At 32.7% G+C, this 57,671-nt stretch carries 61 protein-coding genes (2 of these 61 cut by a window edge); 55 read left to right on the top strand and 6 right to left on the bottom strand.

Annotation, left to right across the window (positions count from 1 at the left end):
- The 5 genes from C8C83_RS12270 to C8C83_RS12290 form a co-directional block, all read right to left on the bottom strand.
- Window positions 1-1,438, bottom strand: the 5' portion of a protein-coding gene (locus C8C83_RS12270; RefSeq protein WP_121328835.1) for a SusD/RagB family nutrient-binding outer membrane lipoprotein. The gene continues 71 nt to the left of window position 1, outside the view; only the first 1,438 of its 1,509 coding nucleotides appear in the window; the start codon lies at window positions 1,436-1,438; the stop codon falls past the left edge of the window.
- Window positions 1,439-1,450: 12 nt separating this feature from the next.
- Window positions 1,451-4,606, bottom strand: a complete 3,156-nt coding sequence (locus tag C8C83_RS12275) for a SusC/RagA family TonB-linked outer membrane protein (protein ID WP_233566060.1) — start codon at window positions 4,604-4,606, stop codon at window positions 1,451-1,453.
- A 303-nt stretch (window positions 4,607-4,909) separates the two neighbouring features.
- On the bottom strand, window positions 4,910-6,445 hold the full coding sequence (locus C8C83_RS12280; protein WP_121328836.1) for a SusD/RagB family nutrient-binding outer membrane lipoprotein: 1,536 nt from the start codon (window positions 6,443-6,445) through the stop codon (window positions 4,910-4,912).
- A gap of 5 nt (window positions 6,446-6,450) precedes the next feature.
- On the bottom strand, window positions 6,451-9,678 hold the full coding sequence (locus C8C83_RS12285) for a SusC/RagA family TonB-linked outer membrane protein (RefSeq protein WP_121328837.1): 3,228 nt from the start codon (window positions 9,676-9,678) through the stop codon (window positions 6,451-6,453).
- Window positions 9,679-9,763: 85 nt separating this feature from the next.
- The gene (locus C8C83_RS12290; protein WP_121328838.1) at window positions 9,764-11,479 is read right to left on the bottom strand and encodes a hypothetical protein; all 1,716 of its coding nucleotides are present in this window, start codon (window positions 11,477-11,479) and stop codon (window positions 9,764-9,766) included.
- A 168-nt stretch (window positions 11,480-11,647) separates the two neighbouring features.
- Here C8C83_RS12290 and rpsL point away from each other — a divergent pair, with 168 nt between their 5' ends.
- From rpsL to C8C83_RS12475, 37 genes are all read left to right on the top strand, one after another.
- The gene (gene rpsL / locus C8C83_RS12295; RefSeq protein ID WP_007136570.1) at window positions 11,648-12,031 is read left to right on the top strand and encodes a 30S ribosomal protein S12; all 384 of its coding nucleotides are present in this window, start codon (window positions 11,648-11,650) and stop codon (window positions 12,029-12,031) included.
- Window positions 12,032-12,150: 119 nt separating this feature from the next.
- The gene (gene rpsG, locus C8C83_RS12300) at window positions 12,151-12,627 is read left to right on the top strand and encodes a 30S ribosomal protein S7 (protein WP_017495022.1); all 477 of its coding nucleotides are present in this window, start codon (window positions 12,151-12,153) and stop codon (window positions 12,625-12,627) included.
- 10 nt (window positions 12,628-12,637) lie between these two features.
- Window positions 12,638-14,794 (top strand): elongation factor G, encoded by a 2,157-nt coding sequence (gene fusA / locus C8C83_RS12305; RefSeq protein ID WP_056245966.1) that lies wholly within the window; start codon window positions 12,638-12,640, stop codon window positions 14,792-14,794.
- An 11-nt stretch (window positions 14,795-14,805) separates the two neighbouring features.
- Window positions 14,806-15,111: a 30S ribosomal protein S10 gene (gene rpsJ / locus C8C83_RS12310; RefSeq protein WP_007803605.1), complete on the top strand. Its 306-nt coding sequence runs from the start codon at window positions 14,806-14,808 to the stop codon at window positions 15,109-15,111.
- Window positions 15,112-15,514: 403 nt separating this feature from the next.
- Window positions 15,515-16,132, top strand: coding sequence for a 50S ribosomal protein L3 (gene rplC, locus C8C83_RS12315; RefSeq protein ID WP_007803612.1), 618 nt, complete (start codon window positions 15,515-15,517; stop codon window positions 16,130-16,132).
- The gene (rplD, locus tag C8C83_RS12320; RefSeq protein ID WP_089351922.1) at window positions 16,132-16,761 is read left to right on the top strand and encodes a 50S ribosomal protein L4; all 630 of its coding nucleotides are present in this window, start codon (window positions 16,132-16,134) and stop codon (window positions 16,759-16,761) included. The genes rplC and rplD overlap by 1 nt, the downstream gene beginning before the upstream one ends.
- A 7-nt stretch (window positions 16,762-16,768) precedes the next feature.
- Window positions 16,769-17,059 carry a 50S ribosomal protein L23 gene (rplW, locus tag C8C83_RS12325; RefSeq protein WP_007803621.1) on the top strand — a complete coding sequence of 97 codons (291 nt, stop codon included), beginning with the start codon at window positions 16,769-16,771 and terminating at the stop codon, window positions 17,057-17,059.
- A 9-nt stretch (window positions 17,060-17,068) separates the two neighbouring features.
- Window positions 17,069-17,893: a 50S ribosomal protein L2 gene (gene rplB / locus C8C83_RS12330; RefSeq protein ID WP_007803623.1), complete on the top strand. Its 825-nt coding sequence runs from the start codon at window positions 17,069-17,071 to the stop codon at window positions 17,891-17,893.
- 6 nt (window positions 17,894-17,899) lie between these two features.
- Window positions 17,900-18,178, top strand: a complete 279-nt coding sequence (rpsS, locus tag C8C83_RS12335; protein ID WP_012022488.1) for a 30S ribosomal protein S19 — start codon at window positions 17,900-17,902, stop codon at window positions 18,176-18,178.
- Between the two features lie 6 nt (window positions 18,179-18,184).
- A complete protein-coding gene (gene rplV, locus C8C83_RS12340) occupies window positions 18,185-18,598 on the top strand; it encodes a 50S ribosomal protein L22 (RefSeq protein ID WP_007803631.1) in 414 nt (137 codons plus the stop codon).
- Window positions 18,599-18,603: 5 nt separating this feature from the next.
- Window positions 18,604-19,365, top strand: coding sequence for a 30S ribosomal protein S3 (gene rpsC, locus C8C83_RS12345; RefSeq protein WP_007803635.1), 762 nt, complete (start codon window positions 18,604-18,606; stop codon window positions 19,363-19,365).
- 19 nt (window positions 19,366-19,384) lie between these two features.
- Entirely contained in the window at window positions 19,385-19,810 is a 426-nt protein-coding gene (gene rplP, locus C8C83_RS12350; RefSeq protein WP_007803637.1) for a 50S ribosomal protein L16, read from the top strand.
- Between the two features lie 13 nt (window positions 19,811-19,823).
- The gene (gene rpmC / locus C8C83_RS12355; RefSeq protein ID WP_007803639.1) at window positions 19,824-20,015 is read left to right on the top strand and encodes a 50S ribosomal protein L29; all 192 of its coding nucleotides are present in this window, start codon (window positions 19,824-19,826) and stop codon (window positions 20,013-20,015) included.
- A gap of 17 nt (window positions 20,016-20,032) precedes the next feature.
- Window positions 20,033-20,293, top strand: a complete 261-nt coding sequence (rpsQ, locus tag C8C83_RS12360; protein WP_007803646.1) for a 30S ribosomal protein S17 — start codon at window positions 20,033-20,035, stop codon at window positions 20,291-20,293.
- A 2-nt stretch (window positions 20,294-20,295) separates the two neighbouring features.
- A complete protein-coding gene (gene rplN, locus C8C83_RS12365; RefSeq protein WP_007803649.1) occupies window positions 20,296-20,664 on the top strand; it encodes a 50S ribosomal protein L14 in 369 nt (122 codons plus the stop codon).
- 11 nt (window positions 20,665-20,675) lie between these two features.
- Window positions 20,676-20,990, top strand: coding sequence for a 50S ribosomal protein L24 (gene rplX, locus C8C83_RS12370; protein ID WP_007803650.1), 315 nt, complete (start codon window positions 20,676-20,678; stop codon window positions 20,988-20,990).
- Window positions 20,991-20,992: 2 nt separating this feature from the next.
- A complete protein-coding gene (rplE, locus tag C8C83_RS12375) occupies window positions 20,993-21,544 on the top strand; it encodes a 50S ribosomal protein L5 (protein ID WP_007803652.1) in 552 nt (183 codons plus the stop codon).
- A 3-nt stretch (window positions 21,545-21,547) separates the two neighbouring features.
- Window positions 21,548-21,817: a 30S ribosomal protein S14 gene (gene rpsN, locus C8C83_RS12380; RefSeq protein WP_007803655.1), complete on the top strand. Its 270-nt coding sequence runs from the start codon at window positions 21,548-21,550 to the stop codon at window positions 21,815-21,817.
- A gap of 104 nt (window positions 21,818-21,921) precedes the next feature.
- Window positions 21,922-22,320, top strand: coding sequence for a 30S ribosomal protein S8 (gene rpsH / locus C8C83_RS12385; protein WP_017495014.1), 399 nt, complete (start codon window positions 21,922-21,924; stop codon window positions 22,318-22,320).
- Window positions 22,321-22,338: 18 nt separating this feature from the next.
- Window positions 22,339-22,881, top strand: a complete 543-nt coding sequence (gene rplF / locus C8C83_RS12390; RefSeq protein ID WP_121328839.1) for a 50S ribosomal protein L6 — start codon at window positions 22,339-22,341, stop codon at window positions 22,879-22,881.
- Between the two features lie 11 nt (window positions 22,882-22,892).
- Window positions 22,893-23,243, top strand: coding sequence for a 50S ribosomal protein L18 (gene rplR / locus C8C83_RS12395; RefSeq protein ID WP_042565878.1), 351 nt, complete (start codon window positions 22,893-22,895; stop codon window positions 23,241-23,243).
- 3 nt (window positions 23,244-23,246) lie between these two features.
- Entirely contained in the window at window positions 23,247-23,771 is a 525-nt protein-coding gene (gene rpsE, locus C8C83_RS12400; RefSeq protein WP_085950926.1) for a 30S ribosomal protein S5, read from the top strand.
- Between the two features lie 12 nt (window positions 23,772-23,783).
- Window positions 23,784-23,966: a 50S ribosomal protein L30 gene (gene rpmD / locus C8C83_RS12405; RefSeq protein WP_017495010.1), complete on the top strand. Its 183-nt coding sequence runs from the start codon at window positions 23,784-23,786 to the stop codon at window positions 23,964-23,966.
- A gap of 11 nt (window positions 23,967-23,977) precedes the next feature.
- A complete protein-coding gene (gene rplO / locus C8C83_RS12410; protein ID WP_017495009.1) occupies window positions 23,978-24,430 on the top strand; it encodes a 50S ribosomal protein L15 in 453 nt (150 codons plus the stop codon).
- Between the two features lie 13 nt (window positions 24,431-24,443).
- A complete protein-coding gene (gene secY, locus C8C83_RS12415) occupies window positions 24,444-25,790 on the top strand; it encodes a preprotein translocase subunit SecY (protein ID WP_089351921.1) in 1,347 nt (448 codons plus the stop codon).
- Window positions 25,791-25,797: 7 nt separating this feature from the next.
- Window positions 25,798-26,013 carry a translation initiation factor IF-1 gene (gene infA, locus C8C83_RS12420; RefSeq protein ID WP_007136545.1) on the top strand — a complete coding sequence of 72 codons (216 nt, stop codon included), beginning with the start codon at window positions 25,798-25,800 and terminating at the stop codon, window positions 26,011-26,013.
- Window positions 26,014-26,025: 12 nt separating this feature from the next.
- Window positions 26,026-26,142 (top strand): type B 50S ribosomal protein L36, encoded by a 117-nt coding sequence (gene ykgO / locus C8C83_RS12425; RefSeq protein WP_072945378.1) that lies wholly within the window; start codon window positions 26,026-26,028, stop codon window positions 26,140-26,142.
- Between the two features lie 2 nt (window positions 26,143-26,144).
- Window positions 26,145-26,519: a 30S ribosomal protein S13 gene (gene rpsM, locus C8C83_RS12430; RefSeq protein WP_007803675.1), complete on the top strand. Its 375-nt coding sequence runs from the start codon at window positions 26,145-26,147 to the stop codon at window positions 26,517-26,519.
- Window positions 26,520-26,527: 8 nt separating this feature from the next.
- Entirely contained in the window at window positions 26,528-26,911 is a 384-nt protein-coding gene (gene rpsK / locus C8C83_RS12435; protein ID WP_007803677.1) for a 30S ribosomal protein S11, read from the top strand.
- A gap of 95 nt (window positions 26,912-27,006) precedes the next feature.
- Window positions 27,007-27,612, top strand: coding sequence for a 30S ribosomal protein S4 (gene rpsD, locus C8C83_RS12440; protein WP_026982953.1), 606 nt, complete (start codon window positions 27,007-27,009; stop codon window positions 27,610-27,612).
- Window positions 27,613-27,633: 21 nt separating this feature from the next.
- Window positions 27,634-28,626, top strand: a complete 993-nt coding sequence (locus tag C8C83_RS12445; protein WP_026109818.1) for a DNA-directed RNA polymerase subunit alpha — start codon at window positions 27,634-27,636, stop codon at window positions 28,624-28,626.
- A 36-nt stretch (window positions 28,627-28,662) separates the two neighbouring features.
- Complete coding sequence (gene rplQ, locus C8C83_RS12450; protein ID WP_029272056.1) at window positions 28,663-29,154, top strand: 50S ribosomal protein L17; 492 nt, start codon at window positions 28,663-28,665, stop codon at window positions 29,152-29,154.
- Window positions 29,155-29,408: 254 nt separating this feature from the next.
- A complete protein-coding gene (gene carA / locus C8C83_RS12455; RefSeq protein ID WP_121328841.1) occupies window positions 29,409-30,527 on the top strand; it encodes a glutamine-hydrolyzing carbamoyl-phosphate synthase small subunit in 1,119 nt (372 codons plus the stop codon).
- Window positions 30,528-30,627: 100 nt separating this feature from the next.
- On the top strand, window positions 30,628-31,920 hold the full coding sequence (gene eno, locus C8C83_RS12460) for a phosphopyruvate hydratase (protein ID WP_121328842.1): 1,293 nt from the start codon (window positions 30,628-30,630) through the stop codon (window positions 31,918-31,920).
- A gap of 155 nt (window positions 31,921-32,075) precedes the next feature.
- Complete coding sequence (locus C8C83_RS12465) at window positions 32,076-33,353, top strand: citrate synthase (protein WP_121328843.1); 1,278 nt, start codon at window positions 32,076-32,078, stop codon at window positions 33,351-33,353.
- A gap of 66 nt (window positions 33,354-33,419) precedes the next feature.
- Entirely contained in the window at window positions 33,420-34,334 is a 915-nt protein-coding gene (locus C8C83_RS12470; protein ID WP_121328844.1) for an arginine deiminase family protein, read from the top strand.
- A gap of 69 nt (window positions 34,335-34,403) precedes the next feature.
- Complete coding sequence (locus C8C83_RS12475) at window positions 34,404-35,339, top strand: arginine deiminase-related protein (RefSeq protein WP_121328845.1); 936 nt, start codon at window positions 34,404-34,406, stop codon at window positions 35,337-35,339.
- A gap of 76 nt (window positions 35,340-35,415) precedes the next feature.
- Here C8C83_RS12475 and C8C83_RS12480 read toward each other — a convergent pair whose 3' ends face one another.
- Window positions 35,416-36,045, bottom strand: a complete 630-nt coding sequence (locus C8C83_RS12480) for a MarC family NAAT transporter (protein WP_121328846.1) — start codon at window positions 36,043-36,045, stop codon at window positions 35,416-35,418.
- A 151-nt stretch (window positions 36,046-36,196) separates the two neighbouring features.
- Here C8C83_RS12480 and C8C83_RS12485 point away from each other — a divergent pair, with 151 nt between their 5' ends.
- The 18 genes from C8C83_RS12485 to C8C83_RS12575 all read left to right on the top strand — a co-directional run.
- Complete coding sequence (locus tag C8C83_RS12485; protein ID WP_099709530.1) at window positions 36,197-36,562, top strand: CoA-binding protein; 366 nt, start codon at window positions 36,197-36,199, stop codon at window positions 36,560-36,562.
- 122 nt (window positions 36,563-36,684) lie between these two features.
- Window positions 36,685-37,305, top strand: coding sequence for a recombination mediator RecR (gene recR / locus C8C83_RS12490; RefSeq protein WP_121328847.1), 621 nt, complete (start codon window positions 36,685-36,687; stop codon window positions 37,303-37,305).
- Between the two features lie 71 nt (window positions 37,306-37,376).
- Window positions 37,377-38,168, top strand: coding sequence for a polysaccharide biosynthesis/export family protein (locus C8C83_RS12495; protein ID WP_132011760.1), 792 nt, complete (start codon window positions 37,377-37,379; stop codon window positions 38,166-38,168).
- 15 nt (window positions 38,169-38,183) lie between these two features.
- A complete protein-coding gene (locus tag C8C83_RS12500) occupies window positions 38,184-40,628 on the top strand; it encodes a polysaccharide biosynthesis tyrosine autokinase (protein WP_121328848.1) in 2,445 nt (814 codons plus the stop codon).
- A gap of 13 nt (window positions 40,629-40,641) precedes the next feature.
- Window positions 40,642-41,625 (top strand): SDR family oxidoreductase, encoded by a 984-nt coding sequence (locus C8C83_RS12505; protein WP_121328849.1) that lies wholly within the window; start codon window positions 40,642-40,644, stop codon window positions 41,623-41,625.
- A gap of 25 nt (window positions 41,626-41,650) precedes the next feature.
- Window positions 41,651-43,042 (top strand): UDP-glucose 6-dehydrogenase, encoded by a 1,392-nt coding sequence (locus C8C83_RS12510; protein WP_121328850.1) that lies wholly within the window; start codon window positions 41,651-41,653, stop codon window positions 43,040-43,042.
- A gap of 84 nt (window positions 43,043-43,126) precedes the next feature.
- A complete protein-coding gene (locus C8C83_RS12515; protein WP_121328851.1) occupies window positions 43,127-43,591 on the top strand; it encodes a UpxY family transcription antiterminator in 465 nt (154 codons plus the stop codon).
- 301 nt (window positions 43,592-43,892) lie between these two features.
- Entirely contained in the window at window positions 43,893-45,176 is a 1,284-nt protein-coding gene (locus tag C8C83_RS12520; protein ID WP_121328852.1) for a nucleotide sugar dehydrogenase, read from the top strand.
- 31 nt (window positions 45,177-45,207) lie between these two features.
- Entirely contained in the window at window positions 45,208-46,215 is a 1,008-nt protein-coding gene (locus C8C83_RS12525; protein WP_121328853.1) for a mannose-1-phosphate guanylyltransferase, read from the top strand.
- Between the two features lie 7 nt (window positions 46,216-46,222).
- On the top strand, window positions 46,223-47,269 hold the full coding sequence (gene rfbB / locus C8C83_RS12530; RefSeq protein WP_121330035.1) for a dTDP-glucose 4,6-dehydratase: 1,047 nt from the start codon (window positions 46,223-46,225) through the stop codon (window positions 47,267-47,269).
- A gap of 49 nt (window positions 47,270-47,318) precedes the next feature.
- A complete protein-coding gene (locus C8C83_RS12535) occupies window positions 47,319-49,727 on the top strand; it encodes an SLBB domain-containing protein (RefSeq protein ID WP_121328854.1) in 2,409 nt (802 codons plus the stop codon).
- A 9-nt stretch (window positions 49,728-49,736) separates the two neighbouring features.
- On the top strand, window positions 49,737-50,801 hold the full coding sequence (locus C8C83_RS12540; RefSeq protein WP_132011761.1) for a Wzz/FepE/Etk N-terminal domain-containing protein: 1,065 nt from the start codon (window positions 49,737-49,739) through the stop codon (window positions 50,799-50,801).
- Between the two features lie 28 nt (window positions 50,802-50,829).
- Window positions 50,830-51,597, top strand: a complete 768-nt coding sequence (locus C8C83_RS12545) for an aminotransferase (RefSeq protein WP_121328855.1) — start codon at window positions 50,830-50,832, stop codon at window positions 51,595-51,597.
- Window positions 51,594-52,628, top strand: a complete 1,035-nt coding sequence (locus C8C83_RS12550; protein WP_121328856.1) for an N-acetylneuraminate synthase family protein — start codon at window positions 51,594-51,596, stop codon at window positions 52,626-52,628. The genes C8C83_RS12545 and C8C83_RS12550 overlap by 4 nt, the downstream gene beginning before the upstream one ends.
- A 4-nt stretch (window positions 52,629-52,632) precedes the next feature.
- Window positions 52,633-53,154, top strand: coding sequence for an HAD-IIIA family hydrolase (locus C8C83_RS12555; RefSeq protein WP_121328857.1), 522 nt, complete (start codon window positions 52,633-52,635; stop codon window positions 53,152-53,154).
- 628 nt (window positions 53,155-53,782) lie between these two features.
- Window positions 53,783-54,805, top strand: coding sequence for a hypothetical protein (locus tag C8C83_RS12565; protein WP_121328859.1), 1,023 nt, complete (start codon window positions 53,783-53,785; stop codon window positions 54,803-54,805).
- A 255-nt stretch (window positions 54,806-55,060) separates the two neighbouring features.
- Complete coding sequence (locus C8C83_RS12570; protein ID WP_121328860.1) at window positions 55,061-56,494, top strand: oligosaccharide flippase family protein; 1,434 nt, start codon at window positions 55,061-55,063, stop codon at window positions 56,492-56,494.
- 74 nt (window positions 56,495-56,568) lie between these two features.
- Window positions 56,569-57,671, top strand: the 5' portion of a protein-coding gene (locus C8C83_RS12575) for a hypothetical protein (protein WP_121328861.1). 208 nt of this gene lie beyond the right edge of the window; only the first 1,103 of its 1,311 coding nucleotides appear in the window; the start codon lies at window positions 56,569-56,571; its stop codon lies off the right edge, out of view.

Here is a 57,671-nt window from a genome sequence, read left to right on the forward strand (position 1 = left end):
TTTCGCTTTGAGGATAAAATAAAACGCTTGGAATGGTAGTACCAGTTAAGATAGAAGTACGAGAAGGTATTCTGTTTCCAATGGCGTAATCCTGAGTTCCGAAAGGTACAACTTCTGGGAATTTAGTTCTTGTAGTTTCAATGTAAGCCTCAACATTGTTTACATTAGCTAAAGCAGCCCATTTTTGTATAATTACTTGTCTCACTGCTTGTTCAGTTGGAAGCCCTGCTTTAAACTCATAAACTTTACCCGGTCCAGTATAAGTTGCTGGATCAGTTGTTGGATCTGTATCTTTAGGAACTATACTGTAAGTTAAAAATGAATTTGCAACCCCAAGGTCATATTTTGCTTTTGCACCAGCTTGACCAGAATATCTGATCAAAGCTTCAGCTTGTAAGAAGTTGCTTTCTGCTACAGTTATTAAGTACACAGGAGTTGTTTCAGTAATATTTGGTCTTGCATAAGCAAGAGCTGTATTAGTGAAGTTTTCACCATCACCTTGATTTAAACCTAAATAAGCAGGAACCGCAGGAGCTGCAGGAGCACTTTTTCTGTAGACAGCGGCTAGACGTGGGTCATTATTTGCAATGTAAAATTGTAATAAAGTATTACTCGCAATGTGGTTAATGTCTCCTAAACCAGGGGAAGAAGATAAGTTAACTTCGAAAAATGGATTACGTTGAGAAGTTTGAACCGTAAATATCCCAAACTTTGCGTCTTTAGTAATGAAGTTGTTTTCTGCTAAAAGAGCTTGAACTGCTGCTGGATTTGCAAGAGGTGTATAAGCCATACGTAAGTACATTTTTAGCTTTAATGTATTTGCAAATTTAATCCATTCGCTTTCAATACCGCCATAGATTACATCTTGTTTTCCAAAATCAGAAGCTACTGGGTTTGCTTTGTAAGCATTTACAGCTGCATCAATTTTTACTAATAAATCTTTGTAGATTTCCTCTTGAGAAGTTACTTTAGGGTTGAAGTTTCCTATTCCGGCCAAAGCTTCTTTGTAAGGAACATCTCCAAAAAGATCTGTGATAACCTGAAATGTATAGGCTTGTAATAATGTGGCAATCAGTGTTTGTCCGGTGTTTTTGTTTTTAGCTGCTTCGCTTAAAACAAATTGTAAGTCATTTAAACCGCCAGAATAAAGCTCATCCCAAGGTCTGTTGGCAAATGCAGTATTTAAATTGTATTGGTCAATAACATCATATTGACCCGCACTTGGTGATTGTGTGTGATATTGTGCGTAAAAACCTCCTAAATTTGCTAATTCTCCACCAGTCATTGCTATGATAGAAGCTTCTGATGAAGCTAGTGCTAATCCAGCATTAATTTGTCCTGGTGTGTTAGGATCTGTGTTTACATCCAAATCTCCCTCGCAAGAAGTAAAAACTCCTATAGAAAAGATTAAGGTTAGTATTGTTGATATATTTTTCATATTATTTTTTTATTAAAAGTTTGCTTTTACGCTAAAACCTAAGCTTCTTGTTGAAGGATTTGCACTAAACTCTCCAAATTGTCCTGATAAATCTGTACCAAAAGTAGATGTCTCCGGGTCAATATATTGATTGCTTTTAGGTGTCCATAAGAATAAGTTTCTTCCAATCACTGATAAAGACAAAGATTGAATAGGCGCATTTCCTAAAAGTTTTTTAGGAAATTCATATCCTAATACTACCTCTCTTAATTTTATAAAAGATTTGTCAATTACAGTTTCTCTTGCTAATGCATCAGAAGAGTAGTAGTCATCTTGGTGTGATGAATCTACAGCTACTGTATTTGGATTATAAGTAACAGATCCATCTGCTGCTGTAACTTTTACTACTGAACCAGGAACGATAAATGGTTGTCTATTGTTGTATGTTGTTGTAATAGAGTTACCTGTAAAGCGTGTAATATCTGCGGTTCTAGAAAACATTAAACCTCCTTGACGAATGTCAAAAGAAAAATCTAATGTAAAGTTTTTATAACTAATAGTATTTCCAATACCCATTGTATAATCGTATTGAGTATCACCATATACTTGTTTTTGTGTAGATGCGACTGGAATACCGTTTGCATCAACTACTATATTTCCTTGAGGGTCTCTTTCTGGAACAGATCCTTGAATTAAACTTAGCGGTTGACCTTTTTGTGCAATTAATCCAATTGAAGTTGTACCACCTAAGTTAAGTTGTTTTAATCTTGGATCTAATTCCACTAAGTTAGAATTGTTTTTAGCATAATTAACAGTTGTAGACCATCCGAAACCTGTACTTTTAGCTTTGATCCAATTGAAAGTTACTAATCCTTCAAAACCTTTATTTGAAATAGTTCCTACATTCGCTATTTGAGTTGTATATCCAGTTGTAGATGCTAAAGCTAAAGGAATAATTTGGTCCACAACTTTAGAATCATAATAAGAAAGGTCAATGTTAATAAAGTTTTTGAAGAAAGATGCTTCAATACCAAATTCATATTCTTTTCTTCTTTCCGGTTTCAAATCTGGATTAGCAGCTCTGTTACCAACTTCGTAGCCATTTACTCCGTTAAAAGGATAAGTTAAATTTCCGAATCCAAGACCAACAGTTCCCTTAGAATATACTGATTGAACTTGGTATGGATTTGTGTCAACACCTGTTTCTCCATAGTTAGCTCTTAATTTTCCAAAGTTTACTACGCTTTTAATTTCTGGGAAAGTATCAGTAAATGCCCAGCTTAAATTTACTCCACCGTATAAAACTGAACGATTTCCTTGAGGTAAAGTTGAATACCAGTCATTACGTAAATTTGTAGTTAAGAATAATTGATTTTTAAAACTTAGAGACGTACTGTTGTAAACACCATACAATTTTCTTTCATTTCTGCTAGAAGTTGCTACTGCAGTTTCTGAAGAGTTGTCAAACGAGTGAAAACCTGCAATATCCTGACTTCCTACAGATCCAGAAATTGTACTTCCTGTTCTTTGGTTCATGTTGAAACCAAATGTACTTTGTAATTGGAAATCTGAATTAAGAGTGAAATCTAAATTATATAAAACCTCGTGGTTTATTTGTTTTGAAATAGTTTTTGATTCAGAATATGAACCTGGCGATTCAGTTGATGATCCGTCATTTGGACTTCCAGGAGCAGCATCTACTCTTTCTTCCCAAATTGCTATGCTTTCGCTAGATTGATCTACTCCAAAACGGTATACTAAATTTGACCATTTGTTAAGATCGTATTTTAATTCAATAGATCCATAAACTCTGTCTTTAGCATATTTTGATCCATTTTCGTTTAATGTAAAATATGGATTTGTTACACCATAAGGAGTGTAATAATTTGATACATTGTTGAATTTATCTTTGTAGTTTTTAAATTCAGTGATAGGAAGATCTGTTGGAATTTGCATTAAGTTATTCATAACAGTTAATCCTTGTCCTGTAGCAACTGCACTACCACCAGTATTTACATAATTTAAACTACCAGTAATAGTCATTTTGTTTACTTTAGATGTTCCTGAAATTCCTAAAGTATTTCTTTCAAATTTATCTGCATCAGACGGCATGATACCATCTTGTTGAGAATTTGAATAAGATAATCTAACAGATGTATCTCCGTTTCCTCCTGAAATAGAAAGAGTATTTAAAGCATTTGTTCCAGTATCAAAAAAGTGCTCTAACTGATCTGGTTGAAAAGAGTAAGGTTTAATTTTTTGAGAATTGTCAACGATATTACCCCATGGTCTTACAACGCCATCAAATTTAGGTCCCCAAGAACCATTTTCGATAAGTACGTGTTGTCCATTCCAACCTTGACCAAATTGGTCTTGATATTTTGGTGTTCTTAAGATCTCTGTAAATGAAGTCGCATTTGCGAAACTAACACTCATTTTTCCGGCTTTACCTTTTTTAGTAGTTATAATGATAACTCCACTTGCTCCTCTAGATCCGTAAAGTGCTGTTGCAGCACCACCTTTTAAGATAGACATTGTTTCGATATCTTCTGGGTTGATATCTCCTGATCCACGACCAAAATCATATCCTCCACTTAAACTGTCAGAATAAGTAGATCCGTTATTAATAGGAATACCGTCTACTACATAAAGTGGTTGATTGTTACCGTATAAACTACTGAATCCTCTAATGATTACCCCTGATGAAGCACCTGGGTCTGTAGAAGCGCTCGAAACAGTTACACCGGCAACTTTACCTTTTAACGCATCTGCGATATTTCCTTGAGATGATTTGTTTAATTCTTCTGAATTAAGTGTTGTTGACGCATAACCTAGAGATTTTTTCTCACGTTTGATACCGATAGCTGTAGTTACTACTACACCTTCCAATTCCACTGAATCATCTTTTAATTTTACATTTACTGATGTTGTGGCAGCAGAAACTTCTTGAGATTTCATCCCAATGTAACTAAATACCAAAACTTGACTTGTTGATGCTTTGATAGAGTATTTACCATCAAAATCAGTTTGTGTTGCAGTTCTTGTTCCTTTTACTAATACACTTACACCTGGTAAAGGCATACCTGAATTATCGGAAACAATACCTGAAACAGCTCTTTCTTGCGCAAAAGTTAATTGCGCCACTAGTACCAAAAGAAGTACTAAGAATCCATTGAACTTTAGTTTCATTTTTAATTATTTTGAATTAGTTCGACAAAAATCTTAATAATTTGTTAATCTACCTAATATAAAAAGCTTTTTTTTTAGTTAAATTATGATTTTACTATAAGATATTGTTTTTTTATAGTTAAAAAAGATGCATAAATTGTAAATTCGTAATTTTTCAGTTGAAATATGATAATAATGGAAAGTATTGGTATTCGATGAAATGTTAAATTTCGGAAAATTATAGTTGTTTTTCTTTTTTTTATAACTTTTGCAAAAAAAAACCACCCTTTTCGAGGGTGGTTTTATGTTAAATTATGTTATTTTTTACAGGTCTTTTAATGGAGGTTGTTTTACATCCCAGAAAATTTTGGTTGTTAAAAGATCTCCGCCAATTGCTGCAGATGCAGCTTGCCAGTTTGTACCGTTAACTGTTTGTTCAGCATTTGGATAAAACCATCTAACTGGTACTTGTCCTCTTGCGATAGATAAAGAAGTAGCGCTAGTTATTAAGATAGGGAAATCTAATCTTCTAAAAGCAGTCCATGATTGGAAGCCTCTGTTGTATAATGCAATCCACTCTTGGTAACCAATTTTTTCTTGCCATGTACCAGTTCCGGTTCCAGGGAATCCCGTAATTGGAGTGGTAGCAGCTGTTGTGTAAGCTACTGTTGGCTGAGCTAAATATGCAGTAGTTTCTTCTGGAGTAACTCCCCAATAATTACATGACAAAGTGATTGCTTTATTGTAATAGTATTCTGGAGTGTTTCCTACTGATAATCCTCTTGCAGCAGCTTCAGCTAAGTAGAAGTTAACTTCGAATGCTTCTAATAAAACACCTGGTGCAGCTGGCTTTTTAATTGCATCACCAACATGTGAATAAGATGTTTCGTAAGGATTTGCATTACGTGATCCTGGATTTCCTCCTTTGTAAGTTCCGTCAGCCATTGGTGTGAAGTAAATAGGTCTTCTTGGGTCAGATAATGCGTTCATTCTGTTAACTATAGTAGTTGTAGGAACGTTGTCATTTCTTTGACTTGCAACCAAATTGTCAAAAATTGGGTTGTAGTTAGGAGCAAATGATGCATATGTAAATAAAGCATTTTTAGGATTGTCTAATATTACCCCTGCAGTATAAGCTTCTTCAATAGTTGTTTTAGCTAAAGCTGGATCTATGTCAGAAAGGTTTGTTCCTATCTTAAGTTTTAGCGAATTTGCAAATAACTTCCAATCGGCAACATTTCCTTTGTAAACAAGGTCTCCTTTATCAAAACTTTTTCCACTTGTGTCTAATTTTGCAATTGCAGCATTTAAACGAGCAATTAATAATGGATAAATTGCAGAATCATTGTCATACTTAGGTAAGATGATTTTTGGATTCTGTAATGACTCTGAATAAGGTATATCTCCAAAGGTATCAACCAATATTTGGTAAGTATAAACTCTTAAGATTTCAAGTATTGCAACTTTGTTTTGTTGTTGCTTTTGCCAGTCGCTATCTGTTACGTTACCAGGTTTTACTGCTTTAAGTAATACTTCTTCTGATGTTTGTAAGTTACCTAAAACATTTTGATACAAGTTTGTCCAGTGTGTATCCGGAATTGTTCTGGTTGTTAAGTTGTATCTTGATTCTGCTGCATATAATGTAGCAGCCCAATATTGAACATAATAACGTAACGGATTATTATTAACACTTGGAGTTGTTAATTGATCTGTTAATTCTTTTTGTGCGTCTGTCAATAATGATTCTGCAGAAACGTCATAAGACTTTTTCTCATCATCATTAAAATTGTCATTGTCACTAACACAACTCGAAAGAGTTAGTACAGTTAGTGTTACTATTGATAATAATATCTTTTTCATTTTGTCTAGAAGTTAAGTTTTACGTTAAATGAGTATACTTTTGTTGCTGGCATAACTCCTGATTGAAATCCTTGAATGTTTCCTGCTGATGAACCTGCTTCAGGGTCAGAGTAAGGAAGGTTTTTTTGGATAATCCATACATTGTTTCCGATTACGCTAAAAGATAATCCTTTAAGTTTTAATTTGTCTAAAATTTGTGATGGTACAGTATATGTAAAACCTACTTCTCTTAATTTTACAAATGAACCATCGTATACATAAGCTTTAGTTGGATTTACATCAGAGCTAAAAGCTGTACCGCCAGAAGTTGAAGCATCAATTCTAGTTGTGTTTGGTGTTCCGTCAGCATGAACTCCAGCTAAAATTACACCACCGCTATCTGCTCCGGTTGTTAAAGGATTTCTAACAGAGTTTCCTAAGTCATTTATTCCTAGGTCATATATACCTGTTTCTTGCCCGTATGCTTGATCTAGTGAGAAGATATCTCCTCCTTTTTTAACATCGATTAAGAAGTTAAGAGAAAGATTTTTGTAAGAGAATTTGTTTGATATACCACCTAGCCATTTTGCTTGAGTGTTACCGATAACTTTGTTTGATGCTAATACGTAAAATCCATCTGCATCGATAACTTTATTTCCATTAGCGTCATAAGTATAGTCTTTTCCTCTTAATGTTCCGTATGATTGTCCAACAGTTGCATTTAAAGAAGCACCTCCTTGAAAAGTCGCTAACAATAAATTGTCTCTTCCTTGGTTTAAAGAAACTACTGTGTTTTTGTTAGTAGACCAGTTAACTCCAAGGTCCCAAGTGAAATCTTGTGTTTTGATTACTTTTCCAGATAAAGCTAACTCGATACCTTTGTTTTCGATTTCTCCAGCATTAACTGTTGCGAAATTTCGGCCTGTTGAAGTAGATTGTGGTACGTTGAAGATTTGATCTTCTGTGTTTGTTTTGTATAAAGATAAATCAAAATTTAATCTGTTTTTAAACATTGACATCTCTAAACCTGCTTCCCAAGCTTTTTGAGTTTCTGGTTTTAAATTAGCGAAATCTAAATATGTTGGGCTATTTCCAAAAAGAGGGTTTCCGTCGATACCGTAGTTGTTAACTTTTGCTCCAAGTCTTCCTGCTGCTGGGTCATTACCAACTTGTGCGTAATTGATTCTTACTTTTCCTAAAGATAACCAGTCTGCTTGTACTAATTCAGAGAAGATTAAACTTGAACCTATTGAGTAATAGTTGTAGTTGCTGTTTTCTGTTGGTAAAGCTGTACTTTTATCGTTTCTGAAAGATCCTTCTAAGAATAAGAATTTTTTGTAGTCTAATGATAATTGAGCGTACAATCCTGATTTTTCATAAGCAATTTGAGATTCTCTTGCTGGTAAAAATACATTAGAGTTTTCTAAGCTGTATAATCCTGGAGATGCTAAACCACCAGTTGTAGATGATTGGATTGAATATGCATCAGATCTTAAATAAGTGTAACCACCTAAAGCTTTTGCTCCAATGTCTTCATTTAAGTGAAAATTATAAGTAGCAATGAAGTCATAAGTTTGTTGCATGAAATCTCTTTTGTATAAAGAATATCCAGAACCATCGTTAGCTCCACTAATACCAAATGTTTCAGCGTGACTTCCAACTGCTTTTCTTAATTCTTGTTGGTCATTAGAGTAATCGATAGTTGCGCGTCCTAAAAGTACAAAGTCTGGTGTAATTTTATAAGATAAACTTGTACCTGCTAAGAATCTTGTTCTAGAATCTTGCTCGTAGTTTTGATATCTGTCAAAATATGGGTTGTTCCAGAAAGCAGGAGCTAAATTTCCACTAGTTGGATCAGTTTGATTCCATGTAGTATTTTGTCCTGTTCTGTTGTATTCTCTTTCTAATTCTTTAATGTCGTTATTAACTGCCCACCATTGTCTGAATCCTCCAATGAAGTTGTCTCCGTATCCTGTGTTATTTCTACCAGTCGTGTTTTGGTCAGTAAAAGTAAAGAATGCAGTTGAAGTTAATTTGTCTGATAAATCTCTAGAGAAGTTACCGTTAAGAGAGTTTTTGTTTAATAAACTGTTTGGTAAAACACCTGTGTTGTTGATGTTTGTAAATCCTAAATTGTATGCTCCTTTTTCATCACCACCACTTAGATTTACGTTGTTTGTGTAGGTAGTTGATTTTTGAAAAAATGATTTAGGGTCGTTTTTAGCAGCTACCCAAGGAGTTGCTTTTCCATAGTTAGGATTTCCTAATACGAATGCATCCCATTGGTATACCATGATGTTTGGGTCAAATTTATTTCCGTAAGAAGCATCGTCTCCAGTTGAAGCTACAAGCCCGTTTGGATTACCAAATACGTCAGCAGTATAGCTACTGTCTTCTCCGCCATATCCCTCTCCGTATTGAGTTTGGTATCTTGGCATAGTGCTTTTGTCTATTGCTCCAACAGATACTGTTGAGCTAACAGAAACTCCTAATGCAGAATTCTTTTTCCCTTTTTTAGTTGTAATCATAATCGCTCCGTTTGAAGCCTGACTACCGTAAAGAGCTGTTGCAGCAGCACCTTTTAAAACGTTGATTGATTCAATGTTGTTTGGGTCAATATCAGATGCAGAGTTACCAAAGTCAAATCCTTGTCTTCCGTTTTGTGAATCTGTGTCATTTAAATTTGCATTACTAACTGCTACACCATCAACAACAATCAAAGCTTGGTTGTTACCAGTGATACTTTTAACACCTCTAAGGACAATGTTTGTAGATCCTCCAAAGTTAGAGTTTGCTTTAATTTCTAAACCAGCAACTTTTCCAGATAAATTGTTTAGGAAGTTGTTTGTTGGTGAGCTATTAACCTGCTCAGCTGTTACTAATTGAGAAGAATAACCTAAAGATTTTTTCTCTCTTTTTACACCTAAAGCTGTTGTTACAACAACGCCTTCAAGTTCTTGCGCTGCATCACCTAATTTTACATTAACTAGTGATGAGCTCGCTGCTATTTCTTGGGTTTTCATCCCAATGTAGCTAAATACCAATACCTGGCTTGTTGATGCTTTGATGGAGAACTTTCCGTCAAAATCAGTTTGTGTTCCAGATTTAGTTCCTTTTACTAATACGCTCACGCCTGGCAAAGGCATTCCTGCATTGTCGGAAACTGTCCCTGAAACGGTTCTTTCTTGCGCAAAACTTAGCTGCGCCATTAGCACTAACAGTAGTACTAAGAATCCATTGAACTTTAGTTTCATTTTTAAATATTTTGAATTAGTGTTGCAAAACTCTTAATAATTTGTTAACTTTCCTAATGATAGTTTAAAGTTTTTTCGAGAAGGGTTAAAATTTAACATTATAACATATGCTGACCATAGTGTTAAATAATTGTATTTCTTTAATGTTTTCAGTTCCGTTTGTGAGATTTATTCTTAATAAACCGCTTGGTGTTTGTATTGTTGTTCCAATTCCGATTCCTGTTAAATTGTTAATTTTTTTAGGATTTAAAGTTTGTGTTAAGTCTTGATATATTGCATAATCGATAATTGAGTTTATGTATAGATTGCCTGAAACAATATATCTGTATTCTGTAAGAAGCATTGATGCGAAATTTGCTTGAAGACTGTTTTCTGAAAAACCTCTTATTGAATTTATTCCACCGAATCTAAATAATTCATTAGTGATGTAATTTTTGCTCTTTAGATAAAAAATTTGTGGATTTATATAGATATAATTCCTTTTGTCTATTTTAAAATTGTAAGAAAGATTTGAATTTGTGTAAAATTGGGGGCTTGAGTCTACTGTTTCCGGATCTCCGTTTGTGTTTCGTTTCCCATATCCGATTATAAGATTTATAGAAGCTTTCTTGGGGAAAAGTGTGTTTTCGCTGTTGTTTTTTTTATATTCAAAAGTTGAAGTGGTGTATGAGTTTTTATAGTCACTGATAGTTGAATTGTTTGTGTTTTGAATATCACTTGATTCCGTGGATTGGTAGCCAAGATATATTTTAGTGTTGTAATTTATAAAATAGCCGAGGTCTATAGAGGTTTTTGTATTTTGAAAAGTGCTGTCTTGCTTGAAGATGTTTAATTGCGCTTTTAGTCCCAGTGAAGATTGAAATATATATGGGATTTCTATTTTTGTGTTAAAGGTTTTCTGTTGGTTTCCGTCGCTTTTCCAGTATAGCGAAAATTGTTCGCCTGCGTGAAGGGTGTTTAATAGTGCTATGTCAAGGTATCCGTTGAGTGTTAGTTTTTTGTTTTCGTCATTCGAAAAGCCGATGTACCCATCAAAAGTATTTGCTTTTCTCTTTTCGATATAAGTGTAAATTTTAGTCGAATCACTTGTGAATAATATTTGGGGGTATTTGGTTTGAGTAACGAATTCGTAGCTGTTAATATCGTTGTAAAGTTCTTTTACCGTTTCTTGATTAAGGGTTCTGTTGAGATATTTTTTGTTGAGCTGTTTTAGGTGTCCTTTTGGAAAATAGTCTTTTTTGCTATTGTTTTCTTGGTTAAGAATAATTGAATTTACAGCGCGTTTTTTTTCGGATTTAAAATTTAAATCAGCATAAATTATGGAATTCTTTGCTTCGATATTTTCAAGTTTTGCTTTGCTTAGTGCAAAACCTCTTTTTTCTGCATCAATTATTTTTTGATTCAGGAAGTTTTCGATCTCTTCATATGCGATAATTAAAGTGTCTTTGTTTGTTTCTGAAACACCAAAAAAGGATTTATTTCTACCTATATATATATGTATGTATTTTGCTCTTCTGTTTAATTCAATTATTGTAGTATAAGTGCTGTCGTTTGTTTTGTTAGTTTCTAAGATTTGATTATCAATGTATCCTTTTTTTGATAATTTTTCCGAAGTGTTTTTTAGTTCGTCAAATAAGGATTTTATAGTAGTGTGACTTGCTGTATAGTTTAGAGAATCAATTGTTTGGGTTTGGGTTTGAGTTGATCCGTTTATTTTTAAATGGAAGTTTTGTGCATAGCAGGAAATGCTTGTACAAAAAATGAGTAACTGTAAAAAGGGTTTTAAAAGCAATTTTTTCATTTATTAAAAGTATTGCAAATATCTATTGTTTGTTTCTAAATTCATAAGCTTAAATAATGTTATTGAAAATTAATGAATTAACGTTTGTATAGTGAAAAATATTTTATACATTTGCAACCCCGTAAAAAGCGGGAATTTAATATACATAATAAATTTTTAGTATTAATTATGCCAACAATTCAACAATTAGTAAGAACAGGAAGAACTCAGATCACTAAGAAGAGTAAATCGGTTGCTTTAGATTCTTGTCCTCAAAGAAGAGGGGTTTGTACGCGTGTTTACACTACTACACCAAAAAAACCAAACTCTGCAATGCGTAAAGTTGCGCGTGTACGTTTGACAAATGGTAATGAAGTGAATGCTTACATCCCTGGAGAAGGACACAATCTACAAGAGCACTCGATAGTATTAGTGCGAGGTGGAAGGGTAAAAGATTTACCAGGTGTTAGATATCATATCGTTCGTGGAGCGCTTGACACGTCAGGAGTTGCAGGAAGAACGCAAAGAAGATCTAAGTACGGTGCTAAACGCCCAAAAGAAGCAAAAAAGTAATTTAAAACGTTAAGAGTTGGAGGTTAGGAGTTGAGGGTTTGAGATTGAAGGCGAAAGTTGTGAATCTTTAACGTAAAACATTTAACGGATAACCTATAACTTTTTATTAAAAAAAAGACATGAGAAAAAGAGCGGCAAAGAAAAGACCACTTTTACCGGATCCAAGGTTTAATGACCAATTGGTAACGCGTTTTGTGAACAACTTAATGTGGGATGGTAAGAAATCTACAGCTTTTAAAGTATTTTATGATGCAATTGATATCATTGAGTCTAAAAAGCAAAACGATGAAAAAACTTCATTGGAGATCTGGAAAGATGCTTTAACAAACGTTATGCCTCACGTAGAAGTACGTAGCCGTAGAGTTGGTGGAGCTACATTTCAAATTCCAATGCAAATTAGACCAGACAGAAAAATTTCTATGGCAATGAAGTGGTTAATACTTTATTCTAGAAGAAGAAATGAAAAATCTATGGCACAACGTTTAGCGTCAGAATGTTTAGCTGCTGCTAAAGAAGAAGGTGCTGCGGTTAAGAAAAGAATGGATACTCACAAGATGGCAGAAGCTAATAAAGCTTTCTCTCACTTTAGATTTTAATTCGTAAGAAATGGCTAGAGATTTAAAATATACAAGAAATATCGGAATTGCTGCTCACATTGATGCTGGTAAAACAACAACAACTGAGCGTATCCTTTTTTATACTGGAAAGTCACACAAAATTGGTGAGGTACACGATGGTGCTGCAACAATGGACTGGATGGCTCAAGAGCAAGAAAGAGGTATTACAATTACTTCAGCTGCAACAACTTGTGAGTGGAATTTTCCAACTGAGCAAGGTAAGCTTTTGCCTGAGTCATTGCCGTACCACTTCAATATTATTGATACTCCTGGGCACGTTGATTTTACTGTAGAGGTAAACCGTTCTTTGCGTGTACTTGATGGTTTGGTTTTCTTGTTTAGTGCTGTTGATGGTGTTGAGCCTCAATCAGAAACTAACTGGAGACTTGCAGATCAGTACAGAGTTCCACGTATGGGATTCGTAAACAAAATGGACCGTCAAGGATCTAACTTTTTGGCAGTTTGTCAACAAGTTCGTGATATGTTAAAATCAAATGCTGTTGCGATCACTTTGCCAATTGGTGAAGAAAATGATTTCAAAGGTGTTGTGGATTTAGTAAAAAACCAAGCTATTATTTGGCATGATGCAACTCAAGGGGCAACTTTTGATATTGTTGAGATTCCTGCTGATATGGTTGCTGAAGTTAAAGAATACAGATCTATTCTTATTGAAGCGGTTGCTGATTACGATGAAAACTTATTAGAGAAATTCATGGAAGATGAAAACTCTATTACAGAAGAAGAAATCAACAACGCTTTAAGAGCTGCTACTATGGATATGGCTATCATCCCGATGATTGCTGGTTCTTCTTTTAAAAACAAAGGAGTTCAATTCATGTTAGATGCAGTTTGTAAATATTTACCTTCTCCGATGGATAAGGAAGGTATCGAAGGAATTCATCCTGATGATGCTGAATTATTAGAAGAAGATCAAACTAAAATCTTACGTAAGCCAGATGTAAAAGAGCCGTTCGCTGCTTTAGCATTCAAAATTGCTACTGACCCATTCGTAGGTCGTTTAGCTTTCTTCCGTGCTTACTCTGGACGTTTAGATGCTGGTTCTTACGTTTTGAACACACGTTCTGGAAATAAAGAAAGAATTTCTCGTATCTACCAAATGCACGCTAACAAACAAAATCCAATCGAATTTATTGAGGCTGGAGATATTGGAGCTGCTGTTGGATTTAAAGATATTAAAACTGGAGATACATTGTGTGATGAAAAACACCCAATTATTCTTGAGTCTATGAAATTCCCTGCACCGGTAATTGGTATTGCAATTGAACCTAAAACTAAAGCTGACGTTGATAAAATGGGTATGGCTTTGGCTAAATTGGCTGAAGAAGATCCAACATTTACTGTTAGAACAGATGAGGCTTCAGGGCAAACTATTATCTCAGGTATGGGTGAGCTTCACTTAGATATCTTAGTAGATCGTATGAAACGTGAATTTAAGGTTGAAGTAAACCAAGGTGAGCCTCAGGTTGAATATAAAGAAGCGTTTACAAGAACTGCTACACACAGAGAGACTTATAAGAAACAATCAGGAGGTCGTGGTAAATTCGGTGATATCGTATTTACACTTGAGCCAGCTGACGAAGTTGATGGTAAAGTTCCTGTAGGATTGCAGTTTATTAATGCAGTAAAAGGTGGTAACGTTCCTAAGGAATATATTCCATCTGTAGAAAAAGGTTTCCGTGAAGCTATGAAAACTGGTCCTTTAGCTGGTTATCAAGTGGATAGTTTGAAAGTAACTTTGACAGACGGATCTTTCCACCCTGTCGATTCTGATGCTCTTTCTTTTGAATTGGCTGCAAGAATGGGTTATAGAGAAGTGGCAAAAGCTGCTGGAGCAATTATTCTTGAGCCTATCATGAAGATGGAAGTTATTACTCCTGAAGAAAACATGGGAGATATCGTAGGTGATATCAACCGTCGTAGAGGTCAGGTTAATGACATGGGTGATAGAAATGGTGCTAAGACTATTAAGGCTGATGTGCCTTTGTCAGAAATGTTTGGGTATGTAACAACATTAAGAACATTATCTTCTGGTAGAGCTACTTCAACAATGGAGTTTTCTCACTATGCAGAAACACCTTCTAATATTTCAGAAGCTGTAATTAAAAAAGCAAAAGGTAACGCTTAATTCTTAAGAAAATGAGTCAAAAAATCAGAATAAAACTAAAATCTTACGATCACATGTTGGTAGACAAGTCTGCTGAAAAGATCGTAAAAACAGTAAAAACTACTGGAGCAGTTGTAACAGGTCCAATTCCGTTGCCAACTCACAAAAAACTTTTCACTGTATTACGTTCTCCGCACGTTAACAAAAAAGCGAGAGAGCAATTTGAAGTAATGTCATACAAGAGATTGATTGATATTTATTCATCTTCATCTAAAACTATTGATGCTTTAATGAAACTTGAATTGCCAAGTGGGGTTGAAGTAGAGATCAAAGTATAATTTTATTATATTTTTATAAAAAAAAGCGAGGCAGAAATGTTTCGCTTTTTTTGTTGTTTTAAATTTTGTTGTGTTTGTTTTTTTTTTAATTAAAAGAAAACAATAATTTAATATTATTTTGTTAGAAAAGCCTTATGTGGAGCTGTGTAGCGGTGATTTTGGTTTTTGCGGGTAAAAATATTTTGTAATAATAATCTGTAGTAAATTTTAATTCTGATTATTTTTTTTGAAATGTAAAAGAGATCTGGGTAGTTTCTTTTGAGCTTGGATTTTGATAATGAGCGATTTAATTTTTGTAACTGTTTGGTATATTCAATTTTAATATCTACTTTTGCACTCCCTGTTTGGAAATTTCTGTTATTTTCAAATTGAAGGGAATTTTAGTAATTAATAATTAATATTTATGTCTGGGTTAATTGGTAAAAAAATCGGCATGACTAGTATTTTCGACGAAAATGGGAAAAATATTCCTTGTACAGTAATCGAAGCTGGGCCGTGTGTTGTTACCCAAGTCAGAACCAAAGGTGTTGACGGGTACGAAGCGTTGCAACTTGGTTTCGATGACAAAAACGAGAAACATTCCACTAAAGCGGCTTTAGGTCACTTTAAAAAAGCTGGAACTGTTGCTAAGAAAAAAGTCGTTGAATTTCAAGATTTTGCAACTGAACAAAAATTAGGAGATCTTATTGATGTTTCTATTTTTGCTGAAGGAGAATTTGTAGATGTACAAGGTGTGTCTAAAGGTAAAGGTTTTCAAGGGGTTGTTAAACGTCACGGATTTGGTGGTGTTGGACAAGCAACTCACGGTCAACACAACCGTTTAAGAGCGCCAGGTTCTGTAGGAGCTTCTTCATATCCATCCAGAGTATTCAAAGGAATGCGTATGGCTGGAAGAATGGGAGGAGACAATGTAAAAGTTCAAAACCTTAGAGTTTTAAAAGTAGTTGCTGAAAAGAACCTACTTGTTATTAAAGGATGTGTTCCTGGACATAAAAACTCTTATGTAATCATTCAGAAGTAATGGAAGTAAAAGTATTAGATTTCAACGGAAAAGATACTGGAAGAAAAGTTCAACTTTCTGATTCAGTATTCGCAATTGAACCAAATAATCACGCTGTATACCTTGATGTAAAGCAATATCTTGCTAATCAAAGACAAGGGACTCACAAAGCTAAAGAAAGAGCTGAAGTGACAGGAAGTACACGTAAGATTAAAAAACAAAAAGGAACTGGTACGGCTCGTGCGGGAAGTATCAAGAATCCATTGTTTAAAGGTGGTGGAACGGTTTTTGGACCAAGACCAAGAAGTTATTCATTCAAATTGAATAAAAGCTTGAAAAGATTGGCTAGAAAATCTGCTTTCTCAATCAAAGCAAAAGAGTCAAATATTATCGTTCTTGAGGACTTTAATTTTGAAACTCCAAACACTAAAAATTTCATTAACGTTTTGAAAGCTTTAGGGTTAGATAATAAAAAATCTCTATTTGTGTTGGGTGAGTCAAATAAAAATGTATATTTGTCGTCACGCAATTTAAAGGCTTCAAATGTCGTAACTAGCTCAGAATTAAGCACTTACGCTATTTTAAACACTAATAATTTAGTGCTTTTAGAAGGTTCTTTGGAGTTAATTGAAGAAAATTTAAGTAAATAATAGGAATATGAGCATCATAATTAGACCTATAGTAACGGAAAAAGTAACCAAAGAAAGTGAAGTTTTAAACCGCTTCGGATTCGTTGTTGACAAAAAAGCAAACAAAGTTCAAATTAAGAAAGCTATTGAAGCTGCTTATGGAGTAACTATCGTTTCAGTTAACACGATGAACGTAAGACCGGATAGAACTACAAAATACACTAAAAGTGGTTTAATCAGTGGAAAGACAAATGCAATTAAGAAAGCGATTGTTCAAGTACAAGAAGGAGAAACAATTGATTTTTACAACAATATCTAAGATAGAAAAATGTCAGTAAGAAAATTAAAACCTATTACCCCAGGTCAGCGATTTAGAGTTGTGAATGGTTATGACGCCATTACAACTGATAAGCCGGAACGCTCTTTGATAGCGCCGATAAAAAACTCTGGAGGTAGAAATAGTCAAGGAAAGATGACCATGCGTTATACGGGTGGTGGTCACAAGCAGAGATATCGTATTATTGATTTCAAAAGAACTAAAGACGGAATTCCGGCTACTGTGAAATCAATCGAATACGATCCAAATCGTACTGCATTTATCGCTTTATTAGCTTATGCTGATGGAGAGAAAACTTATGTTATTGCTCAAAACGGATTGAAAGTTGGTCAGAAATTAGTTTCTGGTCCAGAATCTCAACCTGAAATTGGTAATACATTGCCTTTAAGCAGAATTCCTTTAGGAACTGTAATCTCTTGTATTGAGTTACGTCCAGGTCAAGGAGCAGTAATTGCTCGTTCAGCTGGTACATTTGCTCAGTTAATGGCAAGAGATGGAAAATATGCTACAATTAAAATGCCATCTGGTGAAACAAGATTGATCTTGTTAACTTGTTCGGCTACAATTGGAGCTGTTTCTAATTCAGATCACCAATTAGTTGTGTCAGGAAAAGCTGGTAGAACAAGATGGTTAGGAAGAAGACCTAGAACAAGACCTGTTGCAATGAACCCTGTTGATCACCCAATGGGTGGTGGAGAAGGACGTTCTTCTGGTGGACATCCACGTTCAAGAAATGGAATACCAGCAAAAGGTTATAGAACTCGTTCTAAGAAAAACCCGAGTAACAAGTATATCGTAGAACGTAGAAAGAAATAATAAGATATGGCACGTTCATTAAAAAAAGGACCTTTCGTTCATTATAAGTTAGACAAGAAAGTTCAGGAAAACGTAGAAAGTGGTAAAAATAGTGTAGTAAAGACTTGGTCTAGAGCTTCTATGATTACTCCAGATTTCGTTGGACAAACTATCGCAGTTCATAACGGTCGTCAATTTGTACCAGTTTACGTAACAGAAAACATGGTAGGTCACAAATTAGGAGAATTTTCACCAACTAGATCTTTTAGAGGTCATGCTGGAGCAAAAAATAAAGGTAAAAAATAAGAAGCAATGGGAGTTCGTAAAAGAGAAACAGCAGATGCGAGAAAAGAGGCTAATAAGTCTATTGCTTTCGCAAAATTGAATAACTGCCCTACTTCACCTAGAAAAATGCGCTTAGTAGCGGACTTGGTAAGAGGTCAGAAGGTAGAAAGAGCACTTAACATCTTAAGATTTAGTTCTAAAGAAGCTTCGAGAAAATTAGAGAAACTATTATTATCTGCAATCAATAACTGGGAGCAAAAAAATAGTGAAGGTAATTTGGAAGAAGCTGGATTATTTGTTAAGGAGATCAGAGTAGATGGTGGAATGATGTTAAAAAGACTTCGTCCAGCTCCACAAGGTCGTGCACACAGAATAAGAAAACGTTCTAATCACGTAACAATCGTGCTTGGAGCTATCAATAACACACAAAGCAATTCTTAAGCAGCATGGGACAAAAGACAAATCCAATTGGAAATAGACTTGGTATCATCAGAGGGTGGGACTCAAACTGGTATGGTGGAAATGATTACGGTGATAAACTTGCCGAAGATCACAAAATCAGAAAGTATATCCACGCTCGTTTATCAAAAGCTAGTGTATCTAAAGTAATCATCGAGAGAACTTTGAAACTTGTAACCGTTACTATCACTACTGCTAGACCTGGTATCATTATCGGAAAAGGTGGTCAAGAGGTAGACAAGTTAAAAGAAGAACTTAAGAAAGTTACTGACAAGGAGGTTCAAATCAACATCTTTGAAATTAAAAGACCTGAGTTAGATGCTTATCTTGTGGCGACAAGCATCGCTCGTCAAATCGAAAGTCGTATCTCTTACAGACGTGCAATTAAGATGGCTATTGCAGCTTCTATGCGTATGAATGCAGAAGGTATTAAAGTTTTGATTTCTGGTCGTTTGAATGGTGCTGAAATGGCACGTTCAGAAGGTTTCAAAGAAGGTAGAATTCCTCTATCAACTTTCAGAGCTGATATTGATTATGCTTTGGCTGAAGCTCATACTACTTACGGTAGAATGGGTATCAAAGTATGGATCATGAAAGGTGAAGTTTATGGAAAGAGAGATCTTTCTCCGCTTGCAGGAATGGATAAAAAACAATCTGGAACTGGTGGTGGTAAAGGTGGTGATTCTCCAAGAGGAGACAGAAAGCCCTTTAATAAAGGTGGTAAACCAGACGCTCGTAAAAGAAAGTAAATTTTTAAACTAAAGAAAAATGTTACAGCCTAAAAGAACAAAATACCGTAAGGTACAAAAAGGTAAAATGAAAGGTAACTCTCAAAGAGGGCATGAACTTTCTAATGGAATGTTTGGTATTAAATCTGTACATGAAGATGGAATGTTCTTAACGTCTCGTCAAATCGAAGCTGCGCGTATTGCTGCAACTCGTTTTATGAAGAGAGAAGGACAATTATGGATCAAAATATTTCCAGACAAACCAATTACTAAGAAGCCTCTTGAGGTACGTATGGGTAAAGGTAAAGGTGCCGTTGAATATTGGGCTGCCGTTGTTAAACCCGGAAGAATTATGTTTGAAGTTGGAGGAGTTCCTTTGTCAGTTGCAAAAGAGGCGTTACGTCTTGCAGCTCAAAAGCTTCCAGTAAAAACTAAATTCGTCGTTGCTAGAGATTTCGAAGCATAATTAAATTTATATTATGAAACAATCAGAAATAAAAGATCTTTCTGCAGCGGAGTTGCAAGAAAAACTTAGTCAAACTAAGAAAATATATGCTGACCTAAAAATGGCTCACGCTATTTCTCCAATTGAGAACCCACTTCAAATTAGAAGTGTAAGAAGAACAGTTGCAAGATTGGCTACAGAGTTAACTAAAAGAGAGTTACAATAATTGTATTCTGCTGAAAGATGGAAGAAAAAAGAAATTTAAGAAAAGAAAGAATAGGTGTTGTTACTTCAAATAAAATGGATAAGTCTATTGTTATTGCTGAAGTAAGAAAAGTAAAGCACCCATTATACGGTAAGTTCGTGTTGAAAACAAAGAAATACGTTGCACACGACGAAACAAACGACTGTAACATTGGAGATACTGTAAGAATTAGCGAAACGCGTCCTTTAAGTAAAACAAAATGTTGGAGATTAGTTGAAATCTTAGAAAGAGCTAAATAATTATGGTACAACAGGAATCAAGACTAAAAGTAGCAGATAACACGGGAGCAAAAGAAGTTTTAACTATCCGTGTTTTAGGAGGTACCAAAAGAAGGTATGCCTCTGTTGGTGACAAGATTGTAGTATCTATTAAAGATGCAACTCCTAACGGTAACGTTAAAAAAGGAGCTGTTTCAACTGCAGTTGTTGTACGTACCAAAAAAGAAGTGAGAAGAGCTGATGGTTCTTATATCCGTTTCGATGATAATGCATGTGTTCTTTTGAATGCTGCAGGGGAAATGAGAGGAACACGTGTTTTTGGTCCGGTAGCAAGAGAACTTCGTGAAAAACAATTCATGAAAATTGTATCATTAGCACCAGAAGTGCTTTAATTCGTTTTAAGATGATAAAGCTAAAAATAAAATCAGGAGATATCGTAAGAGTTATTGCTGGAGACCATAAAGGTGCTGAAGGTAAAGTTTTACGTGTTTACCGTGAGAAAAATAAAGCGATAGTTGAAGGTGTAAACATGGTTTCGAAACATACAAAACCAAGTGCTAAAAACCCTCAAGGTGGTATCGTTAAGAAAGAAGCTTCTATACAAATATCTAACATTTCACTAATTGATCCTAAAACTAAGGAAACAACTAGAGTTGGTATTAGAGTAGAAGGAGATAAGAAAGTAAGATTTTCAAAAAAATCTAATCAAGTACTATAGTAATGGCATATACACCTAGACTAAAAGAAGAATATAAGAGTAGAGTAATCTCTGCTCTTAAAGAGGAATTCGGATATACAAACGTAATGCAAGTTCCAAAACTTGAAAAAATCGTTTTGAGCCGTGGAGTTGGTGCAGCTGTATCTGATAAAAAACTTATTGACTATGCAGTTGATGAGTTAACAAAGATCACTGGACAAAAAGCAGTATCTACAATTTCAAAGAAAGACGTTGCGTCTTTCAAATTGAGAAAAGGGATGCCTATTGGAGCAAAAGTTACTTTACGTGGTGAAAGAATGTATGAGTTTTTAGATAGACTTGTTACTTCTGCTTTACCACGCGTTAGAGATTTTAGTGGTATTAAAGCTACTGGTTTTGACGGAAGAGGTAATTACAACCTTGGAGTTTTAGAGCAAATCATTTTCCCAGAAATTGATATTGACAAAGTAAACAAAATTTCAGGAATGGATATTACATTTGTTACTACTGCAAAAACAGACAAGGAAGCAAAGTCATTATTGGCTGAATTAGGATTACCTTTTAAAAAGAATTAAGACATGGCTAAAGAATCAATGAAAGCCCGCGAGGTTAAGAGAGAAAAAACGGTAGCAAAGTATGCTGAGAAAAGAAAAGCTTTGAAAGAAGCTGGAGATTTTGAAGGTTTACAAAAATTACCTAAAAATGCTTCACCAGTTCGTTTGCACAATCGTTGTAAATTAACAGGTAGACCAAGAGGTTATATTCGTCAATTCGGTATTTCACGTGTAACTTTTCGTGAGATGGCTAATAATGGATTAATTCCTGGAGTTAAAAAGGCGTCTTGGTAATCTCGTAATAAGTTATTACTTTTGCAAACCAAAAAATAATTTTAATTGATTAAAGGTTCGGGAGGCGAGTGCCTCCCGAAAACCATAATCGCAATCAAATACATATGTATACAGATCCTATTGCAGATTATTTGACTAGAGTTCGTAACGCTGTGGCTGCAAACCACAAAGTTGTTGAAATTCCAGCTTCTAATCTAAAAAAAGAAATAACTAAGATCTTATTTGATCAAGGTTATATCTTGAGTTACAAATTTGAGGACAACTCTGTTCAGGGTTCAATCAAAATTGCTTTGAAGTACGATAAAGATACTAAAGAGCCTGTAATTAAAGATATCCAAAGAATTAGTAAACCTGGTTTACGTAAATACGCAGGTGCTGCCAAATTACCAAGAATCCTTAACGGATTAGGAATTGCAATTGTTTCGACTTCAAAAGGTCTTATGACTGGAAAACAAGCAAAACAATTAAATGTAGGTGGTGAAGTAATTTGTTACGTATACTAATTTTAAAGACTAAATAAGATGTCAAGAATAGGTAAAAGCCCAATTGTAATTGCTGCTGGAGTAACTGTAGAAGTTAAAGACGGTATCATTACGGTAAAAGGAAAAAAAGGTCAACTAACTCAGGAGTTTTCGGACATTACTGTAAAAGTTGAAGGCGATCAAGTTTTATTAGAAAGATCGTCTGATCATAAAGACCAAAGAGCAAAACACGGACTATACAGATCATTAATCAATAATATGATAGTTGGTGTATCTGAAGGTTTTACAAAAGAACTTGAATTAGTTGGAGTTGGTTACAGAGCTTCAAACCAAGGTCAAAAGTTAGATTTAGCTCTTGGATATTCTCACAATATTGTTTTAGAAATTGCTCCAGAAGTAGCTTTAGAAACAATATCTGAAAAAGGTAAAAACCCTATCGTAAAATTAACATCATTTGATAAACAACTTTTAGGTCAAGTTGCTGCGAAAATCAGAGGTTTCCGTAAGCCAGAACCATACAAAGGAAAAGGTGTTAAATTTGTGGGTGAAGTATTAAGAAGAAAAGCAGGTAAATCAGCTTAAAAAATAAGATTATGTCATTAACAAAATCTGATAGAAGACAGAGAATTAGATTCAGAATTAGAAAATCGATTAGTGGTACTGCTACTAACCCAAGACTATCTGTATTTAGAAGTAACAAAGAAATTTACGCTCAACTTATTGACGATGTAAATGGAGTTACTTTATTAGCTGCATCTTCAAGAGAAAAAGAAATAGGAAAAGGTACTAACGTTGAAATCGCTGCTGCTGTTGGAAAACTTGTTGCAGAGAAAGCGTTAAAAGCTGGGATTGATACCATCACTTTTGATAGAGGTGGATATTTATATCACGGTCGTATTAAATCATTAGCAGAAGGCGCAAGAGCGGCTGGACTTAAATTCTAATATATTATGTCTAAATACAAAAATGTAGAATTGGTAAAACCAAGTGGTCTTGAACTTAAAGATCGTCTGGTAAGTGTTAATCGTGTTACTAAGGTTACAAAGGGTGGTAGAGCTTTTGGTTTTTCTGCTATTGTAGTTGTAGGTGATGAAAACGGAGTAGTTGGTCATGGATTAGGGAAATCTAAAGACGTTTCTGAAGCAATTGCGAAAGCAGTAGAAGATGCTAAGAAAAATTTAGTAAAAATTCCTTTGAATGGACAATCTGTTCCTCACGAACAAAAAGGTAAATTTGGTGGTGCACGTGTATTCTTAATTCCTGCTTCTCATGGTACAGGAGTTATTGCTGGTGGAGCTGTTCGTTCAGTTCTTGAATCAGTAGGTATTCACGATGTATTATCTAAATCTCAAGGATCATCAAATCCTCATAACGTGGTAAAAGCAACTTTTGATGCTTTATTGCAAATGAGAAGCGCTCATACTGTTGCAAAACAAAGAGGTGTTTCTTTAGAAAAAGTTTTTAAAGGTTAATTCAAGGAAATTATGGCTAAATTATTAGTAAAACAAGTAAGAAGCAAAATCAACTGCCCTCTTTCTCAAAAAAGAGGTTTGGAAGCTTTAGGTCTACGTAAAATGGGACAAGTTGTAGAGCATGATTCAAATCCTGCAATCCTTGGGATGATAAACAAAGTTAAACACTTAGTTTCTGTCGAAGAAGCTAAATAACAAATACTGTTATGAATTTAAGTAACTTACAACCAGCTGAAGGGTCAACGCACAATCAAAATAAAAGATTAGGTAGAGGAGAAGGTTCTGGAAAAGGTGGTACTTCTGCAAGAGGTCACAAAGGAGCAAAATCTCGTTCTGGTTATTCTAAAAAGATTGGTTTTGAAGGAGGGCAAATGCCGCTTCAAAGACGTGTACCTAAGTTTGGTTTCACAAACATCAATCGTAAAGAATACGAAGGTGTTAATTTAGATACGCTTCAATTATTAGTAGACAATGGTGTGATTACTGATTCTGTTTCTATGACAGATTTCGTAGCAAATCGTCTAGCTACCAAAAATGAAATCGTTAAGATTTTAGGTAGAGGAGAATTGAAAGCAAAATTAAAAGTAACTGCCCACAAATTTACTGCTACTGCAAAAGCTGCTATTGAAGCTGCTGGTGGAGAAGCTGTAACTATATAACTTATCTACTAAGATGAAGAAATTTATTGAATCAATAAGTAATGTTTGGAAAATCGAAGAACTGAAAAATAGAATCTTAATTACATTAGGATTGCTTTTGGTATATCGTTTTGGTGCACACGTAACGCTACCTGGAATTGACGCAACTCAATTAACAGGTTTAGCGGGACAAACTAAAAATGGTTTAGGATCTATCCTAGACATGTTTACAGGAGGTGCTTTCTCTAAAGCTTCAGTTTTTGCTTTAGGTATTATGCCTTATATTTCTGCATCTATTGTTGTTCAGTTAATGGGAATTGCGATTCCTTATTTGCAAAAACTTCAAAACGATGGAGAGAGTGGTAGAAAAAAGATTAATCAAATCACTCGTTGGTTGACTATAGCTATTACACTGGTTCAAGGTCCAACTTATATCTATAATTTGTATAGAACATTGCCTGGAAGTGCATTCTTGTTAGGTTTTAATTCTCCTGAATTTTTGTTCTCTTCAGTTATTATCTTAGTTACAGGTACAATTTTTGCTATGTGGCTTGGAGAAAAAATTACAGATAAAGGTATTGGAAATGGAATTTCATTATTGATTATGGTTGGTATTTTGGCAAGATTACCTCAGGCATTCATGCAAGAGTTCTCTTCTAGAGTTACCAATAACAATGGTGGTCCAATGTTATTAGTTATTGAAATTATTGTGTGGTTATTGGTAATCATTTCTTGTGTATTGCTTACAATGGCAGTACGTAAAATTCCAGTTCAATACGCTCGTCGTACAACAACTGGAGATTACGAGCAAGATTTAGCTGGTGGTAATAGACAATGGATTCCTCTAAAGCTTAATGCTTCTGGAGTTATGCCAATCATTTTTGCTCAGGCAATTATGTTTATACCTGCAGCTGTAGCTGGATTGTCTAAATCAGATACATCACAATCTATCGTTGGTGCATTTAGTAATATGTTTGGTTTCTGGTATAATTTTGTATTTGCAACATTAATTATTGTATTTACATTTTTCTATACTGCAATCACTGTACCTACTAACAAAATGGCTGATGATTTGAAAAGAAGCGGTGGTTTTATTCCTGGAGTTCGTCCAGGTGCTGAAACTTCAGACTTCTTAGATAAAGTGATGTCTTTAATAACTTTCCCAGGATCTTTATTCCTTGCTTTGATTGCTGTGTTCCCAGCTATTGTTGTAAGTATTATGGATGTACAACAATCTTGGGCGATGTTTTTTGGAGGTACCTCATTAATAATTATGGTTGGAGTTGCAATAGATACTATTCAACAAATCAATTCATACTTGTTAAACAAACATTATGATGGTTTAATGAAGACTGGTAAAAATAGAAAAGCGGTAGCTTAATATATTTATGGCAAAACAATCAGCAATAGAACAAGACGGATCAATCATTGAAGCATTATCAAATGCGATGTTCCGTGTGGAGTTAGAAAATGGACATATCGTAATTGCTCATATTTCTGGTAAAATGCGTATGCATTACATCAAATTATTACCTGGTGATAAAGTGAAACTAGAAATGAGTCCTTATGATTTGTCAAAAGCAAGAATTACTTATCGATATTAAAGGATATTCACTATGAAAGTTAGAGCATCAGTAAAAAAGAGAAGTCCCGAGTGCATCATTGTGCGTAGAAAAGGGAGATTGTACGTAATAAACAAAAAGAATCCTAGATTTAAACAAAGACAAGGATAATTATGGCAAGAATAGCAGGGGTAGATATCCCAAAAAATAAAAGAGGTGTTATAGCACTTACCTATATCTTTGGATTAGGAAGAAGTAGAGCTATTGAGATTTTAGAAAAAGCTCAAGTTAGCCAAGATAAAAAAGTTCAAGATTGGAATGATGATGAGATCGGAGCGATTCGTGATGCAGTTTCATTTTACAAAATTGAAGGAGAATTACGTTCTGAAGTTTCTTTAAACATCAAACGTTTGATGGATATTGGTTGTTACAGAGGTATTCGTCATAGATCTGGTCTTCCTTTAAGAGGGCAAAGAACTAAAAACAACTCTAGAACAAGAAAAGGTAAAAGAAAAACTGTTGCTAACAAGAAAAAAGCAACTAAATAATAAGTAATATGGCTAAAGCAACTGCAAAAAAACGTAAAGTTATCGTTGAATCAACGGGAGAAGCTCATATTTCTGCTACCTTCAATAACATCATTATTTCTTTGACAAACAAAAAAGGTGAAGTTATTTCTTGGTCTTCAGCTGGTAAAATGGGTTTTAGAGGTTCTAAAAAGAATACTCCATACGCAGCCCAAATGGCAGCAGAAGATTGTAGTAAAGTAGCTCTTGAGGCTGGACTTAAAAAAGTAAAAGTTTATGTAAAAGGACCAGGAAACGGACGTGAGTCTGCTATTCGTTCTATTCATAACGGTGGAATTGAAGTTACTGAGATTATCGACGTTACTCCAATGCCTCACAACGGATGTCGTCCTCCAAAAAGACGTAGAGTTTAATTTTATTTATTCATAGTATAAACAAGGTAGAATGTAGATTATCGAAGGATTTGACCTGAATTCATAATCTCTACCTTAAATTTAATTTTTTAGAAATGGCAAGATATACTGGTCCAAAAACTAGAATTGCTCGTAAATTTGGCGAAGCAATCTTCGGAGATGATAAATCTTTCGAAAAAAGAAATTACCCACCTGGACAACACGGGATGGCTAAAAAAAGAGGTAAAAAATCTGAGTATGCTGTTCAGTTAATGGAAAAGCAAAAAGCTAAATATTCTTACGGAATTTTAGAAAAACAATTCAGAAATTTATTCAAAAAAGCATCAGCTACTAAAGGTGTTACTGGTGAAGTTCTTTTACAATTATGCGAAGCAAGATTAGATAACGTTGTTTTTAGAATGGGTATTGCTCCTTCTAGAAGAGGTGCTAGACAATTAGTTTCTCACAGACACGTTACTGTAAATGGTGAGGTTGTAAATATCGCTTCTTACCACCTTAAACCTGGTGATAAAGTTGCAGTTCGTGAAAAATCTAAATCTTTAGAAGCTATCGAACGTTCTTTATCAAATTCAAGTCATGTTTATGAATGGATTACTTGGAATAATGATCTTAAAGAAGGAACTTTTGTTTCTGTACCTGCAAGACTTCAGATTCCAGAAAACATTAAAGAACAATTAATCGTAGAGTTGTACAACAAATAATAATTGACTTAGTCGAAATTTATGGCAATATTTAATTTTCAAAAGCCCGATAAAGTTATCATGATCGATTCAACCGATTTTGAAGGTAAATTCGAATTTAGACCTTTAGAACCTGGTTATGGATTGACAGTTGGTAATGCACTTAGAAGAGTTTTGCTTTCAGCATTAGAAGGTTATGCAATTACATCTGTTCGTATCGAAGGTGTAGATCATGAGTTTTCTACTATTTCAGGTGTTGTTGAAGATGTTACCGAAATTATCCTTAATCTAAAACAAGTTCGTTTCAAACGTCAAATTGAAGATATCGATAATGAAGCAGTTACAATTTCTGTTTCTGGTAAAGATCAACTAACAGCAGGTGATTTTCAAAAATTTATTTCAGGTTTCCAAGTTTTGAATCCAGACCTTGTTATCTGTAATTTAGATTCTAAAATCAAATTGAACTTCGATTTAACAATCGAAAAAGGTAGAGGATATGTTCCTGCTGAGGAGAACAAAAAACAGAACGCTGCAATTGGTACTATTTTTACAGATTCAATTTTTACTCCGGTAAAAAATGTAAAATATGCGATTGAAAACTTCCGTGTTGAGCAAAAAACAGATTACGAAAAATTAGTTTTTGAAATTAAAACTGATGGTTCTATTAATCCAAAAGATGCTCTTACTGAAGCTGCTAAAGTTTTAATTCACCACTTCATGTTATTTTCTGACGAAAGAATTACACTCGAGGCTGACGAAATTGCACAAACAGAATCGTATGATGAAGAGTCATTGCATATGAGACAATTGCTTAAAACTAAGCTTGTTGATATGGATTTATCTGTGAGAGCATTAAATTGCTTGAAAGCGGCTGAAGTTGATACACTTGGTGATTTAGTATCGTTCAATAAAAATGACCTAATGAAATTCCGTAATTTTGGTAAAAAATCTTTAACTGAGCTAGATGAACTTGTAGCTGTTAAAAATTTAACTTTCGGAATGGACTTAGCTAAATACAAATTAGATAAAGAATAATTCAATCCCGCTTGCGGGATTAAATTTAAAATAGCAATGAGACACGGAAAAAAATTCAATCACTTAAGCAGACAGACTGGACATAGAAAAGCTATGTTAGCTAATATGGCTTGTTCTCTTATTGAGCACAAACGTATTAACACTACTGTTGCTAAGGCTAAAGCGCTTAAACAATTCGTTGAGCCTTTAATCACAAAATCAAAAGAAGATACTACTCATAATCGTCGTATCGTTTTTGCTTACTTACGTAGTAAATATGCGGTAACTGATTTATTCAGAGACGTAGCTGCTAAAGTTGGAGACCGTCCAGGTGGATACACTCGTATCATTAAAGTTGGAAATCGTTTGGGAGATAATGCTGATATGGCAATGATCGAACTAGTAGATTTCAATGAACTTTACAATGGAGGTAAAAAAGAAGTTAAAAAAGCAAAAAGCCGTCGTGGTGGTAAAGCAAAAAAAGCTGAGGAGACTACTCCAGAAGCTCCAGCTGCTGAGTCTGAATCGACTACTGAAGCTTCTGAATAATTATGAAAGTAATGATTCTATAAAAATCAAGGATAAACTAATTTTTAGTTTATCCTTTTTTTTTGAAATTTTTTAAAAGTGTGTTGATTTTAACTTATTTCATTCTCTTGGTTTTATTTTTAGGAATGAAATTTTTAAAAATTTTTGGAACCACTCTTTTAAAAAAGTAAATTTGCAAAATATCTAATTACAAGTAAAATACTCCTTACGGAATATTTTAGTAGACAATTCAAAAAAAACAATACAATTAAAGAATGAAATACACTACACGACAAAGCGCCATTCTACTATTAAGCGACGGAACCATTTTTCATGGAAAATCTATCGGTATAAGTGGTAAAACATTTGGAGAGGTTTGTTTTAACACTGGAATGACTGGATACCAAGAGATTTTTACAGATCCATCTTACTTTGGGCAAATAATGGTAGCTACTAATGCTCACATTGGAAACTATGGTGTTAATGATTTGGAAATTGAATCTGATAGCATTAAAATTGCTGGTTTGGTTTGTAAAAACTTTAGTTTTAATTATTCAAGAGAAGATGCTTCCGGAAGTTTAGAAGATTATTTTACAAAGCAAAACTTAATTTGTATTTCAGATGTTGATACAAGAGCTTTGGTAAGTTACATTCGTGATAATGGAGCTATGAATGCTGTTGTTTGTACGGACGGAACTTCAATTGAAGATTTAAAAAAGGAATTGGCTAATGTGCCAAATATGGAAGGTTTGGAGTTGGCATCAAAAGTTTCAACTACTGAGCCTTATTTTTTTGGTGATGAAAATGCTAGGTATAAAGTATCTGCTTTGGATCTTGGGATAAAAAAGAACATCTTAAGAAATTTGGCAAAAAGAGATTGTTATATTAAAGTGTTTCCTTATAACTCAACTTATAAAGATTTAGCACAGTTTAATCCAGATGGATATTTCTTGTCTAATGGACCTGGAGATCCAGATCCTCTTTTTGGAGCTATTGAAGTTGCAAAAGAAATTTTAGAAAATGATAAGCCGTTATTCGGAATTTGTTTGGGACACCAAGTAATTGCTCTTGCAAATGGAGTTCAAACTTATAAAATGTTCAATGGACACAGAGGGATAAATCATCCGGTTAAAAATATATTAACTGGTAAAGGTGAAATTACCTCTCAAAATCATGGATTTGCTGTTAACAAAGAGCAACTTGATAATCATCCGGAATTGGAGATAACACATTTGCATTTAAATGACGGAACTGTTGCAGGAATGCGTATGAAAAACAAAAATTGTTTTTCAGTACAATACCATCCGGAAGCAAGTCCAGGACCACACGATTCATCTTATTTGTTTGATCAATTTGTGGAGAACATTAAAGAGGCTGTCGCTAAAACGATATAGTTAATAAATAAAGACGTATAATAGTAAGAATGCATTTTTTCTATTAAATATTTTTATAATTTCGAAAAAAAATATAATTTATTAATAAAAAACAAAAATAATGAGTATTATAATTAAAGTTCACGCAAGACAAATTTTTGATTCTAGAGGTAATCCTACTATTGAAGTTGATGTAGTAACTGAAAATGGAGTTTTAGGAAGAGCTGCAGTTCCATCTGGAGCTTCAACTGGAGAACATGAGGCTGTTGAATTACGTGACGGAGGAAAAGCGTTCTTAGGAAAAGGAGTTTTGAATGCAGTGAATAATGTAAATACTGTTATTGCTGAAGAATTAGTTGGAACTTCTGTTTTTGAACAAAACACAATTGATCAATTAATGATTGATTTAGACGGAACACCAAACAAATCTAAATTAGGAGCTAATGCTATTTTAGGAGTTTCTTTGGCTGCTGCAAAAGCTGCTGCAAATGAACTTGGATTACCATTATACAGATATGTTGGTGGAGTTTCTGCTAACACATTGCCTGTACCGATGATGAATATCATCAATGGTGGTTCTCACTCTGATGCGCCTATTGCATTTCAAGAGTTTATGATTTTTCCTGTAAAGGCAACTTCATTTTCACACGCTATGCAAATGGGAACTGAGATTTTTCACAGTTTGAAAAAAGTATTACATGACAGAGGTTTAAGTACTGCTGTAGGTGACGAAGGTGGTTTTGCACCAAACTTGGCTGGTGGTACTGAAGATGCTTTAGATACTATTAAATTAGCAGTTGAAAAAGCAGGATATACTTTTGGTGACGAAATCGTGATTGCTCTTGACTGTGCTGCTTCTGAATTTTATGTAAACGGTAAATACGATTATACTAAATTTGAAGGAGAAACTGGAAAAATCAGAACTTCTGAAGAGCAAGCTGATTATTTAGCGGAACTTGCTGCTAAATACCCAATTATTTCTATCGAAGATGGTATGTATGAAGATGACTGGAATGGTTGGAAATATTTAACTGAAAAAATTGGACACAAAGTACAATTAGTTGGTGATGATTTATTTGTTACTAATGTTGAGCGTTTGTCAACTGGAATTGAAAAAGGAATTGCTAATTCAATTTTAGTAAAAGTGAACCAAATTGGTACTTTAACTGAAACTATTGCAGCCGTAAACATGGCTAAAAATGCAGGATATACTTCGGTTATGTCTCACCGTTCTGGAGAGACAGAAGATAATACTATTGCGGATTTAGCTGTAGCTTTAAACTGTGGACAAATTAAGACAGGTTCTGCTTCTCGTTCTGATCGTATGGCAAAATACAATCAATTATTAAGAATTGAAGAGGAATTAGGAAGTACTGCTTATTTTCCTGGATTAAACGCTTTCAAGATTAAATAATTGTAAGGTTATATATAGATTTAAACCATCCATTTCTTAATGGGTGGTTTTTTTTTGGAGTTTTAACAAATTCATAGCAGTATTCTTTTTTTAATTAGTCTTAAATTCCTTAGATTTGATAAATTATTATTTTAAAGAATTATTTCCGATATATTATGTCAAAAATAGCTACATTAGAAGTAGATGGTCAAAAAATTGAACTTCCGGTAATCACAGGAAGCGAAAATGAATCAGCTATCGATATTAACAAATTACGTGATTTAACTGGTTTTATTACAATTGACCCGGGATATAAGAATTCTGGATCTTGTAAAAGTGAAATCACCTTCTTAGACGGAGAATTAGGAATTTTACGTTATAGAGGATATTCAATTGAAGATTTGGCTGAAAAAGCAAACTTCTTAGAGGTGTCTTATCTTTTGATTTTTGGCGAATTGCCAACAGCGAAAGAATTGGAACAATTTGAGAATGGTATTAAAAAGCATACTTTGGTAAACGAAGAAATGAAAAATATCATTGATGGTTTTCCAAAGACAGCTCATCCAATGGGTGTTTTATCTGCTTTAACAAGTGCTTTAACAGCATTTAATCCAAAGGCAGTTAATGTTGAAAATGAAAAAGAAATGTACGAAGCCATTTGCAAAACAATGGGTAAATTTCTTGTAATTGCAACTTGGACTTATAGAAAATCTATGGGTTACCCATTAAATTATTATGACAATACACAAGGGTATGTAGAAAACTTTATGCAATTAATGTTTAAATTGCCTACAGGACCTTATTCAGCAAATCCAATTATTGTTGATGCATTAGATAAATTGTTTATTCTTCACGCAGATCATGAGCAAAACTGTTCTACATCTACAGTTAGAATGGTTGGTTCATCTCATGCAGGTTTATTTGCTTCAATTTCTGCAGGAGTTTCTGCCCTTTGGGGACCACTTCACGGAGGTGCAAATCAAGCAGTACTTGAAATGCTTGAAGAAATAAATAAAGATGGTGGAGATACCGATAAATTTTTGGCGAAAGCAAAAGATAAAAATGATCCTTTCCGTTTAATGGGATTTGGTCATAGAGTATATAAAAACTTTGATCCAAGAGCAAGAATCATTAAAAAAGCAGCTAAAGAAGTATTAGAAACGTTAGGTGTTGATGATCCTATTTTGGAAATTGCTAAAAAATTAGAATCAGCTGCATTAGAAGACGAGTACTTCAAATCAAGAAACTTATATCCAAATGTTGATTTTTACTCTGGTATTATCTACAGAGCACTTGGAATTCCAACAGATATGTTTACAGTAATGTTTGCTATTGGAAGATTACCAGGTTGGATCGCGCAATGGAAAGAAATGCGTGAAAACAAAGAACCAATTGGTAGACCAAGACAAATCTATACAGGACATCCCTTGAGAGACTTTAAGTCGAACAAATAAAATCATTTTAAAGCTTCACTTAACTGTGAAGCTTTTTTTTATCTTTGCCCAAAATATAATATAGTTATGTTGCAATTAAATATAAAGAACGAAACGTCAAGATTACGGGCTGTAGTTTTGGGTTCAGCTGTTCATAATGGGCCAACTCCATCTGTAGATGAGGCTTATGATCCTAAATCATTGGAACATATTAAAGCAGGAACCTATCCAATTGAAGAAGATATGGTTGTTGAAATGGAAGCTTTTAATACTGTTTTTAAAAAATATGATGTAACTGTTTATCGTCCGGAAATGATTGAAAATTACAATCAGATTTTTGCGAGAGATATTGGTTTTGTGATTGATGATACTTTTGTGAAATCTAATATTTTGCCAGACAGAGAGCGAGAGTTAGATGCAATTCAATATGTAATTGATCAAATGGATCCTCTAAAAGTTGTTCGTCCGCCGGAAGAAGTTCATATTGAAGGCGGAGATGTTATGCTTTGGAATGATCATATCTTTATTGGAACTTACAAAGGGAGTGATTATAAAGATTACATTACAGCGCGAACAAATATGCATGGTGTAAATTATATTAAAGAATTGTTTCCTAATAAAATTGTCAAAGAATTCGATTTAGTAAAATCTAAATTAGAAGCTCGTGACAATGCTTTACACTTAGATTGTTGTTTTCAGCCTGTTGGAAAAGATAAAGGAATTATTTATAAAAGAGGTTTCCGTGAAGAGGCTGATTATTTGTATTTAGTTAATCTTTTTGGAATGGAAAATTTATTCCATATCGAAAGAAATGAAATGTACAATATGTTTTCAAATGTATTTTCGATTGATGAAAATGTAGTAGTTTCAGAAAAAAACTTTACTCGACTAAACAATTGGCTTCGTGCAAACGGATTTACAGTTGAAGAAATTCCTTATGCAGAGATTGCAAAACAAGAAGGATTGTTGAGATGTTCAACTTTGCCATTAATTAGAGATTAAATAATTGTTTCAAGTTTTAAGTTTTTATAGAACGTGAAACCTAAAACTTGAAACAAAAAAAAATAAAACATGAAACAAACAACCAATGCAATCGTAATGATTCGGCCAGTTGCTTTCAGAATGAATGAACAAACTGCTGTAAATAATTATTACCAAAAAGTATTAGATGGACTTTTGCCAAGTATAGTAAATGCGAAAGCACAGCAAGAGTTCGATACTTTTGTTGAAAAACTTAGAGCTGTAGGAGTTGATGTTACTGTAATCGATGATAATTTGGAGACAGATACTCCTGATAGTATTTTTCCAAATAACTGGGTTTCTTTCCATGAAAATGGAGATGTAGCATTGTATCCAATGTTTGCTGAGAATCGTCGTCAGGAACGTCGTGAAGATATTTTAGACACTCTTGAAGATAAAGGTTTTGTGATTAATAATATAATGGACTATACATCTGCTGAAGAAGACGGTTTTTTTCTTGAAGGAACAGGAAGTTTACTTTTAGATCGTGCCAATGCAAAAGCTTACTGTGCTTTGTCGCCTCGTGCCGATGAGGAATTGTTTATTGAATTCTGCGAAGATTTTGATTATGCTCCAGTAATTTTTGAAGCTTTTCAAACAGTTGATGGTGAACGTAAACTAATCTATCATACAAATGTTATGATGTGTTTAGGTGAAACTTTTGCTGTTATCTGTGCTGATTGTATTGATGACAAAAAAGAACGTAAAATGGTTCTTGAAAATCTAAAAGCTGATAAAAAAGAAGTTATTTTAATTACAGAAGCTCAGGTGAATAATTTTGCCGGTAATATGTTAGAAGTTAGAGGAACTAATGATAAGAAATATATTGTGATGAGCGCATCAGCACATCAAAGTTTAACTCCAAAACAAATTTCGCAATTAGAAAATCACGCTGAAATTTTAAGTTCAAGTTTAGATACTATAGAAGCTTGCGGTGGTGGAAGTGCAAGATGTATGATGGCTGAAGTGTTTTTGCCAAAGAACTAGATTTTTTTAGATATAAAAAAAGGGATAGAACGTTAAGTTTTATCCCTTTTTGGTTTTATATAAATTGAAAGATAATTTACATCAAGTTACCTTTAACGATATTAATGATTGAACTTACGATATATTGAATTCCGATAGAGATTACAATAAAACCAACAATTCTTGATATCGCTACAATTCCGGAAGCACCAAGTATTCTTGCTAAATAATGAGCGCTTTTTAATATTGCAAAAATAGCAAGGGCAATTGCCAGAATTGCTAAGCACGAAATAATGACTTCTTCCATTCCGTGATGCTCCTGATAAAAAGCAATCAGTAAAGAAATTGATCCAGGTCCGGCTAACATTGGTATTGCTAGCGGAGTTAATGCGATGTCATTTCTTTGTTGTGCGTCAGTTTCAACTTTTTTGTTGATTCCTCGTTTTTTATTAATTTTTCCGGAAAGAAGTGAGAACCCTGAATTTACAATCACAATTCCACCCGCAATACGAAGTGCGTCAATGCTTATTCCAAAAAATGTTAAAACATATTGACCAATAAAAAAGGAAACTATCAAGATTATAAAAACATTTATAGCAGTCCAAAGCGAAATGCGAGAGCGTTCTGCTTGAGAATCGTGTTGGGTTAGTCCAACGAAAATAGGAACCGTTCCGATTGGGTTTAATACTGAAAAAAGAGCGGCAAATAAATAAATGAATAAATCCATATTGTTTTGGTTAGTGAAGTAAAAATAGTCTTTTTTTGATATCTGAAAGCAAATACTTGTTAGGATATTGTCTTTATTGTTGTTATTTCTAAATCAATAACATAAACTAAGCTCGTTCTTTTTGATTACTTTTGTAGAATATTTAAAAATGATGAAAAATAAAAAAACTTTAGTTCTGGGAGCTACCACAAAACCAGATCGTTATGCTTTTAGAGCTGTAAATATGTTGGTTGAAAAAGGACACACTGTTTTGGCAATTGGTCAAAACACAGGTGAAGTTGCCGGTGTTAAAATTCATACTAAAGCAATTCCTGTAAAAAATATAGACACTGTTACCTTATATTTAAATCCTGCACGCCAACGTGATTATTATAATTACATTATCGAAGCTCAGCCAAAAAGAGTTGTCTTTAATCCTGGAACAGAAAATCCGGAATTTTATCAATTATTAGAACTTAATAATATTAAAGCCGAAGTTGCATGTACGTTGGTTTTATTGGCAACAAATCAATATTAATTTTTTTTAGGAGCTAATCCCGCTATACGTTCCAATCTTTTTTTTTTAAAGAAAAAAACAAAAAGGATTTCCACTTCTATCGGGGCTAAAAAAGAACCATTAAAAATATTACTTTTGTCGTCATGGAATTTTCATCAAAATTAATAGAAAAAGCAGTCAACGAAATGTCGCAATTACCTGGTATTGGTAAGAGAACGGCATTGCGATTGGTTCTTCATTTATTAAAACAACCAAAAGAACAAACAAACTTTTTGTCACAAGCACTATTAAACATGCGTGCAGATATTAAGTTTTGCGAAAGTTGTCACAATATTTCAGACACAAAAGTTTGTGAAATTTGTGCAAACAATTCAAGAAATCACCAAACGATTTGCGTAGTCGAAGATATCCGTGATGTTATGGCTATTGAAAATACCGGGCAATATAAAGGAATTTATCATGTTCTTGGTGGTAAAATTTCTCCAATTGAAGGAGTCGGCCCAAGTCAATTGAATATTTCGAGTTTAGTCGAAAAAGTAAAATCAGGAAAAGTAGTTGAGATTATTTTTGCATTAAGTTCAACTATGGAAGGAGATACGACTAATTTTTACATTTATAAGCAAATCGTCGAATCAGAAATTATAATTTCTACAATTGCAAGAGGTATTTCTGTAGGTGATGAATTAGAATACGCAGACGAAATTACACTCGGGCGAAGCATCTTGCATAGAGTTCCGTTTGAAAAAACTTTCAAAAACAACTAAATATACCCCAAATAAAATATAGATTTCCTGAAGATTAAAGTAAAAGCTATATTTGCGATAAAATCCCAATAATGAGTAAAAATACCATTTTTATATTACTACTAATCAGTACGCTATTTACATCTTGTATTCCGATAAAAGATTTGGTTTATCTGCAAGATAAAAACAATTCTGGAGAACAAAATAAAATCTCCGCAGTAGAAACCAAACCTTACAGATTGCAAACAAATGATGTTTTAAGTGTTAGCATAAAAGCAATAGATCCTAAGTTAGTGTCAATTTTTAGTACTACGGAGAATGCTTCAACAGGTGGTAAGTCAGAATCAGCTTTATATTTTGACGGATTTAAAGTAGATGATCATGGTAATATTAGAATGCCAATTTTAGGAGAAATTAATGTAATTGGATATACTCTTGAAGAAGTCAGAATCAAAATTGAAAAAAAACTACTGGAAGAATATTTCAAAAGTGAAGCAAATATTTTTGTTACAGTAAAGTTAGCTGGTTTTAGATACACGATAAACGGAGAAGTTGGAAGTACCGGAACAAAGACATTGTTTCAGGAACATGTAAATATTATGGAGGCAATTGCAAATGCAGGCGATATTAATACTGTTGGAGATCGAAAAACTGTAACTGTAATTCGTCAAACGCCAACTGGAGTGCTAATGAATAGTTTAGATCTTACAGATGTAAATGTCATGAAATCGCCTTATTATTACCTGCAGCCAAATGATTATATTTATGTAAAACCATTGAAACAGAAAACTTGGGGAACTGGACAAACAGGTATACAATCTATAGGTACAATTATTACTCTGTTATCATTGGCGACAACAGTTTATTTGATCATCAAAAAGTAAAACTAAATTCAAAAGATGTTAGATATAAAAGATTTTTCCATTTTTGAGAATCATTCAAGTTTTGATTTTAAAGGATTTTTGCTGAAGATTGCCAGTTACTGGAAATGGTTTTTGGTCAGTTTGATAATTGCATTTACTATTGCATACCAAGTAAATATTCGAAAAGAGAAAATTTACTCGATGCAGACCATGATTTCAATCAAGGAAGAAAGTAATCCATTTTTTACCTCTAATACCAGTTTGGTTTTTAATTGGGGCGGTATTTCAGATCAGGTAAATGGAATTTCTACGATACTACAATCACGTTCACACAATGAAATCGTTGTTGATAAATTACAATATTATATAGATTATTTGGAACAAGGAAAATATAATTTAGTAGATTCTTATGGTGCAGTTCCTTTTTATGTAAGTATTGATAAAACAAAACCACAGCTCGCTAATGCTTTAATCAGTATTAAATTCCTAAGCGAAAATGAATACCAAATTAAGATTCCTTTTGAGGTTAATTCAGTTCCTTTAATTACTTATTCTACCAATGTATATAGTAATACTTCCGTTCAGCCTGGAATATTTGTAAAAAAATATAAAGTTGGGGAACAAGTTGTATTGCCTTTTTTAAATTTGAAATTGCAAATAAATGATAATCCTGGTTTTTATAAAGGGAAAGAATACTTTGTAAGATTCAATAATTTTGATGGAACCGTATCTCGATACAGAGGAATTAGTGTTGATAGTGATAAAGGCGGAGGTTCATTATTGACACTTAGCATGTCAGGTACAAATAAAGCCAGAATGGTTGAATATTTGAATGCAACTGTAAAGATGTTGATTAAAATTCAACTAGATGGAAAAAATCAGTTTGCTACTAATACAATTAGATTTATCGATAGTACTTTGGTTGCAATGGAGTCTCAGTTGAAACAAACTGGTAATGAATTAAAAACGTTTAGGAAAGATAAAAATATTTATGAAATTGAAGGCGGAGGAGCAAAGGTTTCAGATAAAATCACGGATTTTGATGTTGAACGAGATCGGGTTTCGAGAAAAATTAGTTATTATAATTCTTTAAAAACATATTTAAATAATAGTGTTGATTATTCAAGATTACCAGCACCATCTGTGGCGGGAATTGAAGATCCAAATGTTGTTACTAATGTTTCAAAACTTATCGCGCTCTCTACACAAAGATCAGAAATGTCTTATGCTGTAAAGAGTGATAAAATTTTTAAGGATTTTGACAATCAGATGCGAGCAGTTAAGGATGTTTTGTTAGAAAATATAGCATCGGCAAAAACATCATTATTATACGACCTGTCTCTTGTTAATGCAAAAATCGGAGAGGCAGAAAGTACAGTAAAACGACTTCCTGAAGAACAACAGGAATTATTGAAAATACAAAGGAAGTATGATTTAAATGACAATATCTATACTGAATTTCTTAAGAAACGAAATGAAGCAGAAATTGTAAAGGCATCTAATTTATCAGATATTCATTTTATTGATTCGGCAAAAGATATTGGAGGAGGACTGATTGGTCCAAAAACTTCAGCAAATTATGTATTGGCACTGTTTTTAGGAATATTAGTGCCCTTGTCATTTGTTTTCTTGTTATTTTTTATCAATGACTCGATTCAAAATACAGATGATATTAGTAAATTGACCAGTATACCGCTAATTGGAGTTGTTGGAATGAATAAAGATTTTATAAATCTAGCAGTATTTGACAAACCAAAATCGGCCCTTTCAGAAGCTTTTAGAGGAATTCGTTCTTCACTTCAGTTCTTGTATAAAAAGCAACAAGTAAGTGGCGCAAAAACATTAATGATTACCTCTACTATTAGTGGAGAAGGAAAAACATTTTGTTCAATAAATATAGCTACTGTTTTTGCCTTAAGTGAGAAAAAAACGGTTGTTGTTGGGTTAGATTTAAGAAAACCAAGATTAGCTGCTGAGTTTAGTTTAACAAATCCATTAGGAGTAGTAAACTATCTGATTAAACAAAATAGTCTGGAAGAAATTGTCAATAAAACACAAATTCCAAATCTTGATGTTATACTTTCCGGTCCGATTCCTCCAAATCCTTCTGAATTGATTTTGAGTGAAGCCATGAAGGAAATGATAGATGAACTAAAGCAAAAATATGATTATGTTATTTTAGACACGCCTCCAGTTGGTCTTGTGTCAGATGCATTAGAATTAGTTCAGTATGCAGATGTTTCACTCTATATCGTTAGACAAAATTATACTAAAAAAGATATGATAACGTTGTTGAATACAAGAGTTAAACGAGGGGAATTAAATAATGCAAGTATAGTTTTGAATGGTTATGAGAATAAAGCAAAGTATGGCTCAACATATGGTTACGGGTACGGTTATGGAGCTTATTCAAACGGATATCATGATGATGAAGTTAAATCAGGGTTCTGGAAATCTATTTTGCAAAAAATAAAAAAATAATAATCTGAACTAAATGAAAACGTCAAACCAGAATACTATTCTAATTACCGGAGGAGCGGGTTTTATTGGTTCAAACTTGTGTGAGTATTTTTTAGAACTCGACTATAAAGTAATTTGTTTAGATAACTTTTCGACAGGACATCATTATAATTTGAAGGATTTTATAAATAATCCACATTTTAAATTAATTGAGGGAGATATTAGGAATATTGAAGATTGTAATTTAGCGGTTCAAAATGTAGATTACGTTTTACATCAGGCCGCTTTAGGTTCTGTTCCAAGATCTATAAACGACCCAATAACTACAAATGATGTAAATGTTTCAGGTTTTTTGAATATGCTAGTCGCTTCAAGAGATGCAAAAGTAAAACGTTTTGTGTATGCAGCTAGTTCATCTACTTATGGAGATTCTGTAGGATTGCCAAAAGTTGAAGATGTAATTGGAAAGCCTTTGTCTCCATATGCAATTACGAAATATGTAAACGAATTGTACGCTGAGATTTTTAGTAAAACTTATGGATTAGAAACTATTGGTTTAAGATATTTCAATGTGTTTGGAAGAAAACAAGATCCTAATGGAGCTTATGCTGCCGTGATTCCTAAGTTTGTTGCACAATTGATGAAATATGAAAGTCCTGTAATTAATGGTGATGGAAATTATTCTCGTGATTTTACATATATAGATAATGTAATTCAGATGAATAGGTTGGCTATAACAACTCAAAATCCTAATGCAATTAATACAGTTTATAATACTGCTTTTGGAGATCGAAATACATTAAATGATTTAGTTGGATATTTAAAAGAGTATTTAGCCGCGTTTGATTCTAAAATTGCTGATGTGGAAATTGTTTATGGATCAAGTAGAGCGGGAGATATTCCACATTCATTAGCAAGTATTGATAAAGCAAAAACAATGTTGGGATATAATCCTGAATATTCTCTACAAAATGGCTTGAAAGAAGCAGTGATTTGGTATTGGAATAATTTGAAATAAAAGGATCAAGATAATAGTAAATTAAATGAAAATTACAAAAATTTGTTGCATTGGAGCAGGTTATGTTGGAGGCCCAACAATGGCAGTGATTGCTCAAAAATGTCCAAATATTCAAGTGACAGTCGTAGACTTGAATGAACAAAGAATTAAAGACTGGAATGATCCGAATACAGATAATATTCCAATTTATGAACCAGGACTTTCAGAAATAGTATCTGAAGCAAGAGGGAGAAATCTTTTCTTTTCGACAGAAGTTGAAAAAGCAATTGATGAAGCTCAGGTAATTTTTATTTCAGTTAATACGCCAACCAAAACTTATGGTAAAGGAAAAGGAATGGCTGCAGATTTGAAATATATAGAGCTTTGTGCCAGACAAATTGCAAAAGTGGCTAAGCAGAATAAAATTGTTGTTGAGAAATCAACCCTTCCAGTGAGAACAGCTGAAGCAATAAAAAGTATTTTAGATAACACAGGAAATGGAGTTCAGTTCCAGATTTTGTCAAATCCTGAATTTTTGGCTGAAGGAACTGCGGTTACAGATTTATTAAATCCAGATAGAATTTTAATAGGTGGAGATTCAACACCAGAAGGAGAAGAGGCAATTAATGCACTGGTTGACGTATATGCTAATTGGGTTAGTAAAGACAAAATTCTTACAACCAATGTTTGGTCTTCAGAATTGTCTAAACTTACCGCAAATGCATTTTTGGCGCAACGTATATCGTCTATAAATGCAATGTCTGAACTGTGTGAACAAACTGGAGCAGATATTAATGAAGTAGCAAAGGCAATAGGAATGGATAGCCGTATTGGCTCAAAGTTTTTAAAAGCTTCGGTTGGTTTTGGAGGATCTTGTTTTCAGAAAGATATTTTGAACTTGGTTTATATTGCAAAATCTTACGGATTAGCAGAAGTTGCTGATTATTGGGAACAAGTTATTATAATGAATGATCATCAAAAAAGAAGATTTTCAAATAAGATCGTTCAAACCTTATATAATACGGTTGCAGATAAAAAGATTACATTTTTAGGTTGGGCTTTTAAAAAGGATACGAATGATACACGAGAATCTGCAGCAATTTATGTGGCCGATGATCTAATTAATGAGCAGGCAAAAATTGCTGTTTATGATCCGAAAGTTTCGAGAAATAAAATGTTAAATGATCTGGATTATTTAGAAACAAGATCTGCTAAGGAAAATAATTCAAAAATTGTAACGTTTGATAATGCATATGATGCCTGTAAAGGTGCGCATGCAGTTGCAATTCTAACAGAATGGGACGAGTTTGCAACTTATGATTGGCAAAAAATTTATGATTCAATGCATAAGCCGGCGTTTCTTTTTGATGGTAGAAATATATTGAATTCAAAAGAAATGGAATCAATAGGATTTATCTACAAAGGAATAGGTTCTTAGAAAAAAAATATTGAGATAAATTTGGTACGAAATGAGAAAAGAATGGATGGGTTTGAAAGTTTTATTTCAATATAAAATGAAAAGATGAATTGGTATGTAGTATATACAAAGCCTAAATGGGAGAAAAAAGTTGCCGACAAGTTGAATCAAATAGGTATTGAGTGTTATTGTCCATTAATTATCCAGATGAAACAATGGTCAGATCGTAAGAAAAAGGTTGAAGTGCCTCTTTTTAATTCCTATGTATTCGTTCAACTGGCAGATATTGACCGTAATTCTGTTTTTCAAGTATCCGGAGTAGTACGGTATTTATTTTGGCTCGGTAAACCTGCGATCGTTCGTGATGAAGAAATTAATAGTATAAAAACAAGTCTTAAAGCTCCAAATATAAGTGATATATCAGTGACTTCAATTCAGGTTGGAGATCGTATAAAAATAGAAGCCGGTGCTTTCAGTAATCAGGATGCTATTGTTCAGGAAGTATCAAACACATATTATACATTAGTTTTAGAATCTTTAGGCTGTGTCCTTAAAATAAAATATAAATAAAGTAGTTATAGTTTAACTATTTTCAATTAAAAACAGAAGATGAAATTCTTTAATTTGAGAATTTATTTTTCTGTTTTTTTTATAATGTAATTTTTTACAGACTGATTGATAGTAGATTGGTGAAGCTAGTTTTATTTAATTAGTCCGTTTTTATAGGATTACGGGAAAGCGTATTGAATAAATTGACTTAATATGTTATATTTGCCGAAATTGGTTTTTAAGTATCTGTGTCAAATTTTGTGATTCAGAAGGGCGAAGCCGTGAGTTTTAATGACTGAATTGGTTAAAAAAGAACATAAAAATGGATAAAAATATTAAAATAGCGGTTATTGGTTTAGGTTACGTTGGTTTACCTTTAGCGAGATTGTTTGCTACGAAATATTCCGTTGTTGGATTTGATATAAATCAGTCACGAGTGGCATCTTTAAAATCAGGTACAGATACAACATTGGAAGTCGATGATGAAACTTTGCAAAAAGTTTTGGTCGATCTGCCTAATGCTGAAAGTGGTTTGTATTGTACAACTTCGCTAAATGATATCGCAAATTGTAATTATTTTGTGATTACTGTACCAACCCCCGTAGATCGAAATAATCGCCCAGATTTAACACCTTTATATAAGTCGAGTGAGGCAGTAGGTAAAGTTTTAAAAAAGGGAGATATTGTAATATACGAATCAACTGTTTATCCAGGAGTTACAGAAGAACAATGTGTTCCGGTTTTGGAAAAAATTTCAGGGTTAAAATTTAATGAAGACTTTTTTGCGGGTTACTCGCCAGAGCGAATAAATCCAGGTGATAAAGAACATACTGTTGAAAAAATTCTGAAAGTAACTTCAGGATCGACACCAGAAATAGGATTAAAAGTAGATGCTTTATATAAATCTGTAATAACCGCAGGAACACATTTGGCACCCACAATAAAAGTTGCTGAAGCGGCTAAAGTTATTGAAAATTCACAACGCGATATTAATATTGCTTTCGTTAATGAATTGGCTAAAATATTCAACTTAATGAATATTGACACGCAGGAAGTGCTAACTGCAGCTGCAACAAAATGGAATTTTTTGCCTTTTAAACCTGGTTTAGTTGGCGGACATTGTATTGGAGTAGATCCTTATTATTTAGCGCAACGTGCTCAGGAATTTGGATATCATCCTGAAATAATTTTGGCAGGCCGACGTCTAAATGATAGCATGGGCGAATATGTAGCTTCGCAAGTAGTTAAGTTGATGATTAAAAAAGGGATTTCAGTTAATGGTGCTAATCTTTTGATGCTAGGAATTACCTTCAAAGAAAATTGCCCTGACGTAAGAAATACAAAAATTGTTGATGTTGTAAGGTCATTAAAAGAATATGGGATAACCGTTACTTTATACGACCCGCTCGCTAATATTGATGAAGTTAAAAGAGAATATAGTTTAGAAACTGTAAATTCTGTGCCAAAAGAAAAATTTGATGCTATTGTGCTGGGAGTTGCTCACAGTGAATTTTTAAGCTTGAATTTTTCAGAATTACAAAAAGAGAACAGTTTATTATATGATGTAAAAGGAGTTTTAGGTACTATAGCTGATAATAGGTTGTAGTAAATAAGAATCCTTTTTTTATTAAAAAAAAATGGAAACAAACAATTCAATCATACATGTTATTTTGACCGGTGGGGTTGGCAGTAGATTATGGCCGCTTTCTCGTAAAAGTAGACCTAAACAATATTTAGAGATTTTTGAAGGAAAATCTTTATTCGAAATGACAGTTGATCGTAATAGCCATTTGGCGGATAAAGTCATGGTTGTTGGAAATGTTGATAATCATAGTCTTAGTGGGAAAGTGATGGATAAGTCTAAAACGACTTATACTAATATTGTTGAAGCTACTCCACGAAATACTGCTGCTGCTATTGCTTTTGCTGCATTTGCTTCTAATCCTGAAGATATTTTAATTGTAACTCCTTCGGATCATATTATCGAAAAAATGGAGGATTATAATAAAGCGATAGATGAAGCTATTTTAAAGGCGAAAGATGGTTTTATTGTGACTTTTGGAATTATTCCAACTAAGCCTGAAACAGGTTATGGATATATTGAATCGAAAGGAGATAAAGTTTTGTCATTTCGCGAAAAACCAAATGAAACAACAGCCAAAGAGTTTATAGCGAGAGGTAATTTTTTATGGAATAGTGGAATGTTTTGCTTTAAAGCTGGAGTTCTTCTTGATGAATTAAAACAATTTCAACCAGATATATATGAGAAATCAAAATTGGTTTGGGAAGCAAGTAAAGAAGGTTTTCTAGATTTAGATTTGTCTTTAGAAATTCCATCAATTAGTATTGATTATGCTGTTATGGAGCGTAGTAAAAAAATCAAGGTAGTACCTGCTGCATTTTCCTGGTCCGATTTAGGATCTTTCGAATCAGTTTATGATTATTTGGTTTCAAAAGGGCATTATATTGATAATAACGGAAATATGGTTATCGGTACCGAAAAGTACACTGCATTTTTAGGATTGAAAAACACTATTTTTGTTTATACAGATAGCGCAAATTTAATCTTACAAAGAGAGAACTCACAAGATGTGAAAGACTTGTATGGTGAATTAGAAAGACAAAATTCAGAATTATTAAATTAAAATGGAAATGAAAAAAATTCTTATAACGGGAGGCGCAGGTTTTATTGGTTCACATGTCGTAAGACGTTTTGTAAATAAATATCCTGAATATCAAATATATAATTTAGATGCATTAACATATGCAGGGAATCTTGAAAACATTAAAGATATTGAGAATAATGCTAACTATACATTTATAAAAGGTGATATCGTAGATGAAATTTTTATAAATGATCTTTTTTCTATTCATAATTTTGATGGGGTTTTACATCTGGCTGCAGAATCGCATGTTGATCGCTCAATTGAAGATCCATTATCTTTTGTTAAAACAAATGTTATCGGAACAATGAATTTATTAAATGCAGCTAAAAATCAATGGAAAGATAATTTTGAAGGCAAGCGTTTTTATCATATAAGTACGGATGAAGTTTATGGTTCGTTAGGTGCTGAAGGACTTTTTACAGAAACGACATCTTATGATCCTAATTCTCCATATTCGGCTTCAAAAGCAAGTTCGGATCATTTTGTAAGAGCTTATGGCGAAACTTATGGTTTACCTTATGTTTTGACAAATTGTTCTAATAATTATGGATCTTATCATTTTCCTGAAAAGTTAATTCCACTTTTTATCAATAATATCATCAATAATAAACCATTGCCTGTTTATGGAGATGGTAATTATACTCGTGACTGGTTATTTGTAGAAGACCACGCAATTGCAATTGATTTAGTTTTTCATGAGGGAAAAAATCATGAAACTTATAATATAGGAGGTTTCAATGAATGGAAAAACATTGATTTAGTAAAATTGCTATGTAATATTATGGATCAAAAATTGGGTAGAACAGAGGGTAAATCCCAAGAGTTAATTACTTATGTAAAGGATCGACCGGGGCATGATTTAAGATACGCAATTGATGCTTCAAAAATTAATAAAGAATTAGGTTGGAAACCGTCAGTAACTTTTGAAGAGGGTTTGGAAAAAACCATTAATTGGTATCTTAATAATGAAGAATGGTTGCGAAATGTAACCTCTGGTACATATAAAGACTATTATCAAAAACAATATTCATAACAAGGAAATTTTTCTATTTAAACCTACTTTGGTTAAAATTTTATTCAATATGAAAAAAATAATATATGTTCTTACTCTGATTTTTATTTTATTAATTTCTTTTAGCGTCAATGCACAGGATATGCTTAAATCTAGAGATTTAAGTGCGGTAAAAGTTGATTATTTATCGCAGGAGGACCTTATGAAAATTGCAGATCAACTAAAAAGTAATAATATGACTCTTGATGAGGCTGAACCACTAGCCCTTTCAAAAGGAATGAGTCAGGAAGAGTTTGATAAGCTTAAAATTAAGTTGCAAGATCTCTCTAATACATCTGGAAAGATTGCTAATACAAATCAGGCTAAGAATAGTAAATCAGAATTTGGAAGGGATCAGGAAAAAATTGTCAATAACAAAGTTAAAGATTCTGCCAATGCTTTAATTTTTGGATCTGAACTTTTTGATAATCCTAGTTTAAATTTTGAGCCAGATCTAAAATTGGCAACACCAATGAATTATATCTTAGGACCAGGTGATGAGTTACAAATAAGTGTTTACGGAGTTCAAGAATTTAACGCTAGTATTCCAGTAAGTGTTGAAGGTAAAGTTATTATTCAATATGTGGGACAGATTGCCGTTTCAGGAATCACAGTTGAAGCAGCAACACAAAAAATAAAAGCGTCAATTGCAAAAGTTTACAGTTCTGTTCGATCTGGACAATCACAAGTAAGCGTTAGTTTGAGTAGAATACGTACAATAAAAATTACTGTTGTCGGTGGAAAACAGCCAGGAAATTATTCAATTTCATCTTTAGCGACGGTTTATAATGCATTACACTTAGCAGGGGGGCCAGGTAAGAACGGTAGCTATAGAAATATTGAATTAATCAGAAATAATAAAGTTTACAAAAATATTGATATTTATAGATTTTTGGTAAAAGGAGATCAATCAGACAATGTAAATTTAAAAGATAATGATGTTATTAGAATTCCTTCCTATAGCCAGAGAGTGACTGTTCAAGGTGAAGTAAAGCGCCCGGGGATTTTTGAAATAAAAAAAGGAGAAAGTTTTACCGATTTACTAAATTTCGCATCAGGATTTAATGAATTTGCTTATACTGCTTCTGTAGGTGTGATGCAAAAAACAGGAAAAGAATTTAAAGTTCATGATATAAACGAAAGCGAATACAATTCTTATTTGCCTCAATCTGGGGATGTTTTTAGAGTGACTAAAATTTTAAATAGATTTGAAAACCGTATTAAAATCGATGGTGCAGTTTTTAGACCAGATTATTATTCTTATAATGAAGGGATGAGAATTTCAGATCTTATTACAAGAGCAGAGGGGCTCAAAGAAGATGCTTATACAAAAAGAGCAAGAGTAATTCGTTTAAAATCTGATTTGACAACAGAAATTGTAAATGTAGATTTAAGTGCAGCATTGTCAGGAGATTTAGGAGCAGATATTGAGTTAAAAAGAGAAGATACTGTTACCATTTATTCTATTTTAGATTTTAGAGAAGAATACAAGGTAACTATTGATGGTGAAGTCAAAAAACCTGGAATTTATGACTATTTTGAAAATCTTACATTAAATGATTTAATTGTTCAGGTTGGAGGTTTAACCGGTTCAGCATCTAAAAGAGTTGAAATTGCAAGAATGGTTAAATCTGATGTAATAAATGATAATGATCCCAAACGTGTAGAATTGGTTGAATTTGAAATTACAACTGAAAATAATGAACAAATTAAAAATTTTATTTTAAAGCCTTTCGATGTAATTAATATTCGAAGAATTGCTGTTTATGAAAAACCAGAAATGGTTAGTATTTCTGGGGCAGTAGTTTATCCGGGAAAATATGTACTAGCGAACAAAAAAGAAAAAGTATACGACATAGTAATGAGGGCTGGAGGATTAACTTCTATTTCAAATATAGAAGGGATGAAAATTAAAAGACCCATTAAACAAGAAGAAATTGACAAACTAGAAAGTATAGATTTAAATCTATCTAAGAATGATTCTTTAAAAGAAAAATTAGCTGATATCAAGTTTTCGACAATACCTATTAATTGGGAAAAAATAGAAAAAGATAAGAATCATTATTCTAACGTTACTTTGTTTCCAGGTGATGAAATTGAAGTAGCTGTTTATAATGAAGGAGTAAAAGTTACAGGAAATGTTTTACTAACATCTGAGATTCCATATAGAAATGGAAAAGGATTCAAATATTATATAAACGCAGTTGGAGGAGTGAACAATAAAGGCTGGAAGAAAAAAGCATATATTATTTACCCAAATGGTAAAGCTGATGTGACGAAATCATTTTTATTCTTTAGATCATATCCTAATGTAGCTCCTGATTCTCAGATAGTTGTTCCTGAAAAGCCTGAGACAAAAAAGATGAGTACTGGAGAATGGGTTAGTATAGGTAGTGTTATTACCAGTTTGGCATTATTAATTGTAACAGCTTTTAAATAGATTATTTTAATGGATAGTGAAACTATTAAAAATGACGAAATTTCGTTGAAAGAATTGCTTGAAAAAGCGAAAGAATGGTATGGTTATTTGCTTTCAAAATGGAAAGTAATTTTACTTACCAGCATTATAGGTGCTTCTTTAGGTATTGTATACTCTGTAATTGAAAAACCAATATATACAGCCAAATTATCTTTCGCCTTAGAGGATGAAAAATCTGGTGTAGGACTTGGAAGTGCTTTGGGTCTTGCAAGTTCATTGGGATTAGATATTGGGGGTAGCGCCGGAGGAATATTTACCGGGGCCAATTTGAAAGAGCTTTTTAAATCAAGGTCAATGGTTGAGAAGACACTTTTAACAACTGTGAATGTAGAGGGCAAAGATATTTCTTTAGCTGAAATGTTTATCCAGAATAATAAATGGAGAAAAAAATGGGATAATGAACCAAAGCTTAAAAATATTCAATTTTTGCCTAACCAAGATCGTAAGGGATTTACTAGAGTACATGATAGTATTTTAGGATCAATTTATGAAAAACTGTCCGCAGGAGGATTAAACGTTGATCAGAAAGACAAAAAGATATCGATCATTACTATGGAAGTTTCGTCAACAAATGAATTATTTTCTAAATATTTTTGCGAAAATTTGGCCAGAGAGGTGGGTGAATTTTATATTGATACCAAAAGTAAAAAGGCCAGGCTAAATATGGATATTTTAGAGCGCCAAACAGACTCAATTAGAGGAGAACTCAACGGAGCTATAACTGGTGTAGCTGTCGCTAATGATAATACTTTTAATTTAAATCCGGCTTTAAATGTTCGAAGAGCACCATCATCAAGAAGACAAGTAGATGTTCAGGCAAATATAGCGATACTAACCGAACTTGTAAAACAAACGGAATTAGCTAAAGTTACTTTAAGAAGAGAGACACCTTTAATTCAGGTGATTGACCAGCCAATTTTACCTTTAGGAAAAGAGCATTTCGGAAAATTAAAAGGTATTATCCTGGGAGGTATATTATTTGGCTTTTTAACGATTTTATATTTAATTTTTAAAAGAATTTTCAAAATGCTATAAATATATTTTTATAGTTAAGTTATTTAAGATGGAAAAAAAGAAAGATATTACAATTGGTATTGTGATACAAGCAAGAACTGGTTCTAGTAGGCTACGTAATAAAATTCTAATAAATTTTCACGAAGATAAGTCAATATTGGATATTTTAATTGAAAAGCTTAAATCTAAGTTCTCTAATTATCCAATCATTCTAGCGAGTTCAGTAAATGAAAATGATAAGATTTTATTAAATTTTGCTGTAAAGTATGATATTGATTTTTATCAAGGCAGTGAAGATAATGTGCTGAGCAGATTTGTTGAGGTTGGTTTAAATAATGGACTAACACATTTGATACGAATTTGTTCTGATAATCCATTTTTACATATTGATTCAATTTCTAATTTAATAAAAGAACTTGACGATTCAAAAATCGATTATCTAAGTTATAGCAATCACTTAGATATTCCTGTTATAAAAACGCATATAGGATTGTTCGCAGAAATTGTATCATTAAAGGCTTTGCTGAAGGCTTCAGACCTTCAGAATGAATCAATTTATCAAGAGCATGTGACAAATTTTATATATACAAACCCACAAATTTTTAATGTTAAATTGTTGGATAGTCCACCTGAAGTTTATTTGAGGGACGATATAAGATTAACATTAGATGATAAAGAAGATTTTGATAATTTAGCTTCTCTTTATGAGAGTACTAATAGTAATCAAGATAATATTAGTTTCTTAATTGATTTTATAGATTCTAATGAAAAGTATAAAGTAAAAATGATTAATAACATACAAAAATATTCAAAATGACATACATTATTGGAGAAATCGGACAAAATCATAACGGATCAGTAGATATTGCAAAACTAATCATTGATGTAGTATCAAGACCAGTTGTGGACAAACTTTTTGGAAAAAAACTAAAAGGGATGGATGCGGTTAAACTTACTAAACGAGATTTGACACAAGAACTGTCAGCTTCTCAAATGGCTAAACCATATGACACTCCGCATTCTTTTGGTAAAACGTATGGTGAACATAGGGAGTTTCTGGAATTAGATGATCAAGAACACTTAGAGATTTATAATTATGCAAAAAGCTATGGTTTAGATTTTGTAGAAACACTTTGTGCTGTTGGTTGTTTAAGTTTGTTAAAATTATTTACACCAGATAAGCTAAAAGTTGCATCAAGAGATTTGACTAATTTACCGCTTTTAAATGCCATGGCTGAAACTAAGATTCCAATAATTTTATCTACAGGAATGGGTGGAGCTAAAGAAATTGACAATGCATTGGAAGTAATAACTAAACATCATAGTGATATTGGTATTTTGCATTGTGTTTCAGAGTATCCAACAAGATATGAAAATGTAAATTTGAATACAATAAAATATCTTCAGAAGAATTATTCAGATTTTGTAATTGGATATTCAGATCATACCATTGGTATTTCGACACCAATAGCAGCAGTAGCTATGGGATCTAAAATAATTGAAAAACATATTACATTAGATCGATTAATGAAAGGTACTGATCAGGCAGGATCTCTTGCTGTAGATGGAATCGAAAGAATGGTAAGAGATATTAGAAATCTTGAGCTTTCTATAGGAACGGAAGATATATTTATTGCAGATTCAGTTCAATCGGCAAGAGTAAAATTAGAAAGGTCAATAGCAACTCTTAAAGATTTAAAAAAGGGGCATATTATTTCTGAATCTGATTTACATTTATTAAGCCCGGGAGATGGTCTAAAATGGGATGAAAGAAAGCAACTTATTGGTCAAGTATTGAGCCAGGATATAGAGTCTAACGAGATAATTTACCCTCATTTTATAAATTAATATTATGACTCTCCCGAAACTTATTCTTACCGATATTGATGGCGTTTGGACTGATGGTGGAATGTATTATGATAATACAGGAAACGAATTTAAAAAGTATAATACATCAGATAGTGCCGGGATTCTTTTTTGTAGGTTACTAGAAATACCTGTAGGAATTATTACGGGAGAGAAAAATAATATTGTTAAAAATAGAGCAAATAAATTAGGTATAGATATTTTATTTATGGGAATTAAGAATAAACTTCAAATAGTTGAGGATTTATGCCAAAAATTCAATATATCTATTTTAGAAGTCGCTTATATCGGAGATGATATTAATGATATTTTAGTTTTAAAAAATGTAGGTATTAGCGCTTGTCCTTCAAATGCACCAAGTTATGTTAAAAAGCATTGTAATCTGATTTTAGATAAAGAAGGCGGAAATGGTGTGTTTAGAGAGTTTGTTGAGAGGATATTAGGAGAAGAATATTTAGAAAAGGCATTAAATGTTTACTTAGATTCTTTAGAAGGATTTAAACAGTAGTATACATTAATTAAATATTTAACTTCTACAGGAAAACCTATATTTTTTTCTACAGCAATTTTCGAACAGTCAGATATTGAATTGGTATTGCAAGCTTGTAAAAAAAACGGGAATGAAGATATTACTTTATTAAAATTTCCGTCAAGGTGTCCTGTAGCGATTAGCGCAGTAAATATGTGGATGATAAAGAATTTAACAGAACGGTATAATGTAACTTGCGGTTTGTCGAATCACACGACGGGAAGTATAGTACCTATTTTGATTACTTGCTTCGGTGTGAAAATTATAGAGAAAGATTTATGTTAGATCGTTCTATTGGCGGTCTGGATGCTTTCTTTTCTGGGAATGAAGAAGAATTTACTGTAATGGTAAAGGCAGTACTTGAAGTTGAAAGTGCTGTTTGAATTGTTGATTATAAGTTAACAGAGAAACAAATAAAAAGAAAAAGATTTTTTTAGATCTTTACAGATAATTCAAGATATAAAAGCAGGTGAAAAAACATTCATTCTAAGGCCTGGAGAAGGAATGCATCCTAAATATTTTAATGATATTTTAGTTAAAAAAGCTGTTGTTGATTTGAAAGGGGAGATGTATTAAATTGGAATTATATTATTAAATAATAAACTATATGAAAATAAAATTACTTAGTTTTCTACTTGTTGTAGTGTTTTGTAGTTCTTGTACAGCTCAAGATGAGGATGATTCAGCTAAAATACAAACTCAAAGAATAACTTTTAATGGAACAGAGTTGTATAATGCATTCACGGATTTGGTTTTTTTTGATAACCAATTTTTTTTAGTATATAGAGAGTCAGATAAACATGCTTATGGCCGAAATGGTATTATTAAGATTTATAATAGTTTAGATGGCAAAGAATGGAAAATTATAAAAGAGTTTAGTGTTGATGGAGCTGATTTACGAGATCCTAAATTTTCTGTAAATGGTAATAAATTATCAGTTTATCTTCATGGTTCAGTTTGGCTAAATGGAGGAGTTATCGAATTTAAAGATTTTATTTCTCAATGGAATAATGTCGGATGGAGCAATTTGCAATCAGTAATACTCGATAATAAAAAAATGCAAACTGCAAAAATTAAGGGTAATGAATCTTGGCCTTGGCGTGTGACATGGTATAAAGATGTTGCTTATTCTTTCGGTTATAATACAAATGGGATATTTGACCTATATACAAGTCAAGACGGAATAAATTTTGTAAATAAGGGAGGATATTTTGAAAAAATAGGAGCGATACCTTCAGAAGCAACCATTCGAGTTGACAAAAATGGAGATTTTTATTGTTTGGTAAGAAGAAACGATGGACCTTCTGTTTTATTAAAGTCAACAAATAAGGGTGAAAAATGGGAAAAAATTGGTGAGATCCCAATTGTTAGTATCGGAGGACCTAACTTTGTGTTTTATAAAAATGGTTTAATTTTGTCTGGAAGAGACAATGGAAAAGCAATTGTGGGTTATTTTGATTTGACTAATAATTCATATAATAAACTAATGACTTTACCTAGTAGTGGTGATTGTGGTTATCCAGGAATGGTAATTAAAGACGGTTATCTATGGATAAGCTATTATTCAGCACACGAAAATTATATTAGCACTGCTATTTATCTTTCTAAAATTCTTCTAACTAATCTTTAAGTGCTCTTGACCTTATCAAACATTTATATCACCAATGTAAAAAAGGTCTTTTCAAAAATATATCACACCTATGTAGACTAACTGTCCTCAAAACTATCTATGAATAAATTTTAATTTATTTATAGATAGGGCATATGAGTATGGAATGTTTATGCTGTTTAAGTGAAGTTTATTTTAAGTAACTTTTTGGTCTTGTGAATTTTAATCAATTTGTAAATATTTTAAAATTAAAAAGATAAAACCCTCAAATATTTAATGCCTCAAAAACTCGTAAAAACTACAATATATTATTCAATAGGAGAAATTGTTCCAAGAATTATTTCATTTCTTTTATTGCCGATTTTAACAAAATATCTTACAGCTGATGAATATGGAATAGTTAGTTATACTAATTCGGTGATGACGTTTGTATTTGTGATTGCAGCTTTGTCTTTAAATACTTTTGTTTTACGTCATTATTACAGTTCAAAAGATGAAAATTCGAGAAAAGAATTAATTGGCAGTGTCTTTCTATTTATTTTTGGATTCAATTGTGTTTTGATATTTCTTCAAATGTTTTTTTTTCCGATGTTAATAGATGCTTTTAATGTTAATATTCCATTTAAACCCTATTTTCAATTAGCAATTTTAAATAATTTTTTCGATGTAATTTCCATTATCCCTTTAGTATTATACCGAGTTAAAGAAAATGCAAAAGGATTTTTAATATTAAGCTTGTCAAGGACTTTACTGCAATTTTTGATGGTTTATGTTTTTGTGGTTATTTATAATCAAGGCCTCTTAGGAAGTTATTACGGAAGACTAGTTATCAATATTCCTTTTATGTTTATTTATTTTTATATGATCTATAAAAATAGTATTTTCAAAATAAATTTTAAATTAATAAAAGAGGCATTGCATTTTACTTTGCCTATTTTACCGGGAAGTTTAGCTTTTTTATTCGTGTCTTTGAGTGATAGGATAATTTTAGAAAGATATATTTCACTAAATCAATTAGGTGTTTTTTCTGTTGCAATAACTCTGGCTACCGTTTTAAATATTGTGATTCAAGCTTTATATAAAACATTTGAGCCTATTTTATTCAAGGAATATTTTAATGAAAATTTTCAGGAAACAAATTTAAAATTATACAAATTTTATTTACTAGCTCTTTTTGCTGGGGCTTTTGGTACTTCTATTTTTAGTAAGGAAATTTTTGTAATTGCAACATCGGGCGCTTTTAGAGAAGGTTATAAGTTAGTGCCATTGTTTATTGTTTCTGTAGTTATTGCAGGCATTAATACTTATTTGAATATCTTAATGATAGCAAATAAAAAACAAAAAATGGTTTCTTTAGTTTCTATTATTTCTGCTGTCTTTTCAGTAATTCTTAATCTTATTTTAATACCATACTATGGTTGTTATGGTGCTATAATTGCTTCTGCAGTTTCTTTTTTATTTTCAAATATTATATTTCAGTACCATACAGTTATCAGTAAAAAATATATCATTACTCAACTGGTATTAATTGTACAAATCGTATTGATACCAATAGTTTATGATGAATTATTTGATTTGAACATAGCAGCAAATTTTGTATTCAAGATCATTATTTTTATCTTTTTTATATTTCTTAGTTTTAAACTTTTTAATATTGATTTAAACTTTGTTAAATTAATATTTGCGAGGAACAATATTAAAGAGGAATAGTTACTAATGAGGTTGGATTGTTAGAAAAGACTTCAGTTATGCTGTTGTTTTTTAAATAATTTTAAATAAAATGAATGAAAAATAATTTGACTTTAATAGTTGAAAACGTTCTAAAATCTATTTCTGTAGAAAAAAAATACAAAGAGTATGCTTTAGAAGAATCTTTGATAGCCTTTAACTATTTAAAAAAATGTGGTTTACGAAATACAATTTGGTGGAAAAGTTTAATTAAACTTTTACTAGGTTTCTTGAAAAAAGCATTTTTTTATAAAAAGATAATTTTAGAGGATAATTCAAAAAAAGATAAATACAAAATAGTTGTTGCAATTAATTTTTCAATTGCTGATACAAGACATTCTAAAATTTTAATAGATTTCATCAATGAGTTTCCTGATAAATCGGACTTACTTATTGTAACTAATCATAGATGTGTTGAAGAGCATTGTTTAAGAAATAGTTTTTCGTGCATTTTTTTTAAACCCTCTATTTACAATTTTAATTTTGGTGATTTATTTAATGGTTATACTATTAATGAGAGTTTCATTTTTAAAGAATATAGAGAATATATTGATTTCCTAAGCGCTCTTTACATTAGAGTAATGCCAAAAATAGTAATTACAACACAGGATTTTTTATTACCTGATTTTTATTTTGCTAAGGTTGCAAATTTTCACAATATTCGAACAATCACACATCAACACGGTGAAATACCAAATTCAGAAAAGTCTCTTTATAGCGTGCTTTTCTCAGATTATTTTATGTGTTGGGGAGAAGTCTCAAAAGAAAGGTTGAAGCTTAGCCTAGATGAAGATAGGATTAAAATTGTTGGGACAACTAAATTTAATAAAATTAGACTTAAAAATAATTTTACCGAAGGTGATATTTTAATAACTCCTACAGTATTTCCATTACATCAATACAAACTTATTTTAAATAGCATTCTAATTGAAATTAAAGATTTTAATGGAATAATAATAAAAACACATCCAAGTCAAAACACAGCGGAAATTAAGGATGTAATTAATGAAATATGTAGATTAAATGAAATTGCAACTAACATAAAAGTAGTTGGAAGTGAAGAAAGCTTAATAGAGTTATTAGACAATACTTTTATTATGATTAATATTAAATCTGGGGCATATTTAGAAGGATTTTTATCGGGCACATCTTTAATTGA

The sequence above is a fragment of the Flavobacterium sp. 90 genome, assembly GCF_004339525.1.
Classification (GTDB): Bacteria; Bacteroidota; Bacteroidia; order Flavobacteriales; family Flavobacteriaceae; genus Flavobacterium.

Excerpts from the sequence above, each read along its gene's own strand:
- C8C83_RS12275 (WP_233566060.1), bottom strand. The coding sequence starts at position 4,606 with ATGAAACTAAAGTTCAATGGATTCTTAGTACTTCTTTTGGTACTAGTG.
- C8C83_RS12280 (WP_121328836.1), bottom strand. The coding sequence starts at position 6,445 with ATGAAAAAGATATTATTATCAATAGTAACACTAACTGTACTAACTCTT.
- C8C83_RS12285 (WP_121328837.1), bottom strand. The coding sequence starts at position 9,678 with ATGAAACTAAAGTTCAATGGATTCTTAGTACTACTGTTAGTGCTAATG.
- C8C83_RS12290 (WP_121328838.1), bottom strand. The coding sequence starts at position 11,479 with ATGAAAAAATTGCTTTTAAAACCCTTTTTACAGTTACTCATTTTTTGT.
- rpsL (WP_007136570.1), top strand. The coding sequence starts at position 11,648 with ATGCCAACAATTCAACAATTAGTAAGAACAGGAAGAACTCAGATCACT.
- rpsG (WP_017495022.1), top strand. The coding sequence starts at position 12,151 with ATGAGAAAAAGAGCGGCAAAGAAAAGACCACTTTTACCGGATCCAAGG.
- fusA (WP_056245966.1), top strand. The coding sequence starts at position 12,638 with ATGGCTAGAGATTTAAAATATACAAGAAATATCGGAATTGCTGCTCAC.
- rpsJ (WP_007803605.1), top strand. The coding sequence starts at position 14,806 with ATGAGTCAAAAAATCAGAATAAAACTAAAATCTTACGATCACATGTTG.
- rplC (WP_007803612.1), top strand. The coding sequence starts at position 15,515 with ATGTCTGGGTTAATTGGTAAAAAAATCGGCATGACTAGTATTTTCGAC.
- rplD (WP_089351922.1), top strand. The coding sequence starts at position 16,132 with ATGGAAGTAAAAGTATTAGATTTCAACGGAAAAGATACTGGAAGAAAA.
- rplW (WP_007803621.1), top strand. The coding sequence starts at position 16,769 with ATGAGCATCATAATTAGACCTATAGTAACGGAAAAAGTAACCAAAGAA.
- rplB (WP_007803623.1), top strand. The coding sequence starts at position 17,069 with ATGTCAGTAAGAAAATTAAAACCTATTACCCCAGGTCAGCGATTTAGA.
- rpsS (WP_012022488.1), top strand. The coding sequence starts at position 17,900 with ATGGCACGTTCATTAAAAAAAGGACCTTTCGTTCATTATAAGTTAGAC.
- rplV (WP_007803631.1), top strand. The coding sequence starts at position 18,185 with ATGGGAGTTCGTAAAAGAGAAACAGCAGATGCGAGAAAAGAGGCTAAT.
- rpsC (WP_007803635.1), top strand. The coding sequence starts at position 18,604 with ATGGGACAAAAGACAAATCCAATTGGAAATAGACTTGGTATCATCAGA.
- rplP (WP_007803637.1), top strand. The coding sequence starts at position 19,385 with ATGTTACAGCCTAAAAGAACAAAATACCGTAAGGTACAAAAAGGTAAA.
- rpmC (WP_007803639.1), top strand. The coding sequence starts at position 19,824 with ATGAAACAATCAGAAATAAAAGATCTTTCTGCAGCGGAGTTGCAAGAA.
- rpsQ (WP_007803646.1), top strand. The coding sequence starts at position 20,033 with ATGGAAGAAAAAAGAAATTTAAGAAAAGAAAGAATAGGTGTTGTTACT.
- rplN (WP_007803649.1), top strand. The coding sequence starts at position 20,296 with ATGGTACAACAGGAATCAAGACTAAAAGTAGCAGATAACACGGGAGCA.
- rplX (WP_007803650.1), top strand. The coding sequence starts at position 20,676 with ATGATAAAGCTAAAAATAAAATCAGGAGATATCGTAAGAGTTATTGCT.
- rplE (WP_007803652.1), top strand. The coding sequence starts at position 20,993 with ATGGCATATACACCTAGACTAAAAGAAGAATATAAGAGTAGAGTAATC.
- rpsN (WP_007803655.1), top strand. The coding sequence starts at position 21,548 with ATGGCTAAAGAATCAATGAAAGCCCGCGAGGTTAAGAGAGAAAAAACG.
- rpsH (WP_017495014.1), top strand. The coding sequence starts at position 21,922 with ATGTATACAGATCCTATTGCAGATTATTTGACTAGAGTTCGTAACGCT.
- rplF (WP_121328839.1), top strand. The coding sequence starts at position 22,339 with ATGTCAAGAATAGGTAAAAGCCCAATTGTAATTGCTGCTGGAGTAACT.
- rplR (WP_042565878.1), top strand. The coding sequence starts at position 22,893 with ATGTCATTAACAAAATCTGATAGAAGACAGAGAATTAGATTCAGAATT.
- rpmD (WP_017495010.1), top strand. The coding sequence starts at position 23,784 with ATGGCTAAATTATTAGTAAAACAAGTAAGAAGCAAAATCAACTGCCCT.
- rplO (WP_017495009.1), top strand. The coding sequence starts at position 23,978 with ATGAATTTAAGTAACTTACAACCAGCTGAAGGGTCAACGCACAATCAA.
- secY (WP_089351921.1), top strand. The coding sequence starts at position 24,444 with ATGAAGAAATTTATTGAATCAATAAGTAATGTTTGGAAAATCGAAGAA.
- infA (WP_007136545.1), top strand. The coding sequence starts at position 25,798 with ATGGCAAAACAATCAGCAATAGAACAAGACGGATCAATCATTGAAGCA.
- ykgO (WP_072945378.1), top strand. The coding sequence starts at position 26,026 with ATGAAAGTTAGAGCATCAGTAAAAAAGAGAAGTCCCGAGTGCATCATT.
- rpsM (WP_007803675.1), top strand. The coding sequence starts at position 26,145 with ATGGCAAGAATAGCAGGGGTAGATATCCCAAAAAATAAAAGAGGTGTT.
- rpsK (WP_007803677.1), top strand. The coding sequence starts at position 26,528 with ATGGCTAAAGCAACTGCAAAAAAACGTAAAGTTATCGTTGAATCAACG.
- rpsD (WP_026982953.1), top strand. The coding sequence starts at position 27,007 with ATGGCAAGATATACTGGTCCAAAAACTAGAATTGCTCGTAAATTTGGC.
- C8C83_RS12445 (WP_026109818.1), top strand. The coding sequence starts at position 27,634 with ATGGCAATATTTAATTTTCAAAAGCCCGATAAAGTTATCATGATCGAT.
- rplQ (WP_029272056.1), top strand. The coding sequence starts at position 28,663 with ATGAGACACGGAAAAAAATTCAATCACTTAAGCAGACAGACTGGACAT.
- carA (WP_121328841.1), top strand. The coding sequence starts at position 29,409 with ATGAAATACACTACACGACAAAGCGCCATTCTACTATTAAGCGACGGA.
- eno (WP_121328842.1), top strand. The coding sequence starts at position 30,628 with ATGAGTATTATAATTAAAGTTCACGCAAGACAAATTTTTGATTCTAGA.
- C8C83_RS12465 (WP_121328843.1), top strand. The coding sequence starts at position 32,076 with ATGTCAAAAATAGCTACATTAGAAGTAGATGGTCAAAAAATTGAACTT.
- C8C83_RS12470 (WP_121328844.1), top strand. The coding sequence starts at position 33,420 with ATGTTGCAATTAAATATAAAGAACGAAACGTCAAGATTACGGGCTGTA.
- C8C83_RS12475 (WP_121328845.1), top strand. The coding sequence starts at position 34,404 with ATGAAACAAACAACCAATGCAATCGTAATGATTCGGCCAGTTGCTTTC.
- C8C83_RS12480 (WP_121328846.1), bottom strand. The coding sequence starts at position 36,045 with ATGGATTTATTCATTTATTTATTTGCCGCTCTTTTTTCAGTATTAAAC.
- C8C83_RS12485 (WP_099709530.1), top strand. The coding sequence starts at position 36,197 with ATGAAAAATAAAAAAACTTTAGTTCTGGGAGCTACCACAAAACCAGAT.
- recR (WP_121328847.1), top strand. The coding sequence starts at position 36,685 with ATGGAATTTTCATCAAAATTAATAGAAAAAGCAGTCAACGAAATGTCG.
- C8C83_RS12495 (WP_132011760.1), top strand. The coding sequence starts at position 37,377 with ATGAGTAAAAATACCATTTTTATATTACTACTAATCAGTACGCTATTT.
- C8C83_RS12500 (WP_121328848.1), top strand. The coding sequence starts at position 38,184 with ATGTTAGATATAAAAGATTTTTCCATTTTTGAGAATCATTCAAGTTTT.
- C8C83_RS12505 (WP_121328849.1), top strand. The coding sequence starts at position 40,642 with ATGAAAACGTCAAACCAGAATACTATTCTAATTACCGGAGGAGCGGGT.
- C8C83_RS12510 (WP_121328850.1), top strand. The coding sequence starts at position 41,651 with ATGAAAATTACAAAAATTTGTTGCATTGGAGCAGGTTATGTTGGAGGC.
- C8C83_RS12515 (WP_121328851.1), top strand. The coding sequence starts at position 43,127 with ATGAATTGGTATGTAGTATATACAAAGCCTAAATGGGAGAAAAAAGTT.
- C8C83_RS12520 (WP_121328852.1), top strand. The coding sequence starts at position 43,893 with ATGGATAAAAATATTAAAATAGCGGTTATTGGTTTAGGTTACGTTGGT.
- C8C83_RS12525 (WP_121328853.1), top strand. The coding sequence starts at position 45,208 with ATGGAAACAAACAATTCAATCATACATGTTATTTTGACCGGTGGGGTT.
- rfbB (WP_121330035.1), top strand. The coding sequence starts at position 46,223 with ATGAAAAAAATTCTTATAACGGGAGGCGCAGGTTTTATTGGTTCACAT.
- C8C83_RS12535 (WP_121328854.1), top strand. The coding sequence starts at position 47,319 with ATGAAAAAAATAATATATGTTCTTACTCTGATTTTTATTTTATTAATT.
- C8C83_RS12540 (WP_132011761.1), top strand. The coding sequence starts at position 49,737 with ATGGATAGTGAAACTATTAAAAATGACGAAATTTCGTTGAAAGAATTG.
- C8C83_RS12545 (WP_121328855.1), top strand. The coding sequence starts at position 50,830 with ATGGAAAAAAAGAAAGATATTACAATTGGTATTGTGATACAAGCAAGA.
- C8C83_RS12550 (WP_121328856.1), top strand. The coding sequence starts at position 51,594 with ATGACATACATTATTGGAGAAATCGGACAAAATCATAACGGATCAGTA.
- C8C83_RS12555 (WP_121328857.1), top strand. The coding sequence starts at position 52,633 with ATGACTCTCCCGAAACTTATTCTTACCGATATTGATGGCGTTTGGACT.
- C8C83_RS12565 (WP_121328859.1), top strand. The coding sequence starts at position 53,783 with ATGAAAATAAAATTACTTAGTTTTCTACTTGTTGTAGTGTTTTGTAGT.
- C8C83_RS12570 (WP_121328860.1), top strand. The coding sequence starts at position 55,061 with ATGCCTCAAAAACTCGTAAAAACTACAATATATTATTCAATAGGAGAA.